This window comes from Aliihoeflea sp. (assembly GCF_052435475.1).
Taxonomy (GTDB): domain Bacteria; phylum Pseudomonadota; class Alphaproteobacteria; order Rhizobiales; family Rhizobiaceae; genus Aliihoeflea.
This window is the reverse complement of sequence record NZ_JBQVMV010000002.1, coordinates 1-53,909: the sequence shown is the minus strand read 5'-3', so window position 1 is coordinate 53,909 and position 53,909 is coordinate 1. Positions and strand designations below refer to the sequence as shown.

Annotated in this window: 62 protein-coding genes (1 of these 62 running past the window's edge); 47 read left to right on the top strand and 15 right to left on the bottom strand. The window is 65.7% G+C overall.

Annotated elements, in window-relative coordinates; all coding sequences use genetic code 11:
• The 35 genes from ACT6QU_RS03270 to ACT6QU_RS03100 form a co-directional block, all read left to right on the top strand.
• Positions 1–709, top strand: partial view of a DUF1217 domain-containing protein gene (locus ACT6QU_RS03270; RefSeq protein WP_444563760.1) — the 3' portion only. Its footprint begins 407 nt before the window's first position; 709 of the gene's 1,116 nt are visible here — the last part of the coding sequence; its start codon lies beyond the left edge, outside the window; it ends in the stop codon at positions 707–709.
• A 10-nt stretch (positions 710–719) separates the two neighbouring features.
• Entirely contained in the window at positions 720–1,439 is a 720-nt protein-coding gene (gene flgF / locus ACT6QU_RS03265) for a flagellar basal-body rod protein FlgF (RefSeq protein ID WP_444563761.1), read from the top strand.
• 1 nt (position 1,440) lies between these two features.
• Entirely contained in the window at positions 1,441–2,805 is a 1,365-nt protein-coding gene (gene fliI, locus ACT6QU_RS03260) for a flagellar protein export ATPase FliI (protein ID WP_444563762.1), read from the top strand.
• 28 nt (positions 2,806–2,833) lie between these two features.
• Positions 2,834–3,325: a hypothetical protein gene (locus tag ACT6QU_RS03255; RefSeq protein WP_444563763.1), complete on the top strand. Its 492-nt coding sequence runs from the start codon at positions 2,834–2,836 to the stop codon at positions 3,323–3,325.
• A 63-nt stretch (positions 3,326–3,388) separates the two neighbouring features.
• Positions 3,389–3,769: a flagellar basal body rod protein FlgB gene (flgB, locus tag ACT6QU_RS03250; RefSeq protein WP_024587688.1), complete on the top strand. Its 381-nt coding sequence runs from the start codon at positions 3,389–3,391 to the stop codon at positions 3,767–3,769.
• A gap of 5 nt (positions 3,770–3,774) precedes the next feature.
• Positions 3,775–4,191, top strand: a complete 417-nt coding sequence (gene flgC, locus ACT6QU_RS03245; protein ID WP_024587689.1) for a flagellar basal body rod protein FlgC — start codon at positions 3,775–3,777, stop codon at positions 4,189–4,191.
• Positions 4,191–4,502: a flagellar hook-basal body complex protein FliE gene (locus tag ACT6QU_RS03240; RefSeq protein WP_444563764.1), complete on the top strand. Its 312-nt coding sequence runs from the start codon at positions 4,191–4,193 to the stop codon at positions 4,500–4,502. The genes flgC and ACT6QU_RS03240 overlap by 1 nt, the downstream gene beginning before the upstream one ends.
• A gap of 13 nt (positions 4,503–4,515) precedes the next feature.
• Positions 4,516–5,304 carry a flagellar basal-body rod protein FlgG gene (flgG, locus tag ACT6QU_RS03235; protein WP_024587691.1) on the top strand — a complete coding sequence of 263 codons (789 nt, stop codon included), beginning with the start codon at positions 4,516–4,518 and terminating at the stop codon, positions 5,302–5,304.
• 6 nt (positions 5,305–5,310) lie between these two features.
• Positions 5,311–5,769 (top strand): flagellar basal body P-ring formation chaperone FlgA, encoded by a 459-nt coding sequence (gene flgA, locus ACT6QU_RS03230; protein ID WP_444563765.1) that lies wholly within the window; start codon positions 5,311–5,313, stop codon positions 5,767–5,769.
• Complete coding sequence (locus tag ACT6QU_RS03225; protein ID WP_444563766.1) at positions 5,766–6,869, top strand: flagellar basal body P-ring protein FlgI; 1,104 nt, start codon at positions 5,766–5,768, stop codon at positions 6,867–6,869. Before flgA ends, ACT6QU_RS03225 begins: the two co-directional genes overlap by 4 nt.
• Before the next feature lie 8 nt (positions 6,870–6,877).
• Positions 6,878–7,375 (top strand): MotE family protein, encoded by a 498-nt coding sequence (locus ACT6QU_RS03220; RefSeq protein ID WP_444563767.1) that lies wholly within the window; start codon positions 6,878–6,880, stop codon positions 7,373–7,375.
• Complete coding sequence (gene flgH / locus ACT6QU_RS03215; protein WP_444563807.1) at positions 7,375–8,076, top strand: flagellar basal body L-ring protein FlgH; 702 nt, start codon at positions 7,375–7,377, stop codon at positions 8,074–8,076. The genes ACT6QU_RS03220 and flgH overlap by 1 nt, the downstream gene beginning before the upstream one ends.
• Before the next feature lie 12 nt (positions 8,077–8,088).
• A complete protein-coding gene (locus ACT6QU_RS03210; RefSeq protein ID WP_444563768.1) occupies positions 8,089–8,577 on the top strand; it encodes a flagellar basal body-associated FliL family protein in 489 nt (162 codons plus the stop codon).
• Entirely contained in the window at positions 8,574–9,308 is a 735-nt protein-coding gene (gene fliP / locus ACT6QU_RS03205) for a flagellar type III secretion system pore protein FliP (protein ID WP_024587697.1), read from the top strand. The genes ACT6QU_RS03210 and fliP overlap by 4 nt, the downstream gene beginning before the upstream one ends.
• 245 nt (positions 9,309–9,553) lie before the next feature.
• A complete protein-coding gene (locus ACT6QU_RS03200) occupies positions 9,554–10,330 on the top strand; it encodes a flagellin N-terminal helical domain-containing protein (protein ID WP_444563769.1) in 777 nt (258 codons plus the stop codon).
• Between the two features lie 117 nt (positions 10,331–10,447).
• Positions 10,448–12,079, top strand: coding sequence for a flagellar basal-body MS-ring/collar protein FliF (gene fliF, locus ACT6QU_RS03195; protein WP_444563770.1), 1,632 nt, complete (start codon positions 10,448–10,450; stop codon positions 12,077–12,079).
• Positions 12,079–12,711, top strand: coding sequence for a hypothetical protein (locus ACT6QU_RS03190; protein ID WP_444563771.1), 633 nt, complete (start codon positions 12,079–12,081; stop codon positions 12,709–12,711). Before fliF ends, ACT6QU_RS03190 begins: the two co-directional genes overlap by 1 nt.
• Positions 12,708–13,955 carry a MotB family protein gene (locus ACT6QU_RS03185; RefSeq protein WP_444563772.1) on the top strand — a complete coding sequence of 416 codons (1,248 nt, stop codon included), beginning with the start codon at positions 12,708–12,710 and terminating at the stop codon, positions 13,953–13,955. Before ACT6QU_RS03190 ends, ACT6QU_RS03185 begins: the two co-directional genes overlap by 4 nt.
• Complete coding sequence (locus ACT6QU_RS03180) at positions 13,952–15,100, top strand: chemotaxis protein (protein ID WP_444563773.1); 1,149 nt, start codon at positions 13,952–13,954, stop codon at positions 15,098–15,100. Before ACT6QU_RS03185 ends, ACT6QU_RS03180 begins: the two co-directional genes overlap by 4 nt.
• Positions 15,100–16,407, top strand: a complete 1,308-nt coding sequence (fliK, locus tag ACT6QU_RS03175) for a flagellar hook-length control protein FliK (RefSeq protein WP_444563808.1) — start codon at positions 15,100–15,102, stop codon at positions 16,405–16,407. Before ACT6QU_RS03180 ends, fliK begins: the two co-directional genes overlap by 1 nt.
• Complete coding sequence (locus ACT6QU_RS03170) at positions 16,367–16,936, top strand: transglycosylase SLT domain-containing protein (RefSeq protein ID WP_444563774.1); 570 nt, start codon at positions 16,367–16,369, stop codon at positions 16,934–16,936. Before fliK ends, ACT6QU_RS03170 begins: the two co-directional genes overlap by 41 nt.
• A 117-nt stretch (positions 16,937–17,053) precedes the next feature.
• On the top strand, positions 17,054–17,722 hold the full coding sequence (locus ACT6QU_RS03165) for a response regulator transcription factor (protein WP_024587705.1): 669 nt from the start codon (positions 17,054–17,056) through the stop codon (positions 17,720–17,722).
• Between the two features lie 99 nt (positions 17,723–17,821).
• Entirely contained in the window at positions 17,822–19,081 is a 1,260-nt protein-coding gene (locus tag ACT6QU_RS03160) for a flagellar hook protein FlgE (RefSeq protein ID WP_444563775.1), read from the top strand.
• 31 nt (positions 19,082–19,112) lie between these two features.
• Positions 19,113–20,525 carry a flagellar hook-associated protein FlgK gene (flgK, locus tag ACT6QU_RS03155; protein ID WP_444563776.1) on the top strand — a complete coding sequence of 471 codons (1,413 nt, stop codon included), beginning with the start codon at positions 19,113–19,115 and terminating at the stop codon, positions 20,523–20,525.
• Between the two features lie 4 nt (positions 20,526–20,529).
• On the top strand, positions 20,530–21,546 hold the full coding sequence (locus tag ACT6QU_RS03150) for a flagellar hook-associated family protein (RefSeq protein WP_444563777.1): 1,017 nt from the start codon (positions 20,530–20,532) through the stop codon (positions 21,544–21,546).
• A 37-nt stretch (positions 21,547–21,583) separates the two neighbouring features.
• On the top strand, positions 21,584–21,931 hold the full coding sequence (gene flaF / locus ACT6QU_RS03145; RefSeq protein WP_024587709.1) for a flagellar biosynthesis regulator FlaF: 348 nt from the start codon (positions 21,584–21,586) through the stop codon (positions 21,929–21,931).
• Positions 21,928–22,371 (top strand): flagellar biosynthesis repressor FlbT, encoded by a 444-nt coding sequence (gene flbT, locus ACT6QU_RS03140; RefSeq protein WP_024587710.1) that lies wholly within the window; start codon positions 21,928–21,930, stop codon positions 22,369–22,371. The genes flaF and flbT overlap by 4 nt, the downstream gene beginning before the upstream one ends.
• A 4-nt stretch (positions 22,372–22,375) precedes the next feature.
• On the top strand, positions 22,376–22,768 hold the full coding sequence (flgD, locus tag ACT6QU_RS03135) for a flagellar hook assembly protein FlgD (protein WP_024587711.1): 393 nt from the start codon (positions 22,376–22,378) through the stop codon (positions 22,766–22,768).
• Positions 22,769–22,783: 15 nt separating this feature from the next.
• Positions 22,784–23,050: a flagellar biosynthesis protein FliQ gene (fliQ, locus tag ACT6QU_RS03130; protein ID WP_024587712.1), complete on the top strand. Its 267-nt coding sequence runs from the start codon at positions 22,784–22,786 to the stop codon at positions 23,048–23,050.
• Between the two features lie 306 nt (positions 23,051–23,356).
• The gene (flhA, locus tag ACT6QU_RS03125) at positions 23,357–25,444 is read left to right on the top strand and encodes a flagellar biosynthesis protein FlhA (RefSeq protein WP_444563778.1); all 2,088 of its coding nucleotides are present in this window, start codon (positions 23,357–23,359) and stop codon (positions 25,442–25,444) included.
• Between the two features lie 18 nt (positions 25,445–25,462).
• On the top strand, positions 25,463–26,215 hold the full coding sequence (gene fliR, locus ACT6QU_RS03120; protein ID WP_444563809.1) for a flagellar biosynthetic protein FliR: 753 nt from the start codon (positions 25,463–25,465) through the stop codon (positions 26,213–26,215).
• Positions 26,216–26,217: 2 nt separating this feature from the next.
• Positions 26,218–26,604 (top strand): hypothetical protein, encoded by a 387-nt coding sequence (locus ACT6QU_RS03115; protein WP_024587715.1) that lies wholly within the window; start codon positions 26,218–26,220, stop codon positions 26,602–26,604.
• A 54-nt stretch (positions 26,605–26,658) separates the two neighbouring features.
• The gene (locus ACT6QU_RS03110) at positions 26,659–27,165 is read left to right on the top strand and encodes a rod-binding protein (RefSeq protein ID WP_444563779.1); all 507 of its coding nucleotides are present in this window, start codon (positions 26,659–26,661) and stop codon (positions 27,163–27,165) included.
• Positions 27,166–27,195: 30 nt separating this feature from the next.
• Positions 27,196–27,609: a hypothetical protein gene (locus ACT6QU_RS03105; RefSeq protein ID WP_444563780.1), complete on the top strand. Its 414-nt coding sequence runs from the start codon at positions 27,196–27,198 to the stop codon at positions 27,607–27,609.
• Entirely contained in the window at positions 27,606–28,136 is a 531-nt protein-coding gene (locus ACT6QU_RS03100) for a hypothetical protein (RefSeq protein ID WP_444563781.1), read from the top strand. The genes ACT6QU_RS03105 and ACT6QU_RS03100 overlap by 4 nt, the downstream gene beginning before the upstream one ends.
• Positions 28,137–28,208: 72 nt before the next feature.
• Here ACT6QU_RS03100 and ACT6QU_RS03095 read toward each other — a convergent pair whose 3' ends face one another.
• Entirely contained in the window at positions 28,209–29,006 is a 798-nt protein-coding gene (locus ACT6QU_RS03095; protein ID WP_444563782.1) for a crotonase/enoyl-CoA hydratase family protein, read from the bottom strand.
• A 150-nt stretch (positions 29,007–29,156) separates the two neighbouring features.
• Between ACT6QU_RS03095 and ACT6QU_RS03090 the strand changes: the two genes are divergently transcribed.
• From ACT6QU_RS03090 to ACT6QU_RS03080, 3 genes are read left to right on the top strand one after another with little or no spacing between them, the layout of a single operon-like run.
• Positions 29,157–30,176 carry a TRAP transporter substrate-binding protein gene (locus ACT6QU_RS03090; RefSeq protein ID WP_444563783.1) on the top strand — a complete coding sequence of 340 codons (1,020 nt, stop codon included), beginning with the start codon at positions 29,157–29,159 and terminating at the stop codon, positions 30,174–30,176.
• On the top strand, positions 30,173–30,634 hold the full coding sequence (locus ACT6QU_RS03085) for a DUF3237 domain-containing protein (RefSeq protein ID WP_444563784.1): 462 nt from the start codon (positions 30,173–30,175) through the stop codon (positions 30,632–30,634). Before ACT6QU_RS03090 ends, ACT6QU_RS03085 begins: the two co-directional genes overlap by 4 nt.
• Positions 30,631–31,140 (top strand): MarR family winged helix-turn-helix transcriptional regulator, encoded by a 510-nt coding sequence (locus ACT6QU_RS03080; RefSeq protein WP_444563785.1) that lies wholly within the window; start codon positions 30,631–30,633, stop codon positions 31,138–31,140. The genes ACT6QU_RS03085 and ACT6QU_RS03080 overlap by 4 nt, the downstream gene beginning before the upstream one ends.
• Here the strand turns inward: ACT6QU_RS03080 and ACT6QU_RS03075 are convergent.
• The 3 genes from ACT6QU_RS03075 to ACT6QU_RS03065 all read right to left on the bottom strand — a co-directional run bounded on the left by ACT6QU_RS03075 (position 31,137) and on the right by ACT6QU_RS03065 (position 34,853).
• Positions 31,137–31,559, bottom strand: coding sequence for an acyl-CoA thioesterase (locus ACT6QU_RS03075; protein ID WP_444563786.1), 423 nt, complete (start codon positions 31,557–31,559; stop codon positions 31,137–31,139). The genes ACT6QU_RS03080 and ACT6QU_RS03075 overlap by 4 nt on opposite strands.
• Before the next feature lie 175 nt (positions 31,560–31,734).
• Positions 31,735–32,982: a thiolase family protein gene (locus tag ACT6QU_RS03070; protein WP_444563787.1), complete on the bottom strand. Its 1,248-nt coding sequence runs from the start codon at positions 32,980–32,982 to the stop codon at positions 31,735–31,737.
• Positions 32,979–34,853, bottom strand: a complete 1,875-nt coding sequence (locus ACT6QU_RS03065) for a feruloyl-CoA synthase (protein WP_444563788.1) — start codon at positions 34,851–34,853, stop codon at positions 32,979–32,981. Before ACT6QU_RS03065 ends, ACT6QU_RS03070 begins: the two co-directional genes overlap by 4 nt.
• 148 nt (positions 34,854–35,001) lie before the next feature.
• On the opposite strand from ACT6QU_RS03065, the gene ACT6QU_RS03060 reads away from it, so the two are divergent.
• Positions 35,002–35,280: an SCP2 sterol-binding domain-containing protein gene (locus tag ACT6QU_RS03060; RefSeq protein ID WP_024587726.1), complete on the top strand. Its 279-nt coding sequence runs from the start codon at positions 35,002–35,004 to the stop codon at positions 35,278–35,280.
• Positions 35,281–35,346: 66 nt separating this feature from the next.
• Here ACT6QU_RS03060 and ACT6QU_RS03055 read toward each other — a convergent pair whose 3' ends face one another.
• Together ACT6QU_RS03055 and odc2 are read right to left on the bottom strand one after the other, a co-directional pair.
• Entirely contained in the window at positions 35,347–36,081 is a 735-nt protein-coding gene (locus ACT6QU_RS03055) for a GNAT family N-acetyltransferase (protein ID WP_444563810.1), read from the bottom strand.
• Positions 36,082–36,320: 239 nt separating this feature from the next.
• The gene (gene odc2, locus ACT6QU_RS03050) at positions 36,321–37,454 is read right to left on the bottom strand and encodes an ornithine/lysine decarboxylase (RefSeq protein ID WP_444563789.1); all 1,134 of its coding nucleotides are present in this window, start codon (positions 37,452–37,454) and stop codon (positions 36,321–36,323) included.
• 536 nt (positions 37,455–37,990) lie between these two features.
• Here odc2 and ACT6QU_RS03045 point away from each other — a divergent pair.
• From ACT6QU_RS03045 to ACT6QU_RS03030, 4 genes are all read left to right on the top strand, one after another.
• A complete protein-coding gene (locus ACT6QU_RS03045; RefSeq protein ID WP_444563790.1) occupies positions 37,991–39,172 on the top strand; it encodes an amidase in 1,182 nt (393 codons plus the stop codon).
• Between the two features lie 177 nt (positions 39,173–39,349).
• Positions 39,350–40,249: a LysR family transcriptional regulator gene (locus ACT6QU_RS03040; RefSeq protein WP_024587730.1), complete on the top strand. Its 900-nt coding sequence runs from the start codon at positions 39,350–39,352 to the stop codon at positions 40,247–40,249.
• A gap of 78 nt (positions 40,250–40,327) precedes the next feature.
• Complete coding sequence (locus ACT6QU_RS03035) at positions 40,328–40,984, top strand: DUF1007 family protein (protein ID WP_024587731.1); 657 nt, start codon at positions 40,328–40,330, stop codon at positions 40,982–40,984.
• Positions 40,981–42,075 carry a nickel/cobalt transporter gene (locus ACT6QU_RS03030; RefSeq protein ID WP_444563791.1) on the top strand — a complete coding sequence of 365 codons (1,095 nt, stop codon included), beginning with the start codon at positions 40,981–40,983 and terminating at the stop codon, positions 42,073–42,075. The genes ACT6QU_RS03035 and ACT6QU_RS03030 overlap by 4 nt, the downstream gene beginning before the upstream one ends.
• 147 nt (positions 42,076–42,222) lie before the next feature.
• Here the strand turns inward: ACT6QU_RS03030 and ACT6QU_RS03025 are convergent, their stop codons facing one another.
• Positions 42,223–42,420 (bottom strand): hypothetical protein, encoded by a 198-nt coding sequence (locus ACT6QU_RS03025; protein WP_444563792.1) that lies wholly within the window; start codon positions 42,418–42,420, stop codon positions 42,223–42,225.
• On the bottom strand, positions 42,417–43,103 hold the full coding sequence (locus ACT6QU_RS03020; RefSeq protein ID WP_444563793.1) for a GNAT family N-acetyltransferase: 687 nt from the start codon (positions 43,101–43,103) through the stop codon (positions 42,417–42,419). Before ACT6QU_RS03020 ends, ACT6QU_RS03025 begins: the two co-directional genes overlap by 4 nt.
• Before the next feature lie 79 nt (positions 43,104–43,182).
• Here ACT6QU_RS03020 and ACT6QU_RS03015 point away from each other — a divergent pair, with 79 nt between their 5' ends.
• Positions 43,183–44,364 (top strand): pyridoxal phosphate-dependent aminotransferase, encoded by a 1,182-nt coding sequence (locus tag ACT6QU_RS03015; RefSeq protein WP_444563794.1) that lies wholly within the window; start codon positions 43,183–43,185, stop codon positions 44,362–44,364.
• Here the strand turns inward: ACT6QU_RS03015 and ACT6QU_RS03010 are convergent.
• From ACT6QU_RS03010 to ACT6QU_RS02995, 4 genes are all read right to left on the bottom strand, one after another.
• On the bottom strand, positions 44,342–46,123 hold the full coding sequence (locus tag ACT6QU_RS03010; protein ID WP_444563795.1) for an SLC13 family permease: 1,782 nt from the start codon (positions 46,121–46,123) through the stop codon (positions 44,342–44,344). The two genes, ACT6QU_RS03015 and ACT6QU_RS03010, sit on opposite strands and share 23 nt — an antisense overlap.
• 70 nt (positions 46,124–46,193) lie before the next feature.
• Positions 46,194–46,946, bottom strand: coding sequence for an SDR family oxidoreductase (locus tag ACT6QU_RS03005; protein WP_444563796.1), 753 nt, complete (start codon positions 46,944–46,946; stop codon positions 46,194–46,196).
• 251 nt (positions 46,947–47,197) lie between these two features.
• Entirely contained in the window at positions 47,198–48,034 is an 837-nt protein-coding gene (locus tag ACT6QU_RS03000; RefSeq protein ID WP_444563797.1) for a hypothetical protein, read from the bottom strand.
• A 2-nt stretch (positions 48,035–48,036) separates the two neighbouring features.
• On the bottom strand, positions 48,037–48,480 hold the full coding sequence (locus ACT6QU_RS02995; RefSeq protein ID WP_444563798.1) for an ABA4-like family protein: 444 nt from the start codon (positions 48,478–48,480) through the stop codon (positions 48,037–48,039).
• Positions 48,481–48,597: 117 nt separating this feature from the next.
• On the opposite strand from ACT6QU_RS02995, the gene ACT6QU_RS02990 reads away from it, so the two are divergent.
• Entirely contained in the window at positions 48,598–49,227 is a 630-nt protein-coding gene (locus ACT6QU_RS02990; protein ID WP_444563799.1) for a TetR/AcrR family transcriptional regulator, read from the top strand.
• A gap of 231 nt (positions 49,228–49,458) precedes the next feature.
• Here the strand turns inward: ACT6QU_RS02990 and ACT6QU_RS02985 are convergent, their stop codons facing one another.
• From ACT6QU_RS02985 to trhO, 3 genes are all read right to left on the bottom strand, one after another.
• Positions 49,459–50,304, bottom strand: a complete 846-nt coding sequence (locus ACT6QU_RS02985) for an alpha/beta hydrolase (protein ID WP_444563800.1) — start codon at positions 50,302–50,304, stop codon at positions 49,459–49,461.
• Between the two features lie 58 nt (positions 50,305–50,362).
• Complete coding sequence (locus ACT6QU_RS02980; protein ID WP_444563801.1) at positions 50,363–51,103, bottom strand: tellurite resistance TerB family protein; 741 nt, start codon at positions 51,101–51,103, stop codon at positions 50,363–50,365.
• 92 nt (positions 51,104–51,195) lie between these two features.
• Entirely contained in the window at positions 51,196–52,119 is a 924-nt protein-coding gene (gene trhO / locus ACT6QU_RS02975) for an oxygen-dependent tRNA uridine(34) hydroxylase TrhO (RefSeq protein WP_444563802.1), read from the bottom strand.
• 102 nt (positions 52,120–52,221) lie between these two features.
• On the opposite strand from trhO, the gene ACT6QU_RS02970 reads away from it, so the two are divergent.
• Together ACT6QU_RS02970 and ACT6QU_RS02965 are read left to right on the top strand one after the other, a co-directional pair.
• Entirely contained in the window at positions 52,222–53,079 is an 858-nt protein-coding gene (locus tag ACT6QU_RS02970) for an N-acetylmuramidase domain-containing protein (protein WP_444563803.1), read from the top strand.
• 48 nt (positions 53,080–53,127) lie between these two features.
• Positions 53,128–53,769, top strand: a complete 642-nt coding sequence (locus ACT6QU_RS02965; RefSeq protein WP_444563804.1) for a 2-dehydro-3-deoxy-phosphogluconate aldolase — start codon at positions 53,128–53,130, stop codon at positions 53,767–53,769.
• The last annotated feature ends 140 nt before the right edge of the window (positions 53,770–53,909 follow it).

The window sequence follows — 53,909 nt, the reverse complement described above, 5'->3', positions numbered from 1 at the left end:
CCCTGCCGAGACGCAGAAGGCCGAAACGGCCTACTACCTGCAGACCATCCCGACCGTCACCTCCGCCGAAGGCCTCATCGCCAACGAGCGCCTCTACGACTATGCGATCCGCGCCTACGGGCTGGAGGACCGCGCCGGCGATCCCGAATTCATCCGCAAACTGCTCGCCGGCGGCATCGAGGGCGTCGAGGCGCTGGCGAAGGACGAGGAGGAGGAGCCAAAGCTCCTCGCCTTCGTCCAGGCTTACAATTTCGCTGAATATGGCGAGAGCGCCACCACCTTCACCAAGGCAGGCGATCTCGCCGTCGGCAGCTATCTGCGCCAGACGCTCGAAGAAGATGCCGGCACGCAGAACGAGGGCGTGCGCCTCGCGCTCTACTTCGAGCGCAAGGCCGGCGGCATCTCCAACTGGTTCGAGGTGCTGGGCGACAGGGCGCTCGGCCAGGTCGTGCGCGGCGCGCTCGGCCTTCCAGACGCCTTCGCGCAGGCCGACATCGACAAGCAGGTAAAGTTCTTCGAAAGCCGCCTCGACATCGAGGATTTCAAGGACCCCGTCGCGCTCGGCAAGTTCCTCTCCCGCTTCGCGGCCATGTGGGAGATGAACAATCCGTCGAGCGCCGCGAGCAATCCGGCGCTGGTTCTGTTCCAGCAGCCCGAGTTCGGCATCTCGCAGGACGTCCTTCTCACCATCGCCCGAATGAAAAGCTGAGGTCTCGCCCGTGCAGCCCGGACTCTACGTCGCCCTATCCTCCCAGGTCGCGCTCGAGCGTCGCCTCACCACCATCGCCGACAACGTCGCCAATGCCGGCACGGTCGGCTTTCGCGCCACCGGCGTGAAGTTCGAGGACCTCGTCTCCGGCATGGGCAAGGGCTCGATGTCGTTCGTGTCGACCGGCGAGACCTATCTGTCGACCGCATCGGGCGGCATGAAGGAAACCGGCAATCCGCTCGACATGGCGATCAAGGGCGAGGCCTGGTTCGGCATCCAGACCCCGCAGGGCCTGATCATGACCCGCGACGGCCGCTTCACCATTCAGCCCAACGGCCAGCTTGTCTCGATCGAGGGCCATCCGGTCGTCGATGCCGGCGGCGCCGAGATCATCCTCGACCCGCAGGCCGGCCCACCGGTCGTCTCGGCCGACGGCATCATCCGCCAGGGCGGCAATCTTGTCGGCGGCATCGGCCTGTTCGAATTCACGCCGGGCGCCGATTTCGTCCGCTACGGCAATTCCGGCGTCGTCCCGCCGACCGAACCGCAGCCCGTCGTCGACCGGATCGATGTCGGCGTGATGCAGGGCTTCGTCGAGAATTCCAACGTCGACCCGGTGCTGGAAATGACGCGCCTGATCCAGGTCCAGCGCGCCTTCGAGAACATGGCGGCACTGACCCGCAGCAGCGAAAGCAAGCTCGACGAAGCGGTGAAGGCGCTGGGCGCATAGCATGAGATCCATCCCGGTCCCGACGGCACTCGAAGCGCTCGAACGGCTGCATCTGCGCTTTGCCGATGCCGACGGGCTCGTGCGCTCCGGCGGACGCGTGACCGAGGTCACCGCCACCCACATCATGGTCGACGGGCTGACGCGCACCGCGCGCCTCGGCGACGTCGTCGAACTGCGCTCGCGCGCCGGGCTGAAGCTCGGCGAAGTGGTGCAGATCGCCTCGTCCGGCGTGATGGTCTCGCCCTTCGACCGCTCGGCGGATGCGGGCGTCGGCGAGACGGTCACGATCGTCGGCCCGCTTAGCCTTGCCCCCGACGTCTCGTGGCGCGGCCGCGCCATCGACGCGCTTTGCCGGCCGATCGACGGCTTCGGCCCCGTCGCTCCGGGAACGTCCGACAAGGCGCGGTCCGCGCCCGCGGCCATGTCGCGCCAGCGCGTCGACAAGCCGTTTCGCACCGGCGTCAAGATCATCGATATCTTCACCCCACTCTGCTACGGCCAGCGCATGGGCGTCTTCGCCGGCTCGGGCGTCGGCAAGTCTACGCTTCTGGCGATGCTCGCCAATGCCGACGCCTTCGACACCGTCGTCGTCGCGCTGATCGGCGAGCGCGGCCGCGAGGTGCGCGAATTCCTCGAAGACACGATCGGCAAGGCGATCAACAAGACCGTCGCGGTCGTCTCGACCAGCGACGAGAGCGCGATGATGCGCCGGCGCGCGCCCGAGACGGCGATGAGCGTCGCCGAATATTTCCGCGCCCGCGGCGACCGCGTGCTTCTGGTCCTCGATTCGATCACGCGCTACGCCCATGCCCTGCGCGAGGTCGCGATCGCAGCCGGTGAACCGCCCGTCGCGCGCGGCTATCCCGCCTCGGTCTTTACCGACCTGCCCAAGCTTCTCGAACGCGCCGGTCCCGGCCCCGCCGGCGAAGGGTCGATCACCGCGATCCTCTCCGTCCTCATCGATGGCGACGACCACAACGACCCGGTCGCAGACGCCACGCGCGGCATTCTCGACGGCCACGTCGTGCTGGAACGCACAATCGCCGAGCAGGGCCGCTATCCGCCGGTCGATCCGCTGGCATCGGTCTCGCGGCTGAGTTCCAAGGCGTGGTCGCCGGACGAGCGCAAGCTGGTCACGATGCTCAAGGCGCTGATCGCCCGCTTCGAGGATACCCGCGACATCCGCCTTCTCGGCGGCTACCAGCCCGGCGCCGACCACGAGCTCGACCAGGCCGTCCGGCAGGTGCCGCTCGTCTATGCCGCGCTCGCGCAATCCCCGCATGACGGTCCCTCACGGGACCCGTTCGCCGATCTGGCCACCGGCCTGAAGCCCAAGGAGCAACCCGTTGCGCCCGCTGCAAACTGACCAACACGACACCGCCTGGAAGCGGTTCTTGCACCGGCGCGGGCTGACGAAGGGCGACATCGTCATCACCGCCGGCGGGCTCGGCCTCGCCTTCGCCTGCGCGGTCTTTCCCTGGTACGTATTCCTCAATCAGGACCAGTTCTCCCCGCCGGAAATGCGCTTTTCCGGCAACATGACGCCGGGCCGCCCGGATGCCTCGACGGTCCAGCCCCCTCTCGTCATGGCGCCGATGACGCCCGACGAGTTTCCGGTGATGGAGCTCGATCTCTTCGCGACCGGCACGCCGGGCGCCGACGAGCCGCGCGAAGCGGTGGCCGACCAGCCCTTCCCCGGCGAACTTCCCGTCTATCGCCTCGTCCACGTCGCCAATGGCCGCGCCATGATCGAGGATGACGGCGGCCTCTTCGTCGTCCAGCCCGGCTCGCCGCTTCCCGACGCGACGACGGTCGCATCGATCGAACAGCGCGAGGGAAAATGGGTGCTCGTCAATTCGAGCGGGTCGATCTTTACCGTCGAGTAACCATCCGCAAGGCTGACGCAAGACTGGCCCGCTAGGTTCCTCGTCAAGATCGAGGAATATGTCATGCAACCAGTCAACCTGTTCTCGTTGGCCTCCGAACAGGCCAAGTGGCTTTCGGTCCGTCAGGCGACGGTGTCGGGCAACATCGCCAATGTGAACACGCCCGGCTACGCGTCGAAGGACATCGAGCCGTTCGAACAGGTTCTGTCCAACACCCGCGTCTCGCTGCAGCAGACGCATGTCAACCACGTCTCGCTCGGCGCAACGAGCCAGGATTTCCAGATCCGCGAGAATGAAATCTCCGGCGCCGAATTGCCGTCGAAGAACACGGTGGCGATCGAGGAAGAACTGATGAAGGCGGGCGAAGTCCGCCGCGGGCTGGAGCTCAATACGGGCATCGTGAAGGCCTTTCACCGCATGTATCTCATGACGACGCGAGGCTGACGCAGATGGACCCGCTTCTCACTTCCATGAAAGTCGCCGCCTCCGGCCTCGGCGCGCAGTCCGAACGGCTGCGCATCGTCTCGGAAAACATGGCGAACGCCCAGTCGACCGCCTCGACGCCCGGCGCCGATCCGTTCCAGCGCAAGACCATTACCTTCGCGGCCGAGCTCGACCGCGCCTCGGGCGGCTCCTTCGTCAACGTCACCTCGATCGCCAACGACCAGACCGCCTTCCCGCTCGAATATCTGCCGGGTCACGAGGCGGCCGACGCCAACGGCTATGTGCGCATGCCCAACGTCAACATGCTGATCGAGATGGCCGACATGCGCGAGGCCAATCGCGGCTATGACGCGAATCTGCAGGTCATCAAGCAGGCGCGCGAACTCATCTCCATGACAATCGACCTGATGCGGAGCACCTGATGCTGACTGCCATTCCCGGCCTCCAGAACGTTGGCGGCGCCGCCAAGCCTTTCGAAGCCGCTTTCGCGCAGCCCGCGCAGGCGCCCTCCATCGGCCAGAGCTTCACTGACGCGCTCGGCGACACCGCCATGGCGACCATCGGCAAGCTTCAGAACGCCGAGCAGGCCTCGTTCAAGGGGATGCAGGGCGGACTGGAGACGCGCGAAGTGGTCGACGCGGTCATGAGCGCCGAGCAGTCGCTCCAGGCAGCCATCGCGATCCGCGACAAGATCGTGAGTTCCTACCTCGAAATCAGCCGCATGCAGATCTGACGGAGACGACACCATGAAAGCGCTCGCCATCGCGGCTACGGGCATGACGGCCCAGCAGGCCAATCTCGAAGTCATCGCCAACAACATCGCAAACCTGAACACGACGGGCTTCAAGCGGGCCCGCGCCGAGTTCACCGATCTTCTCTACCAGGTCGACCGCCTGCAGGGCGTGCCTGCGCGTGCCGATACCGGCGTCGTGCCGGAAGGCGCGAGCTTCGGCCTCGGCGTCAAGCTGGCTGCCGTGCGCAACGTCCACATGCAGGGCGCGCTGGCCACCACCGGCAACACGCACGACCTCGCCATCCAGGGCGGCGGCTGGTTCGAGATCGAGGGGCCGGACGGCGAGGTGCTCTACACCCGCGCCGGCGCGTTCAACCTGAATGCCGAGGGCGAGGTGGTAACGGTGCAGGGCATGCGCGTCCTGCCCAACATCGTCGTGCCGGAAAACGCGCTCGATTTCACCGTCAACGGCTCGGGCCAGGTCTTCGCCCGCATCCCCGGCCAGGAAGAGCCGGCCGAACTCGGCCAGTTGAACCTCGTCGCCTTCGCCAACGATGCCGGCCTCGCCCCGCTCGGCGACAATCTTTTCCGCCAGACGGGCGCTTCGGGCGATCCGGTTCAGGGCCTGCCCGGCATCGCCGGCCTCGGCACCATCGCGCAAGGGTATCTGGAAAGCTCCAACGTCGATCCGGTTCGCGAAATCACCGAGCTGATCAACGCCCAGCGCGGCTACGAGATGAATTCCAAGGTCATCACCACCGCCGACCAGATGGCGGCGACCGTTTCGCAGAACATGAGGTAAGACGCCATGTCGCGTCGCATGATCGGCATCGCCTTCGCCGCCCTCGCCCTCCTCGCCCCGGCCATCGCCGCCGCGCAGGAAACGGTCGTGGTGCCGACGCGCGTCATCTATCCGGGCCAGGAAATCGGCTTCGACCTGCTCGAAGTCGTGCCGCTGCGCCGCCAGCTTCCGAACCCCTCCATCTACGCGCTCGACATGGAGCAGTTCGCCGGCAAGGTCGCCAAGAACACGCTGCTGCCCGGCCGCATGGTCGCGGTCGCCGCGCTGCGCGAGGCCTATGTCGTCGAGGCCGGCAAGCCGGTCGAGATGCAGTTCGTGCAGGGCCCGCTCGTCATTTCCGTCACCGGCGTTCCGCTCCAGCCGGGCTCGACCGGCGACATCGTGCGCATCCGCAATCTCGATTCCGGCGCCGTCGTCTCCGGCGTCGTCATGGCCGACGGCACGGTCCGGGTCTCCGCATCATGAAGCGCATCGCGATAATCATCCTGGCTGCGCTCGCAACCTTCGCGCTGCCGGCCGGCGCGACTTCGCGCATCAAGGACGTCGCGACGCTCCAGAGCGCGCGCGACAACCAGCTCGTCGGTTACGGCCTCGTCATCGGCCTGCAGGGCTCGGGCGACAGCCTGCGCAACTCGCCCTTCACCGAACAGTCGATCCGCGCGATGCTCGAAAATCTCGGCATCGCCTCTCAAGGGTCGGCCGCGCGCTCGCGCAATGTCGCGGCCGTCATCGTCACCGCCAACCTGCCCGCCTTCGTCCAGTCCGGCGCCCGCATCGACGTCAACGTCTCGTCGATGGGTGATGCCGCCTCGCTTCAGGGCGGCACGCTCGTCATGACCCCGCTGCGCGCGCCCGACGGCGACATCTATGCCGTCGCGCAAGGCGGCGTCATCGTCTCCGGCTTCACCGCGCAAGGGGCGGCCGAAACGCTGACGCAGGGCGTCCCCACAGCCGGCCGCGTCCCGAACGGCGCCATCGTCGAGCGTCAGGTTCCCGGCTCGTTCAACGGCGACACGACGCTGACCCTGCAACTGCGCAACCCCGATTTCTCGACAGCCGTGCGCATCACCGACGCGATCAACACCTACGCCCGCCAGCGCTTCGGCACGGCGGTCGCCGCCGAGCAGGACGCGCGCACCGTCGCGATCACGCGGCCGGCGAACGTATCGACCGCGCGCTTTTACGCCGAGATCGAGAACCTCGTCGTCCAGTCGGACACCCCTGCCCGCGTCGTCGTCGACGAGCGCACCGGCACCATCGTCATCGGTCAGGACGTCAAGATCGCGCGCGTGGCGATCAGCCACGGCACGCTGACGGTCCGCATCACCGAAATGCCGCAGGTCGTCCAGCCCGATCCGTTCACCGACGGACAGACGGCGATCGAGGACTTCACCCAGATCGACGTCCAGCAGCCCGACGCGCAGGTCGCGCTTCTCGACGGGCCGAACCTCGAGACGCTGGTCGCCGGGCTCAATCGTCTGGGCGTCAAGCCCGACGGCATCATCTCCATTCTCCAGGGCATCAAGACCGCCGGCGCGCTTCAGGCCGAGCTGGTGGTGCAGTAGGCCGCGCGATGACACACTCGACCTTCGTCCAGACATTGCGGCTTTCGGCGATTGCCGGCTGCCTTGTCTTAGCCGCCGGCCCTGCCGCAACGCAGGAAACGCAAGTCGTCTCCAACGATGCCGAGCGGTTCTGCACCAACATCGCCGACGCCGCCCGCGACCAGCGCTACGCGCTTCAGGCCGAGGAACTGCGCAGCCTCCAGGCCGAGGTCGATGCCCGCATCGCCGCCCTCGAGGAAAAGCGCGCCGAATACGAGGAATGGCTTCGCCGCCGCGAGACGTTCCTTGCCAAGGCGCAGGACAATGTCGTCGACATCTACGGCCGCATGCGCCCCGACGCCGCCGCCGAGCGCCTGACCGAACTCGGACCGGAGCTTGCCGCGGGCATCCTGATGAAGCTCGACGCCCGAAAGGCCGGCATCATCATGAATGAAATGGAAACGAAGGCCGCTGCCGGCGTGACGTCGATCATGGCGAGCGCCGCGCGCGAAAAGGACCCGTCATGATCGCTCGCCACGGCATTGCCGCTCTCGCCCTACTGACCCTCGCCGGCTGTTCGCAGACCGCCGAACTCGGCAAGGAGCCGAAGCTGACGCCGGTCGGCTACGGCGTCGTGTCGGGCACGAAGCAGACCATGACCTACCCGAACCCGGATGCGCCGCAGGTGCGTCGCAACTCGCTTTGGGATGATCGCCAGAGCCGGCTCTTTACCGACGCCCGCGCGCTCGACAATGGCGACATCCTGACCGTGCTGATCTCGATCAACGACCGGGCCGAATTGAACAACGAATCCGACCGCCGCCGCACCTCCAACCGCACGATGGGCCTGTCCGGCAACGCGTCGTGGGAAGCGGCATCCACCGGCGGTGGCCTCGACCTCTCCGCCTCGGGCAATAGCCAGAGCGCCGGCCGCGGCACCACCGAGCGCTCCGAACAGATCAACATGCGCGTCGCCGCCGTCGTGACCGACGTGTTGCCCAACGGCAATCTCCTGATCATGGGCTCGCAGGAAGTGCGCGTGAACGCCGAACTGCGCATCCTCACCATCGCCGGCATCGTGCGCCCGTCCGACATCGGCGCCGAGAACACGATTTCCTACGAGCGCATCGCCGAAGCCCGCGTCTCCTACGGCGGACGCGGACGCCTGTCCGAAGTCCAGCAGCCGACCTGGGGCCAGCAGGTCGTCGACACCGTGCTTCCCTTCTAGGAGATCGCAGGAATGGCAACGGCGATCGAAGACAAGACGGGCGACAAGAAGAAAGGCGGCTCGGCCGTCGTGACCGGCATCGTCTTCCTGGTGCTGACGGCGGGTGCCGTCGGTGCCGGCTGGTTTCTCGGCGACATGCTGGGCTCGGAGGCGAGCGCCGCAAAGGCCGAAGCCGCCGAGGCGATCGCCGGCGCCGAGGCGGGCGAACATGAATCGAGCCTCGCGCTCCTGCCGCTTCCCGCCATCACGACCGCCCTCGCCGCCCCGGCGGATGTGTGGGCGCGGCTGGAAACCACGCTCCTCTTCGAGCAGGAGGTCGACGAACTCGTCGGCGAAGCCGTCCATCAGGACATCCTCGCCTTCCTGCGCACGATCAAGCCGCACCAGATCGAGGGCGCATCAGGCTACCGCCACTTCAAGGCCGATCTCGACGACATCGCCCGCATCCGCTCCGAAGGCAAGGTGAAGGGTGTCCTGATCCGGACGCTGCTGTTCGAATGAAAGTCTTCGCTTACGCCATCGCCTTTTTTTGGCTGACGGGATCGGCCGGAGCCCAGACGCTCGACCTAGGCGCGCTGACCGGACAGACCGACGGCTCGACGGTCGGCACCATCATCCAGCTCTTCGGCATCCTGACGGTCCTCTCCGTCGCGCCGGGCATCCTGATCATGGTGACAAGCTTCACCCGCTTCGTCATCGCGCTGTCGATCCTGCGCGCCGGCATGGGCCTGCCCTCGACTCCGGCGAATTTGATCCTGATCTCCCTGTCGCTCTTCATGACCTTCTACGTCATGTCGCCGACCTTCGACACCGCTTGGCAGAACGGCCTGCAGCCGCTGATCAACAACGAAATCTCGGAAGAAGAAGCGGTCACCGAGATCGCCGAGCCTTTCCGCGCATTCATGCTGCGAAACGTGCGCGACCAGGACCTCGCCCTCTTCGCCGACCTCGCGGCCGAGCGCGGCCAGGCAATCGCCGAGGGCGATGTCGTCGACATGCGCATCCTCGTCCCCGCCTTTCTCATTTCGGAAATCCGGCGCGGCTTCGAGATCGGCTTCCTCATCGTCCTGCCTTTCCTCGTCATCGACCTGATCGTCGCGACCATCACCATGGCCATGGGCATGATGATGCTACCCCCGACCGTTGTCGCCCTGCCTTTCAAGATCCTGTTCTTCGTCCTGATCGACGGCTGGAACCTGCTTGTCGGCAGTCTGGTACGGTCGATTTCCTGACCGGTTTTCCTCCGAATTGACCCCTCGCGCCGAACCCGCGAGGCAGGGTCTCACTTACGAAAAACCCCATTCCCCCGAAAATAAGCAACCTGTGAAACACCTCGTTAAGACCTCGCCTCTATGAATCACGAGGCACGACGGACTGACGCTCAACGAGGGGATGTCACAGGCATGATGCCGCTCCGTCGCACCGGATAAGCCCGGTATGTCCCGTAGAGTTTTCTGTACACACAGGGGCAACGAACATGACTTCGCTTCTCACCAACACCTCCGCGATGACCGCTCTGCAGACGCTGCAGACCACCAACAAGAACCTCGCAACGACGCAGAACCGCATCGCCACGGGCGAGCGCGTTTCGAGCGCTTCGGACAACGCTGCCTATTGGTCGATCTCGACCGGCATGAAGGCGCAGAATAGCGCGCTGTCGGCCGTCAAGGACTCGCTCGGCTTCGGCGCCGCCGTCGTTGACACCGCTTACACGGGCCTTGAAGAAGCCATCAAGCTGACCGAACAGATCTTCGCGAAGTGGGTGGCATACGAGCAGGGCGGCGTTGATACCGATGCCCTCGATGCAGAAATCACGCAGCTCACCGAGCAGGTCGAGGCCATCGCGACTGCAGCCGACTTCGAAGGTCAGAACCTTCTCGTCACCGGCGGCGATCTCACGGTAGTCAGCGGCTACACCAAGGGCACCGGAACGACCACGCTGGACGTGACGGCCTTTGATCTCGCAACATCTGTCGGCGGCATTACCGATGCGGCAACGGCGGAAACGGCATTGGACGACATGCGCTCGGCCGCCGCTGAACTCGGCGCCTCCAAGGCACGCATCGACTCGTCGCTTGCCTTCACGTCCAAGCTCATGGACGCTATCGATCGCGGCGTTGGCGCTCTGGTCGACGCCGACATGAACGCCGAATCGGCTCGCCTTTCGGCTCTGCAGACTCAGCAGCAGCTCGGCATCCAGGCGCTGTCGATCGCCAACCAGAACTCGCAGTCGGTTCTCTCGCTCTTCCGCTAATAGCGGCAGCCGCGATGTGACATGGATCGGGCCGCGCTTGTCGCGGCCCGATTTCATTTTCGCACAAGCTTGAATTCATAAGGTCCTCGCAACCCGTACTGCCGGAGCGAGAAACCTTTGCCTGATCAGCTCAAGACCCTACTCGACAATCTGCGTGCCTTCGGCCCCCAGAAGCTCGCCATCATGGGCGGTGTCGGCGCCTTCGTCGTCGCGACCGTCATCGCGGCCTCGCTCTATCTCAACAAGCCGACCTACGAGACGCTCTATGTCGGCCTCGACCGGGGCGACATCAACCAGATCGGCATGGTGCTGGGCGAGAACGGGATCGATTTCGACGTTGCCAGCGACGGCACCACCGTCATGGTCCCTGTCGGCCGAACCGGCCCGGCGCGAATGCTCCTCGCCGAGCGCGGCCTGCCGACCTCGACCAATGCGGGCTACGAGCTCTTCGACAATGTCGGCTCCTTCGGCCTCACCTCCTTCATGCAGCAGGTGACCCGCGTCCGCGCGCTGGAAGGCGAAATTGCGCGCACCATCCAGTCGATCGCCGGCGTCAAGGCCGCGCGCGTCCACATCGTCATGTCGGAGCGCGCCAATTTCCGCCGCGAGGAACAGCGCCCCTCCGCCTCCGTCGTCATCCGCACCGCCGGCAACGACGCGACGCAGGCCGCGATGTCGATCCGTCACATGGTCGCCGCCGCCGTACCGGGCCTTTCGGTCGAGGACGTGACCGTGCTCGATTCCGCAGGCACGCTTCTCGCCGCCGGCGACGATCCGAACAACATGGCGCTGACCCGCGCGATGGGCGTTGAGCGCTCGGTCGAATCGCAGGTCGAGGACAATATCCGCCGAGCCCTCTCCCCCTATCTCGGCTACGACAATTTCCGCGCCTCTGTCCGCGCCGAGGTCAACACCGACAGCCAGCAGATCGAGGAGACGATCTTCGATCCCGAAAGCCGTGTCGAGCGGTCGATGCAGGTCGTGCGCTCCAACGATCAGTCGAACCAGCGCGAAGCCTCGCAGGCGGCATCCGTCCAGCAGAACCTGCCCGAAGAGCAGGCCGCCCCCGGCGCCGGTCCCGAATCCTCCGAGCAGCGCGAGCGCCGCGAGGAAACGACGAACTACGAGATCAATTCCAAGCGCATCGCGACCGTCTCCAACGGCTATTCCGTCTCCAAGATGTCGATCGCAGTGGTCGTCAACCAGGCCCGCCTCGCCTCGGTCATCGGCGAAAGCCCGACACCCGAGCAGATCGAGGCCCGCATCGCCGAAATCCGCAACGTCGTGGCGTCCGCCACCGGTTTTTCCGAGGCGCGCGGCGACGTCATCACCGTCTCGTCCGTCGAGTTCATGGATGGCCTCGAAGGCGCCGATCCGGTTGCGCAAAGCTGGATGGAAGCTGCAGGGCGCCACACCGGCACCATGATCAACGCGCTCGCCTTCGTCGTCGTCGTCTTCCTCGTATCGTGGTTCGGCCTGCGCCCGATGACGGCCGCGCTGACCCGCCCGCAGGAAGCCCTTGCCGGCCCGTCCTTCGACGAGGTCCAGAACAGCCTGCCCGCGCCGGACGAAGCCGCGACGGCCGCCGCCTCGCAGGCCCTGCCCGGCCCCCCAGCCAGCAACGTCACCGACGATCTGCGCCGCAAGCTGAAGCCCAATCCGCAGGAGCGCTTGGCGCGCATGGTCGATCTGAACGAGGAACGCACCGCCCTCATCCTGCGCAAATGGGCGCATAAGGAAGCCGCCTGATGCGAACGCAGGCGCTCTCCGACGCCCTGCCGGATTTCGGCGCGGCATCCCTCCCCCCGCGCGCGCCACGGCCCGCCCGCCCGCAGCCGGCCGCCGAGCCACGCGGATCGGCGACGAGCGACGCGGAGTGGCAGGCACGGCTCGACCGCGCCGTCGCCGACACCGAGGCGCGCATCGCCGCTTCGCTGACTGAGCGCCACGAGGCCGAACTCGAACGGCTCGCCGAAACCCATCGTGCCGAGATGGAAGGCCTCTCCCAGGACTTCGCCTCGACCATGGGCGCGACGATCGCTGCCCGCCTTCAGGAACTGGAGGACCGCGTCGTCGACCTGACGGCGACCTCCGCCGCGCGTCTCCTTTCGGGCGTCCTGTCCGAAGATCTTGGCCGCAAGTCGGTGGATCGAATGGTCAAGGTCATGCGCTCGGCGCTACAGGACAGCGACGCCGTCAAGATCGTCGTGCGCGGCCCCGCTTCGCTCTACGAACCGCTGCGCGTGGCAATGGGAACGTCGTCGGAACGCATGCGCTTCGTCGAGGCCCCGGGGGCCGATCTCTCCGTCTCGATCGACGAGACCGTCTATGAAACGCGGCTCGCCGAATGGTCCGGCGCGCTGTCCGAGGTGATCGCATGAGCATGCCCGACGGCGACGATTCCAAGCGCGAGATCATCATCGTCAAGCGCCGCGGCGGCGATGACGATCACGGCCATCATGGCGGCGTGTGGAAGATCGCCTTTGCCGATTTCATGACGGCGATGATGTGCTTCTTCCTCGTCATGTGGCTCGTCAACGCCACCACCGAGGAAACCAAGGCCGCCGTCGCGAGCTATTTCAACCCCATGCGGCTGGCCGATCCGACCCCCAGCACCCAGCAGCAGGAAACGCCGTCCGGCGGTTCGGCGCAGGAAAGCGTCGAGGGCACCGCCGGCTGGCAGAACGAGAACCCTGCAGGCGACCGCAGCGCCATGGCCGGCCCGGGGCAGGAAGGAAGCGCGCCCGGCCAGCGCGACCAGTCCGAAACCAGCGACGCGCATCTCTTCGCCGATCCCTTCGCGGTTCTCGCGGAGATCGCCCAGCAGACCGCGACGATGCAGAACATTTCCGCGCGCGGCGATGGCGGCGCGCAGACTTCGGGTCCCGCGACCGGTGCCCAGGGCGGCGAATCCTATCGCGATCCGTTCGCGCCCGATTTCTGGTCCGAGCAGGTGGCAATCCCGCCACTGCCCGACGCCGAACCTCTCGTTCTCGAAGAGGCGACCCCGCCGGTGCCGCAGGCACCCGCCATTGTCGAAGTGCCCGCGGTCGAGGAACTGGAAGGCCAGGAAGTCGCCGCCCTCGCCGCACCGGTTCCCCCGGCGCCCGTCGCCGCCAGCCCGGACGCGCAGGAGGCTGAAGCCGAACCGCGTGACGCCGCCGCCGAACGCATCGCCGAAACCCTGCGCGGAGATCTTGCCGAAGCCTTCGGCGAGGACAGCAGGCTGAACGAATCCATCACCGTTACCCCGGTCGACAAGGGCATCCTGATCTCGCTCACCGACGATCTCGAATACGGCATGTTCCAGGTCGGCTCGGCCGTGCCCGTCGGCCAGCTCGTGCGCGCAATGGAAAAGGTCGGCGCCGCGCTCGATCAGCGACCCGGCAAGGTTTCCGTCATGGGCCACACCGATGGCCGTCCGTTCCGCAGCGCCGAATACGACAACTGGCGCCTGTCCACCGCCCGCGCCCATGCCGCATACTACATGCTGGTGCGCGGCGGGCTCGACGAGACCCGCATCGGCGAGGTCGCCGGCTATGCCGACCGGCAGTTGAAGAACGTCGCGGACCCGCTCGACGGGCTCAACCGCCGCATCGAGATCCTGCTCGAGGTCGAGGGATGAGAACCGCGCTCGCCAGGCTCGGGATCGCTCTTGCCCTGATTGGCGCGCTCAGCGGCGCCGCGTCGGCGAGTTCGGCGCTCCAGCCTTTCCAGATGATCCGCTCGCTGCAACTCGTGCAGGACCGCATCGCCAATGGTGACCACGCGGCCCTGCCGATGCAGCGCAAGCTCCTGGAGATGATCGACGAGCGCATGCGCAACGCGACGCCGGACGACTTGGCCGACCAGCGCAACCTCTCGGCGCTGCTCGTCTATGCGATGAGCGGCGGCAACCCGGTGACGCTCGACCTTGCCTTGTCGAAGCTCGACGCCGAAAACCCGTCCAAGCCGCTTGCCGACGCCTTGCGCGCCTATCTCGGCGGAAATTTTCAGGCCGCGCGCGACGTGCTCGCGACCATCGCGCCGGCAACGCTGGACGACCATGCGCCCTTCGTCGCGCTGGTCAAGGGAACGGTGCTGTCGAACGACGAGCCCGACGCGGCGCTGGTCAATCTCGACACCGCGCGCCTGCTCGCCCCCGGCACGCTGGTGGAGGAAGCGGCCCTGCGCCGCGCGCTCCTGATCGCCGTGAGCGCGTCGAAACCGGACGTCTTCGCGCGCACATCGTCGGCCTATGTGCGCCGCTTCCTGCGTTCGCCTTATGCGAGCCAGTTCGCCGAAGCCTTCGTCTCCGGTCTGGCCGCTATGCACGCCAGCCTCGATGCCGGCGAGATGGCGGACATCCTCGCCTGGATGACGCCCGAACAGGCCGAGACGATCGCGCTGCGCATGTCGCGCCAGGCGGCAATCGCCAACGACCCGGTCATGATCACCTTCGCCGAACGCCTCGCGAGGGGCGAAGCGGCGCAGGACCCGCGCGCACTTCTCTACTCAAATCTCGGCGGCGTCGCGACACCGCAGGTCGCGGACACGTTGACGACGTTGCAATCCATCGACCGCTCGCGCCTGTCGGAAGGCGACCGCGCGCTTCTCGATGCAGCGACTGACATCGCGCAGACCGTCGTCGACCGCCCCGACGTCCCGCAAGCGGCAACGGCGATCCCCGCTGCGATCGACCCGGAAACGACCAGCGACACCGACAGCTACATCTCGTCGACCCGCGCCAAGCTGGACGCGATCGACCGCCTTCTGGAGGGTTCGAATTGATGCGCCTCGTCGACATGCCCGCCATGCAACCCCCTTCCGCCCGCACCATGCCTGGGCGCGAGGAAACGTCCGATGCGCGCGGCGCGTTCGACGATTTCCTCGACCGCGATGCCCCCTCCAAACGCACCGACGCCAAGATTGCGTCGAAGGAGAAGCCGGACGACACGGCGCTGCTGGACGCCGACGAAGCGGAGCCGGCGAGCGACGGCCTGTTCGCTGCAACCACAGGCAGCGACGACGGCAAGGATTGGCGCCCCGAGGTCGGCGATCGGAAGTCGACCGCAACACCGGCCGACCAGGAAACAAGGCTGCGTCCGCCCGGCCGCGCGCATATCGACTGGCTCGCCCTGCGCATGCCCAGGGGCGACGACGCACCCATCACGGATGGGACCGCTCTCGACACCGAGAACGCCGCGCCCGCCCCGGCCCCGCTCGACGCATCAGAGCCCTCCGCCACCACGTTACAGGAAAGCGCCGAGGCGATTCCTGACGCTCGCCTTGCCGCCGCCGCGCGCCGCGACGAACGGCTCATCGACGACCGCCAGCGCCCGTCGATGCGTTCCGAGCCTATCGGCGCCAGCGCCGGCGACGCGGCCCGCACGCAAACGCCATCTGCCGAAGCGAAGCCGGTCGAACCCAGCCCGCGCGAAGCCAGCGCTCGCGATGTTACCTCCAAATCGACATCCGAGCCGCTCGTCACGCAGCCGCGTTCCGGACCGCTGCCAGACGCGCGCACCGGCGATCGATCCGCGCGTCCCGTCGCCACCTTGTCGGTCCAGACCATCCACGCCTTCGCCGCGAGCCTCCAGGGCCCCGCGCAGGCCGTTCTGGGTGCGATCCGCGACGAAGTTCCCGAACTTGCCCGATCGGCCGCGACCGGCGCAGGCCAGCCCCAGACGGCCGAGCCGATGCGCGTCCTGAAAATCCAGCTTCACCCGTTGGAGCTCGGCGTCGTGACGGCAAAGCTTTCGCTTCAGGGCGGCGAGATGCGCGTCGAGCTTCAGGCCGAGACGCGCGAGGCAACTTCCAAACTCGCTGCGGATTCGAACGAGATCGCCAAGGCCCTGCGCGGGCTAGGCATCGAAATCGACCGCGTGACGGTCACCCAGCAGCCATCCACCCAGATGCAGTCGCAGGGCCAGCAGGGACAACAGGGCGCATTCGAGCGCGGAGGCGAGCGCTTCGCCCATGAAGGCGGCGAGAGCGGCCGCCAGAACGGCCAGCGCGGCGCGGGCAACGGTACGGGCAGCTTCGAGGGAGAGCGCAATGCGGGCGAAAGCCAGGGCAGCCGCGGCGTTTATATCTAGCGTCGTCGCCTTTTCGCTTCCCGCATTTCCCGCCTTCGCCAATGCGTGCGAGGCCGAGATTCTGCGCGCGGCCGACCGCTACGACATTCCCGCCGGCATCCTCTATGCCGTCGGCCTCACCGAGACCGGACGGAAGGGCTCGATGCAGCCTTACGCCATGAACATCGAAGGTAAGGCCGTCTTCGCCGCCTCGTCGGCCGACGCCGTCCGTCGCTTCGAAGCCGCCAGGCAGGACGGCGCGCGCCTCATCGATCTGGGCTGCATGCAGATCAACCACCGCTGGCATGGCGAAAAGTTCGCCTCGGTCGGCCAGATGCTCGAGCCCGCCCGTAACGTCGACTACGCCGCTCGCTTTCTCGTCGAGCTGAAGGGGCGCCACGAGAGCTGGTCGATGGCCGTCGCCCGCTACCATGCCGGGCCGAACAACGACCCCGCACAAAAGCGCTATGTGTGCCGCGTGATCACCAATATGGTCGCCACCGGATTCGGCCGCTGGACCCCCGAAGCGAGGCAGTTCTGCGACCCCTGAACCACCCCCGGAATCGAATCCCCAATTCTGACCTACAAGAATTCGTGGTTGTGCGTGATTCGCATGAAGCGTTAACCATAACACACGATATTACTTAACTGATTCGGGGGGCGGCCAATGATCGTGATCGTGGACGAGCGCGACCTTGTGAAGGACGGCTACCACTCCCTTTTCAACCGGGAAGGTGTCGCGAGCGTCGGCTTCGGCGCACGTGAATTCGGCGAGTGGGTCGAAAGCGCGGCGGACGAGGACATCGGCGCGGTGCGCGCGGTTCTCCTGGGGGATTGCGACACCGAGATCGCGTCGCCGGCCCGCATTCGCGACCGGACGAGCGCGCCGGTCATCGCGCTGTCGGAACAGCCCTCGCTGGAAAACACGCTGAAGCTTTTCGAGGCCGGCGTCGACGACGTGGTTCGCAAGCCGATCCACATCCGCGAGATTCTCGCCCGCATCGCGGCGATCCGTCGCCGCGCGCAGGACGAGGCGACGTTCACCGATATCGGCCAGCTTCGCATCTTCCTCGACGGGCGCGATCCGCAGGTCGCCGGCCAGCCGCTGCCGCTGCCGCGCCGCGAGCGCCGCATCCTGGAATATCTGGCATGCAATGGCGGCCGCCGGGTCACCAAGACGCAGATTTTCAACGCGATCTACGGTGTCTTCGACGAGGATGTCGAGGAGAACGTCGTGGAAAGCCACATCTCGAAGCTGCGCAAGAAGCTGCGCGAGAAGCTGGGCGCGGACCCGATCGATTCCAAGCGCTTCCTCGGCTACCAGCTCGTCGGCTGAGATGAGGCAGGCGCCCGAAACGAACCGGACCGCCAGCCTCGCGCAAGACATCTCGCCTATCCTCGCCGAAGGCAGATCGCGAACCTCGGGGAGACCGGAATGAGCCTTTACGGAATGATGCGCACGGGCGTGTCGGGTATGAATGCGCAGTCGAACCGTCTGGGCACGGTGGCGGACAACATCGCCAATTCGGGCACGATGGGCTACAAGCGCGCCTATACGGAATTTTCGGCACTGATCCTGCCGAGCGAGAACGGCACCTATTCGTCGGGCGCGGTCAAGACGACCGTGCGCAACTCGATCGCCGACCAGGGCCTGCTCCAGTTCACCTCGTCAACGACCGACATCGCGATCCAGGGCGACGGCTTCTTCCTCGTCCAGAACGCCGCCGGCGACCAGTTCATGACCCGCGCCGGCTCCTTCGTGCCCGACGCGCAGGGCCGTCTCGTCAACGCCGCCGGCTTCTACCTGCTCGGCACCACCAACATGGCCGCCGGCCTGACGCCGGACGATCTGCAGGTCGTCTCGATCTCGTCCACCGGCCTCACCGCCTCGCCCTCCACCGAAGGCGCGTTCTCGCCGAACCTTCCGGCGCTGGCCGAAAACGTTCCTGCTGGCTCGCGTGCCAGCGACAACGTCGTCGGCGCCCAGTTCAGCGGCAAGACCTCGATGACCGTCTACACCGGCCTCGGCGAGGAACGCATCATCGACCTCTACTTCACCAAGGTTGGCCCCGGCGACAACGAGTGGGAAGTAGCCGCATATGACGCGAGCACTGCCGATCCGACCAATGGCGGTTTCCCCTACTCCTCCGGCCCCCTGAACGACATCACGCAGACGATCGAGTTCAGCACGGTCAATGGCGCGATCATCGACCCGGACAACGCCAACGTTCAATTCACGATCCCCAATGGCGGACCGTTCACTCTTTCGCTCGCCGGCACTCAGTCGCTCGCCGCCGACTACACAGCACGCGCACCGGCCGTGAACGGCAGTGGCACCGGCGGCTTCGACCAGATCTCGATCGACCTCGACGGCATGGTATCGGCGCTGAACAAGAACGGTTCGGTGATCAATCTCTTCCGCATCCCGATCGCCACCGTCACGAGCCCGGACCGCCTGACGACCCTGCCCGGCAACGTCTATCAGGCCAACAACGGCTCGGGCGGCATGACGATCGGCGTCGCGACGACCTCGAACTTCGGCGAAATCGTCGCCGGCGCGCTCGAAGGCTCCAATGTCGACATCGCCGAGGAACTGACGAGCATGATCGAATCGCAGCGCAACTACACGGCAAACTCGAAAGTCTTCCAGACGGGTGCAGACCTTCTGGACGTCCTGGTCAACCTGAAGCGTTAGGACCGGGCGTCGTGCCCGGCTGAAGTGGGAAATGTCACTATCGTCTGTCCTGAACACCGCGCAGTCGTCGCTGACCAACACGTCACGGCAGACGAGTGTCGTTTCCCGCAACATCACCAACGCCTACAACACCGACTACACGCGGCGTCAGGCGGTGCTCGCCAGCACCGCCCCCGGCGCGCGCGTGGTCTCGATCACCCGCGCGGCCGACGCCGCGCTGATGCGCCAGAACTCGGACGCCCTGTCCGTCTGGCACGCGCAGAACACGCTGGCGACCGGCTACGAGCGATTGAGCCTCTCGGTCAACGGCGTGGAAAATTCCACCTCGCCCGCCATGCGGCTGGGCGAATTGCAGATGGCATTGCAGACCTATTCCGCATCGCCCGGTGACCGCAGCCTTGCGGTCAACGTCGTCAACTCGGCCGGCGACATGGTGCGCACGCTCAACGGCGGCACGACCGCGATCCAGCAATTGCGCACGGACGCCGACGGAGAGATCAAGCAGTCGGTCGACAAGCTGAACTCGCTGCTGGCCGACCTCGAAAAGATCAACACCGACGTCATGACCGCGACGCGCCTCGGCCGCGACGCCTCGGAATCGCTCGACCTGCGCGACGGCATCGTCAAGCAGATCTCCGAAATCGTGCCGGTCACCACGCAGTTGCGCGGCGACAGCGACATGGTGATCTTCACCAAGGATGGCGTCACCCTGTTCGAAACCGTCGCCCGCAAGGCGACCTTCGAGCCCTCGCCCATGCTGCTCGCTGGGCAGTCGGGCAATCAGGTCTATATCGACGGCGTGCCGCTTTCGGCCGGCCAGGGCGGCGATACGGATGCCGGCGGCAACATCGCCGGCCTGCTCCAGCTTCGCGACACGGTCGCACCGCAGATGCAGAACCAGCTCGACGAGATCGCCCGCGCGCTCGTCGATAGCTTCAAAGAGGCTGAAGGCCCGCCCCGCGTCAACGGACTATTCACCTTTGCGTCAGCCCAGGAGACGGCCGGAACGCTGATCGTCAACCAAGACTACGTCACGAACCCCCACGCCATTCGTGATGGTGCCGACGGTTCTTTGAATCCCGTGCCACCCCCCGGCACGCCCGAAGCTAGCTTCACCGGTCAGATCACCAGACTCATGGACGGCTTCGACGCCGATCGCACCTTCTCGACAGATGGCGGCATCGAAGGCGCGCGCAGCCTGTCTGCCTACGCGACCGCCTCGATCTCCTGGCTCGAAAGCCAGCGCCAGCTTTCATCCGTCGCCGCTGAAAAGAAGAGCGCGACGCTCACCCGCACGTCCGAGGCGCTGTCGAACAAGACCGGCGTCAACATCGACGACGAACTCGCCAAGCTGCTCGAACTCGAACAGTCCTATGCGGCCTCGGCAAAGCTGATGCAGGTCGCCAACGATATGCTGTCAACGCTGATGGCGACGGTTAGGTAGTTCCATGAAGGCGATGTCCGTTTCCTCCAATGCGGTCAGCCAGGCGCTTCGCCTGCAGATGGCGCGCGCGCAAGCCGAAATGATCCGGGCCGAGAAGGAAGTCACGACCCTTCAGGTCGCCGACCGCGGCCTGCATCTCGGCATGCGCACCGGCCACTCGGTCTCGCTCGACCGCGACATCGCGCGGCTGGACAACATCAAGAGCACCAACGGCATGGTCACGACCCGGCTCGACGCGACGCAGAATGCGCTCGGCGAGACCCGCGAGATCGCGCAGCAGATGCTTGGCACCCTGACGACGATGCTCAACGGCGCGCTCGAACCGGCCGTCCCGCGCACGCAGGGCATGTCGGTCCTGACGACGATGAACGCCATGTTCAACGCCACGATCGACGGCGGCTACATCTTCGCCGGCACCAACACCGATGTGCGCCCGCTCGCCGACTTCACCGATCCGGGCTCGGACGCGCGCATCGCTTTCGATGCCCTGGCGGCCGGCCTGCCCGACCCGATCGACGCGGCCGCGATGACGGCCTTTCTTGCCGCCGCCGAAACGCAGATCATCGACAACTGGAACGTGAACTGGTCACAGGCCAGCGATGAGACCATCCAGAGCCGGATCGCGCTCAATGAAACCGCCAAGACCTCCGTATCCGTAAACGAAGGCGGCATCCGCCAGCTTGCGATGGCGGCTGCGATCGTCGTCGGGCTGGTCGATCGCGACATGGACCCGGACGCCAAGCGCATGCTTACCGAAAAGGCGATCTCCCTGACTGGCGGCGCGATCGAAAGCCTGACCTCCATCCAGTCCGAAGTCGGCCTTGCCCAGAACCGCGTCTCCCAGGCCAATGACCGCCTGACGACGCAGGTCGACCTGTTCAAGCGCACCCAGATCGACATGGTCGGCGTCGACCCGTTCGAGGCCAGCACGCGGCTGACGTCGCTTCTGGCGCAGGTCGAGACCTCCTACACCCTCACGGCACGCATCCAGCAGCTCTCCCTGCTCAGGTTCATGTCCTGATGACCCACATCACCCGCACAGAAAGATCGGCCTGCTGATGTACCAGTTCGCTTACGCAGACATTCAGACAGATTCCGTCGCGGATGCCCGCGACCGCGAGAAGCAGGTGCTCGCACGATCGATCGACCTCCTGGTCGAAGCCCGCGACGCCGGCACGCGCTCGATGAAGTCCATCGAGGCGATCTACTTCATGAACCGCGTCTGGACGTCCTTCATCGAGGATCTGGGCTCGGCCGAGAACGCGTTGCCCAAGGAATTGCGCGCCAACCTCATCTCCATCGGCCTCTGGCTGTTGCGCGAGGGCGAGGAAGTCCGCCAGGGCCGCTCGGACAATTTCGACGGCCTGATCGAAGTGTCGGAAATCATCCGGGACGGCCTGCAATGAAGAACACCTTGAAGATCACGCTCAAGCCCGGCGAAAAGATCTACGTCAACGGCGCCGTGATCCGGACCGACCGCAAGGTCTCACTGGAATTCATGAATGACGTACAGTTCCTGCTTGAGAACCACGTCATGCAGCCCGAGGCGGCGGTGACGCCGCTGCGCCAGCTCTATTTCGTCGTGCAGATCATGCTGATCAGCCCGCAGGAGGCCGACGACGCGCGCTCCATGTTCCGCAAGTCGCTGCCGCGCCTGATCGATTCCTTCTCCTCCGACGCCATCAAGGCCGATCTGAAGCAGATCGACCAGCTCGTCGCCGAAGGTCAGGTCTACGAGGCGATGAAGATGCTGCGCGGCCTGTTCCCGCGCGAGGACACCATCCTCGGCGCCACGCCCCTGCCGGTGCGCCGTGCGCCCGAACCCCAATTGCTCGCCGGAGAATGACGCGATGAACGTTGCAGCCCTGACCAGCGCCAGCCAGGCGAGCCCGACCAGCGCCACCAGCGCGGCCAGCGTCGACTACGAATCCTTCCTGAAGCTTCTCGTCGCGCAGATGAAGAACCAGGACCCGACCGCGCCGATGGAATCGACCGAATACGTCGCCCAGCTCGCCACCTTCAGCCAGGTCGAGCAGCAGGTGCAGATGAACAAGAAGCTCGACGACATCCTCCAGGCCTCCGCGCTTTCGCAGGCCAGCGGGTTGATCGGCCGCGAGGTCGTCAGCCATGACGGCTCGGTCACCGGCAAGGTCAAGGAGATCAAGCTCTATTCCGACGGCGTCGTCGCCGTATTGGAATCCGGCGGCCAGATCCCTATCCTGCCGGGCGTCACCATTCGCTGATCCGGCCCGAACGCCATGAATGAAGCCGACGCGCTCGACATCGTCCAATACGCGATCTGGGTGGTGCTCGTCGCGTCGAGCCCGGCCGTCGTCGTCGGCATGGCCGTCGGCGTCGGCATCGCCCTCGTCCAGGCGCTGACGCAGGTCCAGGAAATCACCTTGACCTTCGTTCCGAAGATCGTCGCGATCCTCCTGACCGTCGCCCTCACCGGCCCCTTCGTCGGCGCGCAGATTTCGAGCTTCTCCACGGTCATCTTCCAGCGCATCGAAAGCGGGTTCTGACGGGTTTCTCGCGAAGTGACCCCACCCTCTATCCCTCCCCACAAGGGGTAGGGAGTCCGTCAGCGTGGCACCCAAGGCTTCAGCTAGGCTCCACGCCGATGGGTCGACACGATGTGGATGCCCTCCCTCCCCCTTGTGGGGAGGGATAAAGGGTGGGGGTCCCCTTCGATAAAAACCCGAACACCGCCGCGCGCCGCCAAGTCGGAAGACACGATCGAAATCCCCCGCACCTTTCGCGCAAGCTTCATCCTCTAGCGTTCAGCCATCCCGGTCGCCTTGCGGCCGCTTCAGGCATGGACGATTCGTATGGCGATGAACGAAGCAATGAGCGCGGCGCCGGTTCGCAACAATGGCCGCGACATCGGCTTTGCCTTCGGCATCATCGTCATCCTGGCGGTGCTGTTCCTGCCGATCCCGGCCTTCCTCATCGATCTCGGCCTCGCCTTCTCCATTGCCGTCTCCGTCCTCGTCCTGATGGTGTCGCTCTGGATTCAGCGGCCGCTCGAATTCTCCGCCTTCCCGACCGTACTTCTCATCGTCACCATGCTGCGCCTGTCGCTCAACATCGCGACGACGCGCGTCATCCTTTCCCACGGCAACGAGGGCACGCACGCGGCGGGCCACGTCATCGGCGGCTTTGCCAATCTCGTCATGGCCGGCGATTTCGTCATCGGCCTGATCGTCTTCCTGATCCTGATCGTGGTGAACTTCATCGTCATCACCAAGGGCGCGACGCGTATCGCCGAGGTCGGCGCACGCTTCACCCTCGACGCGATCCCCGGCAAGCAGATGTCGATCGACGCCGATTTGTCGGCCGGTCTCATCAACGAGAAGGAGGCCCAGCTTCGCCGCCGCGAACTGGAAGAGGAATCCTCCTTCTTCGGCTCCATGGACGGCGCGTCGAAATTCGTGCGCGGCGACGCGATCGCCGGTCTGATCATCACCGCGATCAATATCGTCGGCGGCATTGCCATCGGCTATGCCCGCCACGACATGCAGATCGGCGAGGCGGCGGACGTCTTCGTCAAGCTGTCGGTGGGCGACGGCCTCGTCACGCAGATTCCCGCGCTCATCGTCTCGCTGGCCGCCGGCCTTCTCGTCTCCAAGGGCGGCACACGCGGCTCGACCGACAAGGCCGTCTTCGGCCAGCTCGGCGCCTATCCGCGCGCTCTCTTCGTCGCCGCGGTTCTTCTCTTCACGCTCGGCCTCATGCCGGGCCTGCCCTTCATGCCGTTCGCCGTTCTCGGCGGCGCTCTCGCCGGCCTCGCCTACGTCATCCCGCGTCAGCGCCAGCGTGACAAGGACGCCGCGCAGGCCGTCGAGCAGAAGCACAAGGAGGAACGGGAGGAAGAGGAGAAGCAGTCGGTCAAGTCCTCGCTGCGCACCGCCGAAGTCGAGCTCCTGATCGGCAAGCAGCTTTCGACCAAGCTCCTGACATCGCATCAGGAACTCGCCTTCCGCATGGGCAAGATGCGCAAGAAGTTCGCCGCGCAATACGGTTTCGTCGTGCCCGAGGTGAAGCTCACCGACGACTTCTCGATCCCGCCGAAGAGCTATCAGATCAAGATCCACGGCACCGTCGTCGCGGAATACCAGATGCGCGTCGGCGAGTTGATGGTGCTGGTCGGCACCGGCGACCTGCCGCAGCTTCCCGGCGAGGAAGTGCGCGAACCGGCCTTCGGAATGCGCGCCTTCTCGGTGCCCGAAATGTTCGCCGAGGACGTGAAGCGCGAGAAGCTGACCGGCGTCGACAACATGTCGGTCCTGCTGACGCACCTTTCCGAGGTCATCCGCAACAACCTGCCGCAGCTTCTGTCCTACAAGGACATGAAGGCGCTGCTGGAGCGCCAGGACCCCGAATACAAGAAGCTCGCCGACGAGATCTGTACTACGCACATCACCTATCCGGGCCTTCAGGCCGTGCTCAAGCTGCTGCTCGCCGAGCGCATCTCGATCCGCAATCTGCACCTCATTATCGAAGCCATTGCCGAGATCGCGCCGCATGTGCGTCGCACCGAGCAGATCGTCGAGCATGTGCGCATCCGCATGGCGCAGCAGATTTGCGGCGATCTTGCCGAAGGCGGCGTGCTCAAGGTCATGCGTCTCGGCAATCGCTGGGACCTCGCCTTCCATCAGAGCCTCAAGCGCGACGCCAAGGGCGAGGTGCGCGAGTTCGACATCGACCCGCGCCAGCTCGAGGAGTTCGGCGACCAGGCCTCGAAGGCGATCCGCGAGCAGATGGAAAAGGGCGAGCGCTTCGTCGTCGTCGCCGCGCCCGAAGCCCGCCCCTATGTGCGCATGATCATCGAACGCCTGTTCTCCACCCTGCCCGTCCTCTCCCATGTCGAGATCGCGCGCGGCGTCGAGATAAAGGTGCTCGGCTCGGTTTCCTGACAGGGGGCCGAATTGGACCTGCCGGCATCCCTCGACGCCATCGTCATCGCCGCCTTCCTGGCCTTCTGCCGGATCGGGGCCTCCTTCATGCTGATGCCGGGCTTGTCGAGCATACGCGTGCCGGTGCAGATCCGGCTGTTCGTCGCCGTCGCCGTCACCTTCGCGCTGCTCGCGCATCTGTGGGATTTTCTCGTCCCCTTCGTCTCGTCGCGGCCGGATGCGCTCCTGCTTTTGATCGTCTCGGAGGTCCTGATCGGCGCGCTGATCGGGCTCGTCGCCAGGCTTTACGTCCTCGCCGTCCAGTTCATCGGCTCGGCGATGGGCATGATGTCGGGCTTCAACGCGATGGGCGGCACCGCTATCGAGGAGCCGGACCCGCAGGGCGCCCTTGCGGCCATCATCTCGTTGTCCGTGCTGCTGCTGCTCTTCGTCTTCAACTTCCATCACGAGATCATCCGGGCGCTGGTCGACAGCTACACCGTCGCGCCGGTCGAAACGCTCTACAATCCCGCATCGGCGCTGGCCGACATTTCGGACACGCTCTCGGAAGCCTTTCTCGTCATGCTGCGGCTCGGCTCGCCCTTCATCGCCTATGCGATCCTCGTCAATCTGGCCATCGGCCTCATCAACAAGCTGACGCCGCAGATTCCGATCTACTTCGTGTCGCTGCCCTTCGTCCTTGCCGGCGGCCTGATCCTCGCCTGGTTCGCCATCGGCCCCTTCCTGTCGCTGGCGGTCGACGGCTTCCTTCCCTCGACCATTGCGAGATAGCCATGTCACGCCGCACCGACCGCCTGACCAAGGTCCTTGTCCTCCAGGAAAAGCTCAAGGAACTGCACGAGACGCGCCAGGCCCTGCACACCGCCAATGCGCGGTTCGCGGCCGAGGAGGCGGAAGACGTCGTGAAGGCGTTCAACGCCGAAGGCTCGCTGTCGAGCGTCTTTCCCGAAATCTACCATGCACGCGTCGCTTCGGCGACGGCGGCCAAGCAGCAGCATCTGGCGAACGCCCATGTCGAGAGCCTTCGCGTCGCCAAGGCATCCGCCCGACTCGATGCGGTCGGGCGCGAGGTGGCGATCTCGCGCCGCGCCGACGAACGCTTCGCCGACGAGCGCGACCAGACGGAAGCGCTCTCGCGACAGCCGGCAAAACCGAAGTAAGGCTGCCACAAGCTTCTTGAACGATAGTCGCAAGACAGCGAACGGAGGAATTTCTTGGCCATCAGCCCGCCCGTCGACATCGTCCTGGACGTCGCCCGCGCCGCGAGCGCCGACGACGTGGCAGCCGCCCGCGAGCGCCTTGCCGCGCGCGTCTCGACGGCGAACGCGCCTGGTTTCGAGGTCGCCTCGCCGGCATCGCCACTACCGGCAAGGCATGCAGGCGCGACACCCGAAGCCTTCCGCAAGTTCGAGGCGATGATGCTCCAGAGCTTCATCCAGTCGATGCTGCCGGAAGAAAGCGAAGCGGTCTTCGGCAAGGGCCTTGCCGGCGACATGTGGCGTTCGATGATGGCCGAGCAGATCGCCGGCGTCATGGCCGACAGCGGCGGTATCGGCGTCGCCGACCGCATCTTGAAGAATTACTACGCCCGCAACGAGGACCATACCGCTCTCGACGGCGCCGGCCGTTCGCTGGTCACTCAGTCCATTCTCCACCAGGCCCAGCGCATGGCGTTGCAGCCCGATCTGGCGGGCACGGATACAGGTCTTTTCGACAGTTGATTTGATTGCGATGAATCAGGATTTTGCTTCATGACGAGTTTTTCAGCACCAGCTCTTCAGCCCACCACCGCGCGGGCACGCGCTACCGCCGCGCCGGCCGATCTCGGCACCATCCTCGCCCGCATCGAAGAAGCAGTCGAGACGGAAACCACCGCGATCCGCACCGACATGAATTTCGACATCGCCGCCTCGAACGCGCGCAAGAGCCGTCACCTCTATGATTTGACGCGCGCGATCCGGGGCCAGGACGATGCGGCGCTCGTCGCCACCTACCGTCCTGCTATCGAGCGCCTGCGCGACAAGCTCGCGGTCAACCAGGGCGTCATCGTCGCCCATCTGGAAGCCGTTACCGAGGTCGCGACCCTGGTCAAGACCGCGCTGCAGGACGCGGAGGCCGACGGCACCTATTCGCAGGCCGAATTCCCGGAAGTGAAGCGCAGATGATCAAGCTCGTCGCCGCCGCCGTCTGGATCGCCGCCGCAACGGCCGGCTCCGTCTTCTACGCCTTCCAGCAGGCCGGCGAAGTCGCGGCGGCAGCTCCCGCGCCCGAAGCCGGCGCCTTCGGTGGGCTCGACTACGTCCGCCTCAACGTCGTCTCCGTGCCGCAACTGAAGAATGGCGAGGTCGAGGGCTACTTCCTCGCCCGCCTCGTCTTCACCGCCCCGGCCGAGCGCCTGAAGCAGCTCGTCGTTCCGGCAGACGCGATGCTCACCGACGCCGTCTACACGAAACTCTATGCCGACCCCTCGGTCGATTTCTCGCAGGTCGACACGCTCGACATCGACGCCTTCCGCGCCGGATTGCGCGATGCGGTCAATGCGAAGATCGGCGAGGAACTGATCACGGAAGTCCTGATCGAGCAGGTTGACTTCCTGTCCAAGGCCGACATCCGCCGCGCCAGCTTCCGCGGCTGGGACAGCGCCGCCGCCGCCGCCCAGACCGAGCCTAAGAAGGCGGATGGCGGGCACTGATGTGATGCCCTGACGGGCTTTCTTCACTTCAGGAAAAACATCCTGATCCCACCCCCGCCGATCCGTCAGGTCCTACCTGAAATTCGGCTTCCGCTTCTCCAGAAACGCCATCAGCCCTTCCTTCGCATCCGCCCCCGTCTGCGACAGCGCGGCGCTCAGGCTCTCCGCATAAAGCCCATCGGCTCGTGACATGTCGTTGATGCGCGCGATCGACTGGATGATGAGGTAGTTCACCAGCGAGGCATTGTCGGCGATGTCGTTGGCAAGCGCGAATGCCTTGGCCAGCCCGTCGCCCTCGCCGACGAGGTAATGCGCCAGCCCCAGCCGCTCGCCCTCTTCGGCCGTGTAGAGCCGCCCGGTCAGCATCATCTCGGTCATCCGGTCCGGTCCGATGATGCGCCCGACGCGCACGGTCGCGCCGCCGCCGACGAAGATGCCGCGCTTGCCCTCGGGCAACTGGAACTTCGCCGAAGGTTCGGCCACCCGCACATGCGTCGCCGAAGCGATCTCCAGCCCGCCGCCCATCACCGCGCCCGTCAGCACCGAGACCACCGGCACGCCCGAAAGCTGGATCTTGTCCATGATCGCATGCCAGCCGCGCGAGTGGCGGAGCACTTCGGAAGCCTCGCGCTCGGATTGCTCGCTCAGGTCCAGCCCGGCCGAAAAATGCCCGCCCTCGCCTGAAAGAACGATCGCGCGCACACATTGCGGCACGTTCGAGAAGAAGGCGTCGAGTGCGGCAAGCGTCGCGTCGTTGATCGCATTGCGCTTGGCCGGCCGGTTGAAGGCCAGATGGGCGATCCGCCCGTCGATCGTCACGCGCAATACGTCATCCGCGCCGCTCTTTGACGAACCCGTCATCGCATTCATGTCGATTTCCCTCGCAGGCGGCCCGTCCGCGCCTTTTTGCTTGATTTAATTGTTCTGTATCATAACAATCGAATTTCGTTCAAGCTGCAGGGAGGAAACCGGCAGCTTGCCACGGCAAAACTGTCTGGCCAAAATGTCTGGGAGGACATCATGAAGCTCGTGAAGACCGCAATTCTCGCGGCGCTCGTCGGTACGTCGACCGGCGCCTACGCGCAGGAAGAAGTGAACCTGCGCCTCGCCCACTGGCTGCCGCCGACGCATCCGGTGCAGGAAATCGCGATGACCGACTGGATTCAGTCGATCACGGAAGCGTCCGAAGGGCGCATCGGCATCACCATCTTCCCGTCGAGCCAACTCGGCGCGCCAGCCGACCACTACGACATGACGCGCGACGGCATCGCCGACATCGGCTACGTCAATCCCGGCTACAATGCCGGCCGCTTCCCGATCTACGGCCTGGCCGAAATCCCCTTCCACGTCTCCGATTCCAAGCGCGGCGCGGTTGCGCTGCACGAGTGGTACGACCCGATCGCCGAAACGGAGATGTCCGAGGTCTATTTCTGCCTGATCAACCCGCACGATCCCGGCACGATCCATTCCAAGACCGAGGTCAAGGTGCCTGAGGACATCCGCGGCAAGAACATCCGCCCGGCGCACGCCACGATGGCAAAGTTCGTCGCCCGGCTGGGAGGCACCTCGATCCAGGTTTCCGCCCCCGAGGCGCGCGAGGCGATCGCCCGCGGCACCGCCGACGCCATGACCTTCCCGTGGAACTCGATCTACATCTTCGGCATCGATTCCGAGACGAAATACCATCTCGACATGCCGTTCTATATCTCCTCCCAGATGCTGCTCTTCAACAAGTCCGTCTATGAGGGACTGTCGGAGGAAAACCGCCAGGTCATCGACGATCACTGCACGCCGGAATGGTCCGGCCGCTTCTCCGAGGGTTGGGCGGACAATGAGGCGTCGGGCCGCGACAAGATGATCGCCGACGACAGCCACACGCTCTACGAGCCGACGGCCGAAGAGATTCAGCTCTGGCGCGATGCGGCTGCACCGCTGCTCGACGACTGGCGCGCGGAAGTTACCGCCGTCGGCGGCAATCCGGACGAGCTCTATGAGGGCTATCGCGAAGCGCTGACCCGTCACGACGCGCTTTACGAATGACGGACGGACTGCGCCTCGCGCATCTGTGCGACCTGAAGGTCCAGCTCGCCGCACCTGTCGAGCTCGGCCTTTCCCCGCGCGGCGGCCGCCGCATGATCCCGATCGTCGGCGGCACCGTGACGGGCGAGCGGCTTTCCGGCCGCATCCTGAACCTCGGCGCGGACTGGCAGACGATCTTCGCCGACGGCTCGGCCGAACTCGACACCCGCTATGCGATGGAAACGCATGACGGCGCCGTCATCGACATCCGGAATTTCGGCTACCGCCACGGGCCCGCGGAAGTGCTGGACGCCCTCGCAAAAGGCGAAATCGTCGATCCATCGCGCTATTATATGCGCACGCAGCCGCGATTCGAGACGGGCGATGCCCGCTATGCCTGGCTCAACAGGACGGTCTTCGTCGGCTCGGGCGCGCGCGAGCCCGATTGCGTCAAGATCGCATTCTACGAGGTCCTATGAGCGACGCCACCACGAGACCGCCCGAAACCGCCAAGCGGGGCCGCCCGCGCCTCGACGAGTTGAGCGCGACCGACCTCGGCGCGATCCCGGCGCTGGAGGCGATCATCGGCTATCGCCTGCGCCGCGCGCAGCTTTACGTCTTTCAGGATTTCATCGAGAGCTTCGCGCGCATGAAGCTGCGCCCGGCCGAATTCTCGGTGCTCTCCGTCATGGCGCGCAGGCCCGGGCTCAAACAGACCGAGATCGCCGAAGAACTCGGCATCAAGCGCGCCAATTTCGTCGCCCTGATGGACAGCCTCGAAAAGCGGGGCCTCGCCGAACGGCGCAAGGCCGACACCGACAAGCGCTCCCATTCGCTGCACCTGACGCCCGAAGGCGTCAAGTTCGTGCGCAAGATGATGGCGGTCTGGACCGCGCACGAGGACAGGCTCGTCGAAAAGCTCGGCGGCCCGGAAGAACGCGACCGGCTGATCGAACTGCTGGACCGGATCGTCGCGCCCGACTAATTTGCCGACAGCGCCGCAACCACCTCGTCCGGCATGGCGACGGCCTTGATCCGCGACGCATCGTCCGGATCGCGCCCCGTCCACACCCGCGTCTCATGCGCCTCGATGGCGACCTTGTCGCCCTTCAGCACCCGGTGCGCCACGTCGAAGCTCGACCGGCGGATGTCCCTGATCGTGCTCTCGATCGCGACCACATCGCCATAGCGCGACGGGATCGAAAACTTCGCGCCGGTATCGACCATCGGAATGCCGACAATGCCGAATTTCTTCGTCCACGCGATCTTCTTCATCCCCAACCCCTTTTCGAGGAGATAGGCGGTCGAGGCATCGAACATGGCGAAATAGCGCGGATAAAAAACGATCCCTGCGGCATCGCAATCGCCCCACTCGATCTCGACGTCGCGTGTGTTGGTGAGCATCAGTTTCCCTCTCGGCTATCGGCCACGTTCCTTCGCGCCCCCCTCTGGGCTGCCGCCCATCTCCCCCGCAAGGGGGGAGATTAATCTCGTCGTCGTCGCGCATGATCTCCCCCCTCGCGGGGGAGATGCCCGGCAGGGCAGAGGGGGGGCAACGTAGAGCGCGAGGATTTCTGCCTTACGCCGCCCCTACATTCTCCACCAACACCGCAATCCCCTGCCCGCCGCCGATGCACGCCGACGCAATCCCGTACCGCCCGCCAGAGCGTTGCAATTCCCTTGCCACCGTCGTCGTGATCCTTATCCCCGTCGCCCCGAGCGGGTGCCCGATCGCAATCGCGCCACCATTGACGTTGGTCTTCTCCTCATCCAACCCAAGCTCGCGAATACACGCCATGATCTGCGCGCCGAACGCCTCGTTGATCTCGATCCGGTCGATCTGGTCGAGGGTCAATCCAGCCTCTTCGAGAACGGCGCGGATCGCCGGCACCGGTCCGATGCCCATGATATGCGGCGGCACGCCGACACTCGCCCCGGCGACGATGCGCGCGATCGGCGTAATGCCGCTCTTTGCAGCCTGTGCCTTCGAGCCGACCAGCGAAGCCGCCGCGCCGTCGACCACGGCCGAAGAATTGCCACCAGTTTGGACACCCCCGAAAGCCGGCCGGATCTTCGCCAGCGCCTCGTAGGGCGAGACGCGGATGTGGCTGTCCACCGTCACCGCCTCCACCTTGCGCGGCAGGCGAATGCCGCGGTCGTTGAAGCCGTCGGCCGAAAACGTCTCGCTCGTCACGTCCACGATTTCGCCGGCGAGAAACCCGCTCTCCTGCGCCTTCACCGCGCGCGCGAAAGAGCGTTCGGCGAAGCGGTCGACCTCCTCGCGGGTGATCTGGTAATCGCGGGCAAGGTTTTCGGCCGTATCGCCCATCGTGCACGAGCAGGCCGGGTCGAGCAGCGCTTCCCAGAGAAAGTCCTTGAACGCGACCTGGCCCATCTTGAAGCCGTTGCGGTGCGTATAGGCGGCGACAGGATTGCGGCTCATGGATTCGGCGCCCGCGCACAGCACCACGCCCGCCCGCTCCTGCTCCACCATGTCGGCGGCCTGCAGGATCACCTCGATCCCCGTGCCGCAGATGCGTTGGACGAGATGCGCCGGCCGGTCGACCGGCACGCCGGCGTAGAGCCCGATATGGCGCGGCGTCATGTAGGCGTCGAACGAGGCCTGCGCCATCGAGCCGGCGATCGTCGTGTCGATCTCGTCCGGCGAAATGCCCGTTTTCTCGATCACCGCCCGCGCGGCCTTGATGCCGAGATCGATCGGCGAGACCTCGGCGAACGCGCCCGTATAGTCCACGAAGGGCGTGCGGATGCCGTCATAGAGCCAGGCATCCTCGAAGGAATAGCGAAGTCCGCGATGCTGGCTCATGAGGCTGCCTTTCGGTTGGCGATGAGAACGTGGGCCGGCGATGGCTCGGCGTAGAGATCGTCGACCAGCCCCGCCCGCGCGGCCATCACGGCGCGCTGGTTGATCGAGCCCTTGTCGGTCACTTCATGCTTGTCGATCGAGGGCGGCGTGTCGAGGATGATCGCACGCGCGACGAGATTGGAGCTTCCCGTCGACCTGGCCGCCAGCGCGTCGAGCCGCTTCTGGATTTCCGCGCGAACGGCCGGATGATGCGCGACCGTCTTCTCGTCCGCGCCGCCAAGCGAAGCGTCGAGCTTGCGCGCGGCGTCGAAGTCCAGCAGCAACAGCGCGCCGATATGGTTGGCGTTGAGCCCGGTCAGCACGACGTCGCGCACATAGGGCGCGCAGGCCGAGATCAGGCCGGCGCGCACGCCAGCCATGTTCACCCACGTCCCGGTCGACAGCTTGAAATCCTCCGACACGCGCCCGTCGAACAGGAACCCCTTGTTGACGTCGTCCGCATCCACGAATTTCAGCGCGTCGCCGATCTTGTAGAACCCGTCCTCGTCGAAACACTCGGCCGTCTTGTCCGGCTGGCGCCAGTAGCCCGGCGTGATGCTCGGTCCCTTCAGCCGCAGTTCCAGCTTTTCGCCGTCCGGGATCAGCTTCAGTTCCAGCCCCGGCGCCGGCAAGCCCACCTCGCCCGGCCGCCCGACGGGCCAGGTCGTCGTCGAGGCGAAGGGCGCGGTCTCCGTCGAACCGTAGCCGGTGACGATCATGATCTTGTGGCCGGTGGTCTGGATCGCCAGCCGCTCCAGCGCATCCCACACATGCTGCGCGAGCCCCGCGCCGGCATATTGCAGAAGCTCGACCTTCGAGAAAAACGTCTCGCGCAGCCTGTCGTTCTTCGACAGATGCTCGGCCAGCATTTCGAAGCCCTTCGGCACGTTGAAATAGAGCGTCGGCGCGACCTCCTCGAGATTGCGCACCGACTTCAGGATGCCCGCCGGCGTCGGGTTGCCGTCGTCGATGTAGAGCGTCCCGCCATTGTGGAGCGCGATGCCGAAATTGTGGTTGCCGCCGGCGGTGTGGTTCCACGGCAGCCAGTCCACCATCACCGGCGGCTTGTCCTTCAGGAACGCCAGCGCGGTCGCGATCATCACCTGGTTGCAGGCCATCATGCGGTGCGTGTTGATGACCGCCTTGGGCATCCCGGTCGAGCCGGAGGTGAACAGGAATTTCGCCACCGTATCGCCGGTCAGCGCCGTCTCCGCCGCCTCGACGGCATCGGTCGGCGGGGTGCGAAGGAGATCGTCGAACGAAAGCGCGTCCCGCCCACCCTGCGCGTCGCGCGCGACGACCAGTTCCATGTCCGGCGTCATCACCGCATCGAGCGCCTTGGCGAAAGGCCCACCCTCGGCGGCGAACACCAGACCCGGCGTCAGCAGCGAAAAGATGTGCTTCAGCTTGGCATGGTCGCTCGATACCAGCGAATAGGCCGGCGACACCGGTGCATAGGCGATCCCCGCCATCATCGCCCCGAGCGCCATCAGCCCGTGCTCGATCGAATTGCCTGACAGGATCACGACCGGCCGCTCGGTCGAAAGGTCACGCTCGATCAGCGCCTGCGCGATCGCGCGGGTCTTGTCGAGAACCTCGGCATAGGTCAGCTTTCGCCATTCGCCATCCGGCCCACGGTCGGCAAGGAAAACGCGGTCAGGCGCGACGTCGGCCCAATGCCGCAGCCGGTCGATCAACGAACGCGGATAGGGATCGAGGGCGGCCTTGGCGCGTACCCGAATGATACTGCCCCCTGGGCCCTCGCGGCTCATCTCGGCCGCCAGTTCGCCCATGTTGACCGGGCGCAGGCCCGGCATCGAAACGATCGGCATCGGTGTCCTCCCGATTATTGTTATGCGTGATAACAATAACTGCCCCCGCCTGCAAGACGGCTACCGCTGCCACCGATTGTCGTTGACGTAAACGTCAATCGGCTGCTACGCATCGGTTCAATCCAGCCATTCCTAGAGGAGTATCGAAATGGACACCGAAGCGATTGCCGCCAAGATGCGCGACAAGGTTGCCACCTCCGGCTTCGACCGTTCGGTCAAGTTCGACATGGGCGACGAGGTCATCGTGATCGACGGCCAGAACGTATCGACGACCGACGCCCCGGCCGACTGCACGATTAAGATCTCGAAGGAAAACTTCGAAGAGCTGATCGCCGGCGAACTCAACCCGACCGCCGCCTTCATGACCGGCAAAATCAAGGTCGAAGGCGACATGTCCGTCGCCATGCAGCTTAGCCAGTTGATCTGAGCGCGTTCCTCCCGGGACATGAAAAAGGCGGCTCTCGAGCCGCCTTTTTTTGTTGCCACGGCCGCGTCAGGCGACCTTGCGGACCCGCTCGCGAGCCACCCGGCGCCCCGCCGCAACCAGCGTCCCCCGCGCGCCATCGAGCGCGCCTTCGGCAAGCTCCAGCCCCAGCAACCGGTGCCGCTCATAGGGGCCCGGCATGGCGAGTTCGCCGGTCTTCTCCGCCGAAAACCCGAACCGCTCGTAATACGCCGCGTCGCCCACGAGCAGGATCGCGCCATGCCCGAGCCGCTTCGCCTCGTCGATCGCATGCCGCATCAGCGCCGACCCGATCCCGCCCGACTTCGCCTCCGGATCGACCGCGAGCGGGCCAAGCAGGAGTGCCTTCATCGGACGCGATGGTGCGAGGCCACCCCCACCCTTCATCCCTCCCCACAAGGGGGAGGGAGTCGCAAGCGCCCCGCCTGCGCTTTCAGCGAAGTTGCCGGAAGGAAGAGCGTGACGTGCATGCCCTCCCTCCCCCTTGTGGGAAGGGATAAAGGGTGGGGCTACTGCAACCTCACCCCCGAACGCCACGTCCCAAAGCCTCACCGTCCCGACGACCCCACCCGCCGCATCGCGCGCGACGAACGCCAGCCCCTCGGCCGGCAACCGCCCGCGGCGCAGCTTCTCCGACGACTTCTTCTTCCACCGCGGCCCCATGGCCCGGTCGAGCAGCGCATCGCGCGCGGCAACGTCGCCCGCAGTTTCCGCGTCAACGATGACGTGAATGATCTCCCCACCTGCGGGGGAGATGCCCGGCAGGGCAGAGGGGGGCAACGTCGAGCACAAACGATCATGTTGAGAGGGCAGCGGGACAGCGCCCCCCTCTGGGTTGCCACCCATCTCCCCCGCAAGGGGGGAGATCACCCAATCGCGCAAATCGACGCTGACACTAAGGGTCCGAAATTCCATCTCCACCATCCTTCACGAGCGGAGGTCTGTTCCACAAGCGAGCCTGCCGGCGATCTCCCGCCGACAGGATGATCCGAAGGCGCGAGCCCTCAAATCACATATGAACGCAGAGGCTCGAAGCCGTTGAATGCGACCGAGGCGTAGGTCGTCGTGTAGGCGCCGGTGCCCTCGATCAGCACTTCGTCGCCGATCGTCAGCGTCAGCGGCAGCGGGTACGGCGTCTTCTCGTACATGACGTCGGCCGAATCGCAGGTCGGGCCAGCGAGCACGCAGGGCGCCTTTTCGTCACCGTCACGCTCGGTGACGATAGGGTAGCGGATCGCCTCGTCCATCGTCTCGGCGAGACCGCCGAACTTGCCGATGTCGAGGAAGACCCAGCGCACATTGTCGTTGTCGGCCTTCTTCGAGATCAGCACGACTTCCGACTTGATGGTGCCGGCATTGCCGACCATGCCACGGCCCGGCTCGATGATCGTCTCGGGCAGGCGGTTGCCGAAATGCTTTGACAGCGACTGGAAGATCGCCTGGCCATAGGCCTGCGCGGTCGGCACGTCCTTGAGGTAACGGGTCGGGAAGCCGCCGCCCATATTGACCATCTTGAGGAGGATGCCTTCCTCGGCAAGACGCGCGAACACCGCCTTGGCATCGCCGAGAGCCTTGTGCCATGCGCCGAGGTCGGTCTGCTGCGAGCCGACATGGAACGAGACGCCATAGGCGGCAAGGCCGAGCCGGTTGGCATGGCGCAGAACGTCGACGGCCATCGCCGGCACGCAGCCGAACTTGCGCGACAGCGGCCACTCGGCGCCTTCGCCATCGGTCAGCACACGGCAGAACACGCGGCTGCCTGGCGCAGCACGGGCGATCTTCTCAACTTCCTCGACGCTGTCGACGGCATAGAGATCGATCCCAAGCTCGTGAGCACGCGCGATGTCGCGCTCCTTCTTGATCGTGTTGCCGAAGGAGATGCGATCGGGCGTCGCGCCGGCGTCGAGTGCCATCTCGATCTCTGCGACCGAGGCGGTGTCGAAGGACGAGCCGAGACCGGCCAGCAGGCGCAGGATCTCCGGCGCAGGATTGGCCTTCACGGCGTAATAGATCTTGCTCTCGGGCAGCGCCTTTTCGAAGGCATTGAAATTGTCGGCGACGACGTCGAGGTCAACGACGAGGCAGGGGCCCGAGGGACGGCGGGTGGCGAGGAAATCGAGGACGCGCTGCGTAGCCATGTTCGTCTCCAATCGCGGCATATGCCGCGTCTTGCTGCTCCCGTCTTCGGCACGCGGCCACGGACGGGCGGTGGACAAAGGGCGTATGCGACAGCCGACACGGAACCAGCCGGTGGAGACACCGGAACCGTGTGACCCGCTTACGCGGCGGTGAGCGAACGCCACTTTCGGCGAAAGCTCGCTTTGTCTGCCTCAGCTTTGGAGAATGCCTCCGCACTGCCGGCAATGAGGGTGTGCCTCTTTGAGTACCCCGGTCTTTGGACAACCGGGAAAACACCAGAAAGGCCCGCACCGTCGTTGCTTCAAGATGTCCTCGGACTGGCGGTTGGCCGACAGACCGACTGGAGGGGTTAGTTCCAGGTACCTTACCGGTTCCCTCACCATTCGAGGGTCGGCGGACACCCACAGGCACGTGCGACTTTGGGCAAGCGCGGATATAGGCAGAAATGATGATTCGTTCAATGAAAAATTGCACCCGCCTTGAAAAACCGGGCGCACTGAACGACCTTGCGGTTAACGTCAAACGAGACTGAACGATGACCTCGACACGCGACGACCTGAACGCTTTCCTCGACTACCCGCAGATCGATGTTCCGCATGCCGCGACAGGCCCGCTCGCCGGGTTGACGCTCGGCGTCAAGGACATCTTCGATGTCGCCGGCCACCCCACCGGCGGCGGCAATCCCGAATTTCCCGGCGCCTCGAAGATCGCGACGACCACCGCACCCTCAGTGCAGAAGCTGCTCGACGCCGGCGCGACCTATCTCGGCAAGACGCAGACCGAGGAACTGACCTTCTCCCTGATGGGCCAGAACGTCCACTTCCCGCAACCGGTCAATCCGAAGGCTTCGGACCGCGTCACCGGCGGCTCGTCCTCCGGCTCCGCCGCTGCCGTCGCAGGCGGCCTCTGCGACATCGCAACGGCGTCGGACACCGGCGGCTCCGTGCGCGGCCCGGCGAGCTTCTGCGGCCTGATCGGCCTTCGCGCCACCCACGGCCTGCTGTCGCTCGAAGGCGCCATGCCGCTCGCTCCCAGCCTCGACGTTTTCGGCTGGTACGCAAAGGACGCCGCGACCTACGAGAAGGTCGCCGACATCATGCTCGGGCAAGCGCCCGCCGCGCTGCCGAAGGTCCGCTCGCTGCGCCTCGCCGCCTTCGACGCCCTGGTGCTTGGCCCCGATGAAGCCGCCGAATATGCCCGCATGGTCGCCATCGTGGAATCCGCCCTCGGCGCCGCGCAGCAAGCCCCCGCCCTCTCCTTCTCGGTCGACGACCTCTACTGGATGTTCCGCCGCATCCAGGCCTACGAGGCCTGGGCCGTCCATGGCGATTTCGTTTCGAAGACGCAGAACATGGACCCCGCCGTGCGCGCCCGGTTCGAGTTCGGCAAGACGCTCGGCTGCGAGGTCGCGGTCGACGAGACGAAGAAGCGCACCGAATTGCGCGCCGAACTCGAAGCGCTTCTCGGCGCGGACGGTGTTCTGGTCCTGCCGACCATGCCCGGCGCCGCGCCGAAAAGCGCGTCCAGCGGCGATGAACTCCTCGATTATCGCGAGCGCGCACTCCGGCTCCTCTGCCTCTCCGGCCTCTCCGGCCTGCCGCAGATCACGATCCCGCTCGGCACGGTCAACGGCGCGCCCTTCGGCATCTCGCTCATCGGCCCCCGCAATTTCGACCGCACGCTCGTCGCGCTCGCCACCCGCATCATGGCGAATTGACATCGTGCTCGGCCTCTGCGCCCCCTCCACCGGCTTCGGCGGTCCCCCTCCCCCGCTTTGCAGGGGAGGATCGACATCGCGCCCGTCCCCGACAGTGGGTCCTTCCCCGTCTACGGGGGAGGTGGCGCGAAGCGCCGGAGGGGGCGCCCGCATCCGCATTGCAAGGAACATTCCCTGATGGACACCCTCACCCGCATGCGCGCCTTCATCGACGTGGTGGAGGCGGAGGGATTTTCCGCCGCCGCGCGCAAGATCGGCCGCTCCAAGGCGCTCCTGTCGAAATATGTCCGCGAACTCGAAGACGAACTCGGCGCACTGCTCCTGAACCGCACGACGCGGCAATTCTCGCTGACGGAAGCCGGCCACACCTATTTCAAGCGCGCCTCCGAACTGGTGCGTGAGATCGACAGCCTCGCCGAAAGCGTGCGCGAATCCTCCGGCGACGTGAAAGGCCGCATCAAGCTCACCGCGCCGCGCACCTTCGGCGACGCTCCGATCGGCCGCTCGCTGGTGGATTTCGCCGCCGCGCACCCTGACATCACGCTCGAAATCCACCTCGACGACCGCTTTGTCGACCTCGTCGAGGAAGGCTTCGACCTCGCGATCCGCATCACCCGGCTTGCCGATTCCTCGATGATCGCGCGGCGGCTGTCGCCCTTCAGCGTCCGCGTCTGCGGATCGCCCGAACTCATCGCCCGCGTCGGCACGCCGAAGCAGCCGCAGGACCTCGCCAAGCTGCCCTGCATCATCGACACCAATGGCCGCTGGCTCTCCAACTGGCAGTTCCAGCGCGAGAATGGCGAGATGATGAGCGTGCCGGTCTCCGGCCCGATCGAAGTCAACAGCCCGCTGACGACGCGCGCCGCCGCCTGCGCCGGCCTCGGCTTCGCGCCGCTGCCCGATTTCATTGCGGCCCCTGCGCTGGAGAGCGGCGAACTCGTCTCCGTGCTCGACGATTTCAGGCCGCAAAATGGCGGCATCTTCGCCGTCTACCCGCATCGCCGCTACCTGCCGGCCAAGATCCGCGTTTTCGTCGACTTCCTCGCGCAATGGTTCAAGGAGCACGAGCGCGGCTAATCGCCCGGCCGAGAATACGCTCCCAAATCTTGCCGCGATTCTGCTAGAGTCTCGCCGTGCAAATCACCGAGGGGCACGATGGCGATCCGCATCAGATCATTCCTGCTTGGCGCCTGCGCGCTGGCTGCCGGCACGGCGCCCGCCTTCGCCCATCCGCACGTCTTCGCCGAAGCAAGGCTCGAAATCGCCACCGAAGGCGACAAGGTCGAGGCGCTGCGCCATGTCTGGCGCTTCGACGACCTGTTCTCCTCGACCGTCATCTTCGAGTTCGACCAGAACAAGGATTTGAAACTCGACGCCGAAGAGCTCGAGATGGTCGGTTCGGTCATCCTCGAATCGCTCGCCGAGTTCGGCTATTTCCAGTTCGTCACGGCGAACGGCAAGGACATCGCGATGAACCCGCCGGAGCGCATCGTCGCGACGCTGGAGGACCAGCAACTCCTGATCCTGTTCGAATCGACGCCGAAGGAAGAACTCGCACTCGACGGAAATCTCCACTTCGGCGTCTACGATCCGACCTTCTACACCGCGATCGATTTCTACGACGACACCAACCTCGTCGTCGCCGCGATGCCCGAAGCCTGCAGCAAGGAAGTCGTCCGGCCGGACCCGGACGAGGCGCTGGCGATGAACCAGCAATCCTTGACCGAGGCCTTCTTCACCGAGCCGGGCGGCGTCGACTATTCGAAACTCTTCGCGACCCGGCTCGAAATTTCCTGCGGAGCGGCCGGATGATGCAGCTTTCCAGGCGCACCGTGCGCGTCTTCTTCACTGCCGTCGCGCTCGTCTACGTCGCCACGCATTTCCTCGGCCACGCACACGCGCAAAGCTCGCTCGGCATTGGCGCGGCGGAAGTCGCCGCGCCCTCGACCGGTCTCTTCGCCGGCACGCTCAACTGGATCAACGCGCAGCAGCAGGACTTCTATCGTTCGCTGACCGGCGCGCTGCGGTCCATGCGCGACGGCGGCTCCGGCGTCTGGCTGCTGGTCGGCCTCTCCTTCGCCTACGGCATCTTCCATGCCGCCGGCCCCGGTCACGGCAAGGCCGTCATCTCGTCCTACATGCTGGCGAACGAGGTCGCGCTGCGGCGCGGCGTCATGCTCTCGTTCGTCTCCGCCATGCTGCAGGCGGTCACCGCCATCGCCGTGATGGGCGCGGTCTATCTCATGCTGCGCGGCACCGCCGTCTCGATGACAGACGCGACGCGCTTCCTCGAAATCGCCAGCTTCGCCCTCGTCGCCGCCTTTGGCGCCTGGCTTCTGTGGAAGAAGACCGGCCCGCCCCTCGCCGGCCTGATATGGGGCCGCCCTGTCCGTGCCCTGTCGGCAGCGGCCGCCGTTCACGATCATTCCCACAGCCACGAACATCACCACGGTCAGGCTTGCACGCACGACCATCATCACGATCACGCGCATTCGCATGAGCACGCCCACGCGAGCCACGACGCGGTCTGCTCGACCTGCGGCCATTCCCACGCGCCCGATCCGGCAATGTTGTCGGGCGACCGTTTCGACTGGAAGACGGCCTGGGCGGCGATCGTCGCCGTCGGCATGCGCCCCTGCACCGGCGCACTCGTCGTCCTGTCCTTCGCGTTCCTGAACGGTCTGTGGCTCGGCGGCTTCCTGTCGGTCTTCGCCATGGCGATCGGCACGGCCATCACCGTCTCGATCCTCGCCACGATGGCCGTCCTCGCCAAGAACTGGGCGGTCGCCTTCGCCGGCGACGGCCGCACCGGCAACCGCGTTCACATCACCATCGAAATCGCCGGCGCCGCCTTCGTGTTCCTGCTCGGCGTCACGCTGCTCACGGCGAGCTTGAGCGTCTGATCGTCAGGCGTCATCCCGGAAGCCGCATTTGAGCGCAGCGAAAAGCGGCTATCCGGGACCCGTTCCGTGACATTGAAACCCCACGGAATGGCTTCCGGCTCTCGCCTCGCTACGCTCGGACTTCGGCCGGAATGACACCTGTCGCCGCTACCGCTTCATCCGCCCGCGAACCCAGAAGATCATGAAGAACGCGACGAGAAACAGCGCCGCCACCGCGCCTGCCAGCCACGGCGAAATCTCGATCGCCGCCAGCATGATCGCCGGCATGAAATAGGCGACGAACGCCACACAGGCGAGAATGATCGCCGCCGCGATCGCAGAATTCCTGGTATCCCGATCCATCATTCGCTCTTTGCTGCCGCGAACTCTTCCAGCTTCTTTTTCTGCCGACCGTCGCGGTCGAAATTGTCCTCGTCGAGCCACGCCTCGAAGGCCGCGCGCCGTGCCGGCCAGTCGCCATCCAGCATCGCATACCAGGCCGTGTCGCGGCTCTCGCCCTTGATCACCATGTGCTGGCGAAAGACGCCTTCATAGTCGAAGCCGAACCGCCGCGCTGCGCGGCGCGATGCCACGTTGCGGTCGTTGCACTTCCATTCGAAGCGGCGATAGCCGAGCTCGTCGAAGAGATGGCGCGCGAGAAGATAGATCGTCTCGGTCGCCATCCGGCTCTTGGCCATGTCCGGCCCCCAATAGATGTGGCCGACTTCCGCCACCCCGTTCGCCCGGTCGATCCGCATCAGCGCCATGCGCCCCTTGGCGCGCCCGTCCGCCTTGTCGACGCAGGCGAAGAACATCGGATCTGGCGAGGCCTGGAACCGGTCGAGCCAGGGTTGCAGCGCGGCGCGGTCGGCCGGCGGAACGTCGGAGAGGTAGCGCATACGCTCGCCCGCATCGGCCACGCTCTTCACCGAAAAGAGCTGGTCGCCATGATCGTCGGCATTGAGCGGCTCCAGCCGCACATAGCGCCCGTCATGGGCCTGGCGCGGCGGCATCGGCCGCGCCGTCCACCCGCTCAACTCCTGCGCCATGCGTCTCTCCCGTTTGACATTGTCGTCCAGCGCTCCCACAAACGAGCCCGATCTGCAAGACGGGAGGCTTGGCCAACATATGCTCCAGACGATTTCCGCTTTCGACCGCATCGGCGAGGAAAACGCCTTCGCCGTTCTGGCCCGCGCGACCGAGCTCGCGCAGTCCGGCAAGGACATCGTCAATCTGGGCATCGGCCAACCCGATTTCCGCACGCCCGACCACATCGTCGAAGCCGCCATCAAAGCCCTGCGCGACGGCCATCATGGCTACACGCCCGCGACCGGCCTTCTGGCCACCCGCGAAGCCGTCGCCCGCCGCACCCTCGCCACCACCGGCGTCGAGATTTCGCCCGAAAGCGTGATGATCATGCCCGGCGGCAAGCCGACCATGTTCGCGGCGATCCTGATGTTCGGCGAGCCGGGCGCGGAAATCCTCTACCCCGATCCGGGCTTCCCCATCTACAAGTCGATGATCGATTTCACCGGCGCGAAGGCGGTTCCTGTGCCGATCCGCGAGGAAAACGGCTTCGCCTTTTCGGCCGACGAAACGCTGGCGCTGATCACACCGCAAACGCGGCTCCTGATTCTCAACTCCCCCGCCAACCCGACCGGCGGCGTCACCCCGCGCGCCGAGATCGAAAAGCTCGTCGCCGGCCTCGCCGACCATCCGCATGTCGCCATCATGTCCGACGAGATTTACGACGTCATGACCTATGACGGCGAGACCGCGACCTCGCTGCTCCATTTCCCGGAAATCCGCGACCGGCTGATCGTCCTCAATGGCTGGTCGAAGACATGGGCGATGACGGGCTGGCGCATGGGCTGGTCGATCTGGCCGGATTCGCTCTATGGCAAGGTGCGCAAGCTCGCCGTCAATTGCTGGTCCTGCGTCAACGCCCCCTCGCAATATGCCGGCATCGCCGCCATCGACGGCCCGCAGGACGAGGTGGCCACGATGATGCGGGCTTTCGACCGGCGCCGGAAAATCGTGGTCGACGGCCTCAACGCCATCGACGGCATTTCCTGCATCGTGCCGAAGGGCGCATTCTACGCGTTCCCGAACATCTCGCAAACCGGCTGGAAAGCCAAGAAGCTCGCCTCCGCGCTTCTGGAAGAGACCGGCGTCGCGCTCATCGGCGGGCCGGATTTCGGCACGCTCGGCGAAGGCTACATCCGCCTCTCTTACGCCAATTCCGAAGAAAACATCCTGCGCGCGCTCGAGCGGGTTTCAGCCTTCCTCAAAGGCCGTAGTACCAACTGATCGCGAAACACGTCGCGATGCCGACGATGACGTTCATCGGCAGTCCGATCTTGACGAAATCCGAGAAGCGATAATTGCCCGCGCCATAGACCAGCGTGTTCGTCTGGTAGCCGATCGGCGTGGCGAAACTCGCGCTGGCGCCGAACATGACCGCGACGACCAGCGCGCGCGGCTCGACGCCGAGCTGCTGCCCGAGCCCAATGACGATCGGCGTCACCAGCACGGCAACGGCATTGTTGGTCACGCATTCGGTCAGCGTCGAGGCGAGCGCGTAGACCATCAGCAACAGGACGAACGGCGTCACCGTCGTCATCAAGGGCGTCAGCGATTCCACGATCAGCGTCACCGCGCCGGTGTTCTGCAGCCCCTGGCCGACGATCAGCATCGAGAAGATCAGGATCAGGATCGCGCCGTCGATCGAGCCCCAGGCCTCGTCGGCGTCGATGCAGCGCAGGACGAGGATTGCCGCCACCGCGATCATCGCCAGAGTGCCGATATCCATCACATTGAACGCCGCAAGCACGACGACGAGCCCCAGCGCCAGAAGCGCCAGCGGCGCCTTGGTGCGCCGGAACGCGCGCGCGGTCGAGCGCGTCACCGAGACGAGGTCGCTCTGGTCGGACAATTCGTCGAGCCCTTCGGACGTCCCCTCCAGCAAGAGCCGGTCGGCCGGTCGCAGCATCACGCTGCCGAGGTCGGGGCCCGGCACGTGGCGGTGCCTGTGAACGCCGAGAATGCGCACGCCGAAGCGGCGCCCGAGCGACAGGCTGGAAAGGCGCGTGCCCTGGCTGTAGCGCCCCGGCGCCACCACCGCCTCGACCGCGATCTGATCGCCCTCGCGCACCGCGCCGCGCCGCTGGCCGACCCGCAACCCCTCCTTTTCGCTCAGCGTCAGCAGTTCGGAGGATTTTGCGACGATGATGATCGCGTCGTTCTTCTTCAGGACGATGTCGCCGACATCCTTCCGAATGGTCCGTCCCTCCGAACGCACGCCGGTGATACGCAGCCCCGGCTGCTTGAAATCGGCGATCTCCCTGATCGGCTTTTCGGTATAGGGGCCGTCCACGAGCACCGTCACTTCGGACAGATACTCCGTTTCCTCCGCGTCCACCGCTTCGCCGCCCTCCTCGCGCCTGTCGGGCAGCAGGAACCGTCCGAGGACGAGCATCGTCGCGACGCCTGTCAGTGCGGCGACGATGCCGACCGGCGTGATCTCGAAGATCGAAAACGGTTCGAGCCCCTGCTCGCGCGCGACGCCGTCGACGAGCAGGTTCGTCGAGGTGCCGATCAGCGTCAGCGTGCCGCCGAGGATCGCGGCGTAGGAAATCGGGATCAAAAGCCGCGTCGAGGCGATGTCGAGCGCTCCCGCGAGCCGGATGACGATCGGGATCAGCACCAGCACGACGGGCGTGTTGTTCATGAACGCCGATGCTGCAAGCGTTGCGAACAGGAAGAAGCCGAGCGCCAGCATCGGATGCTTCTTGGCGCGTTCCAGCACCATTCCGGCGACGCTCTCCAGCACGCCGGTACGCACCAGCGCGCCCGAAAGCACGAACATCGCGCCGATGGTGAGCGGAGCGGAATTGGAGAAGACCGCCATCGCCTGGTCGCTCTGCACGAAGCCGAGCAGGATGAAGATCGCGGCCCCGGCAGCGGCCGTCACATCGGCCGGATATTTCTCCCAGATGAACATGGCGAACAGCGCCACGACCAGCCCCAGCGCGACGAGCGCCTCGTAACCGGCAAACAGATCCGCCATCGTCCCCTCATGCACCCCGAACTCGCCTTCAAACGCCGCATCGCGCGCATTGGTCCGGCCGCCAGAAAATTTACCCGCGCCCGACGAATGGCATCTTGGTCGCCATCACGTTCATGAACAGCACATTGGCCTCGAGCGGCAGGCTCGCCATGTGCAGCACCGCGTCGGCGACATGGCCGACATCCATCACCGCCTCGGGCGCGATCTCGCCATTGGCCTGGGGCACGCCCTTGGCCATCGGCGCCGCCATTTCGGTGAATGCGTTTCCGATGTCGATCTGCCCGCAGGCGATGTCGAATGGCCGGCCGTCCAGCGCCAGCGTCTTGGTCAGGCCGGTGATCGCGTGCTTGGTCGCCGTATAGGGCACCGAGCCCGGACGCGGCGCATAGGCCGAGATCGAGCCATTGTTGATGATCCGCCCGCCCATCGGGCTTTGCCGGCGCATCAGGCCGAAGGCCGAGCGCGCGCACAGGAACGAGCCGGTGAGATTGACGTCGACGACGTCGTGCCAGACCTCGACCGGGATCTCGTCGATGGTCGTCGACTTGTAGCCCATGCCGGCATTGTTGAAGAGAAGGTCGAGCCGCCCGAACTCCTCCTCGATGCGCTCGAACAGCTTTTCGACCTGCTCGGCACGCGACACGTCGCAGGCAATCGCCAGCCCGCTGGCCGGCGCCTGCCCGATCGCCGCCACCGCCTCGTCGAGCTTTTCCTGCCGGCGCCCGGTGAACACCGTATGCCAACCGGCATGGACGAGCGCGGTGGCGACAGCCTGGCCGATGCCCGAGCCTGCGCCTGTGACGAGTGCGAATTTGTCCTGCATGTCGTGTCCCCCATCTCCGTTGACAGACGGATCGCAGAAGCCCGGCGGGCGCGCAAGGGCAGGACACAAAGGAAGGCGGCCATTTGCGGCCGCCTGAGTTTGGAATCGGTGCTTGGGAGGAGGAGGAACAACCCGATTCGTTCGTTAAGAATGCGATACGAAGCTTAACCGAAGGTTAACTCCCGCATCGGACCGAAAAGTGAAACCCGGTTCTTGGATCATTCCGATGCGCCATAGAAAATGCGGTCGCCCTACCCCATGAATGCGAGGAACGGCCTTCCCGACAGCGCCTGGACGAAGGTAAACGCCACCAGCGCGACGAAGAGGATCGTCGCGATCCGGATCGGCCGCCGCTCCTCGCGCCCGAAGATCGCGAGCGAGGCAAGCCCGGCGACGGGCAGGAAATGCATCGCATGGGTGGAGAAGAAATGCGCCACGCGCAGATCGCCGCCATCCCGCGCCCAGCCGAAGATCGCGAGCCCGGCCGCATCCGAGCGAACGCCGCCGACCCAGTGCCCGTCGAATGCGCTCATCGTGCCGGCGGTGATCACCGTCAGTGGCAGGACGAGTGCCAGCCCTGCGAGGACGCTCTCCTTGACCACCGGCGGCAGGCCGGTCTCGCGGTTCTTTGCGATCAGCCAGGCATAGACGGCGCTGGCCGAGGTCAGCACGACGGCGAGCGCGCCCATCGACATGTAGATCGCCTCGCCCGCCGGCGACTTGTTGAAATGCGCCGGCACCCCGTTCGCGCCCGCGCCCATCAGCCAGATCGTCTCGAGCACGATCGCGCCGATCACCGCGCCGATATAGATCCGATACCACCGTTTTGCCTGCGTACCCGCCGGCAGCCAGCGCGCGAAGAAGGCCAGCGTCAAGGCATAGACCGCCAGCGCGAACTGGAACTTCACCGGCTTCGACCAGACCGACACATCGTTGGTCAGCCGGCCGTCGACGATGCCCGCGAAAAGCGTCGGCAGCAGAAGCGCCAGAAGCAGAAAACCGAGCGCGGCGAGCGCGCGTTCCGAACCGAATATGCGGTTCAGGGACATCGGCCGGACGGGCGCATGGTCGAGTGCGAGCGTTGTCATGGTCAGCGTCCCCCGATGGCGGGCGCGGCGCGGACCTGAAGCCGCACTGCGCGGATGGCGACGAATGCGAGATAGCCCGCCGGTCCGAACAGGAAGGTCAGCGGCAGGCAAGGCAGCACCAGCCAGAACGGAACTCCATCCGCCCGGCCCCGACGCACGATCCACGCCCCGACGAAAAGGTCGAAGGCAAGGTAATGCAGCCAGCCGGCAAGCAGCAATTCGCGCGTCTGGAACAGTTGCGCCACCTCGTCCAGCGACCCGAACCCGCCCTCCGCGCGCGTCCAGAAGGCGAGGATCAGCCCGGCATAGGCGATGGAGATCAGCGCCGGCATCGCATAGGCGGCAGCGAGATCGCTGATGCGCGGGATCAAGGGACTGATCAAGAGCGTCGCCCATCCGGCGACCGCGATCAGCGTGGCATATTGGAAGATCAGATCGGCACTCATCGGCATTTCCCCTTCCCCGTCTGGCGGCCATACCATTCCTTGACAGCGTCAAGATTGAATGCTGCCAGAAATCTTTCCATTGTCAACATCGAAAATCGAGGCCATTTAGAAGGGGCAATGCTGGAGACCGATTTGCCCACCGCCGCACCCCGCAAGACCTACCACCACGGCGATCTGCGCCAGACGTTGATCGCCGCCGCCGAAGCCGAACTGATCGAAAAGGGGCTGGAGGGCTTTTCGCTGCGCGGCTGCGCCAAGCGCGCCGGCGTCTCGCACGCGGCCCCCGCCCACCATTTCAAGGATGCCGACGCGCTCCTGTCCGCCTTGGCCGCCGAGGGTTTCGACCGCCTCAATGCCTCGATGGCGGAAGCGATGGACGCCGTGGACGGCGACATGGTGGAGAAATTCGTCGCATCGGGTGTCGGCTATGTCGACTTCGCCTGCGCCAACCCGGCACTCTTTCACCTGATGTTCGGCTCGCGCCGTCCCGACCACGAATCCCCGCCGCTCGCCGAAGCCGGCGGCCGCGCCTTCGCCGTCCTCACCGGCAACGTCGCGACGATGACCGGCCGCGACTACGCCACCGACCCCGCCGCCGGCGAAGACGTCATCGCCGCCTGGGCCATGGTCCACGGCCTCTCCGAACTATTGATCGGCGACAAGCTGCACCTGCCCGAAGACATGCCCCGCCCAGCCTTCAAAGCCCTGATCTCGGCCATCATCCGCCGATCGGGGCCGAAGATTTAGCCAGATCTGAAAATCCCGCGCCGCTGCCCGAGCTGAGCAAAGAGTCCTCCGAATTGACCCCCACCCTGTATCCCTCCCCACAAGGGGGAGGGAGTTCGCCATCGTCCTGCCTGTCCTCTCCACGAAGCTCCTGGCGGAATGAAAATCACAACGCGGACGTCCTCCCTCCCCCTTGTGGGGAGGGATAAAGGGTGGGGGTCAATTCAAAGAAACCCAAATGAACACCAGACCCTAACACCCCGGCCGCCCGGCCCGCTCCCTGACAAACCCGCTGATATCCGCGAGCGTCGGCGCCTGCCCGCGCAGGGGCGATGCAATCGCCCCGACGATGTTGATATGCCCGACCCCGTCATAAATCCGCAATTCCGCCCGGTTGCCAGCCGCCTGCAGGGCGCGCGCCAAGTCGCGGCTGTCCTTCGCGGCGACCGTACGATCTGACGATCCGTGCAGCAGAAGCGTTGCCGGCGCGCGATCGGCCGCAAAGTTGATCGGCTGGCTCTGGTCGCGCGTCGCCTCGGGAAAGATCCGTCGGTAGCGCTCGCTCGTCAGCGGAAGGAAATCATAGGGCCCCGCGATCCCGACGAAGCCGGAAACCGTGCTGCACGCTGCGCCGCTGAGATACCGGTCGTCGAGCGCGATAAGCGCCCCGATCTGCGCCCCTGCCGAATGACCGACGACCACGACCGGCCGGCCGCCGGCGACGTCGCGGCGGATCGCCGTGACCGCGCGCGCGGCATCCTCGACGAAATCGGGAAAGCGGACTTCGGGATAGAGCCGGTAATCGGGAATGGCGGCGACGAAGCCCTGTTCGGCAAGCGCATTGCCGACGAAGCGATACATCGACCTGTCGCCGCTCGACCAGGCGCCGCCGTAAAGGAACACGACCACCGGCGCATCGGCGCTGGCGCCGACCGGCCTGTAGACGTCATAGCGCTGGCGCGGCCCCTGCCCGTAGGCAAGCCCCGTCTCCACCGCGACGGCGTCGGTGTTGGACATCGAATTGACGACCCCGACCGCGCCACCACAACCGGGCAGCACGATCAGGACGGCGAAAAGGAGGACTCGGAGGCAGGACATGGGCACCGCGGCTGGAAGATGGTCTCCCAGCAACGGTGCGAACGCCCTCAAAGTTTCGTCAGACCTTCACGCTCGCGACATTCGCCTCGATGTGGTCGACGAGTGCGTCCGGCAGATTGAGCCGGCCGGCCAACTGGTCGAGATAGCCGCGCTCGGCGCGCGAATCCGGATCGATGGTCAGCCGCGACGCCGTGTAGATCTCGACCCGCTGCTCCTCGCTTTGCGCCTCGCGCACGATGTCGTCGAGATTGACCGGCTTGTTCAGCTCCGCCAGCAGGAACTGCTCGGCCTCGGCATCGACGCCGGCATCGCCGAGCCGCCCCGCGATCTTCGCACGCTCCGCCTCGTCGATATGGCCATCGGCGCGCGCCGCCGCGATCATCGCGCGCACGATGGTCAGCGCAAAGGCATCTTCGCCCTGCGGCGCGCGAGCGGGATGGAACGGCGTGTCGGAAGGCGGCGGCAGGAGTTCGGGCTCGCGGCCCGCCGGCGTGGCCGTCTGCGGCTGCTGGCCCTTCTGGTAGTCGGTATAGGCCTTGTAGGCGAGGCCGGCGATAGCCGCCATACCGCCGATCTTGATCGCCGAGCCGCCGAGCTTGCGCCCCTTGCCCGAAAGAAGAAGCCCGGCCAGAGCCGCCGTCGCCATCGGGTTGTCCTTGGCAAGCTGGCCGATCTTGCTCATGCCGCCGCCGCTCGCAAGCCCGCCCAACCCGCCGCCGGCAAGCCCGCCCAGGCCGCCCTTGGAAAGGGAACCTGACGAGCCCAACAGGCCGTCGATGAGCTTCTTCGGGTCGAACATCGGCTTCTCCTCATCTCTCTTTTGCCATTGCGGCAGTCGAGATTAGCTAGGGGCCGACCCCGGCTTTTGCAATGCGGCCCGGCGAAAAGCCCTCATCCGCCGACATGCCGCGCGCCCGTTGCCTTCGCCCGCTCCACCTGCCGCTGGCGCTCGGCATAGCGCTCGCGATCGGCCTCGGATCGCTCGTCATGGCAATCCGCGCAGGAAATTCCCTCGACGAAGAGCGGCGACGCCCTGTCGGCGGGCGTCAGTGGCCGCCGGCAGGCGCGGCAAAGCTCCGCACCGCCTTCACGCAACCCGTGGCCGACGGCTACGCGTTCGTCAAAGACGAAGCACTCCCCCTGCCAGAGGCTCGCCTCTTCAGGCACTTCTTCCAGATAGCGCAGGATGCCGCCCTTGAGATGATAGACCTCATCCAGCCCGATCGACTTCGCATAGGCGGTCGCCTTTTCGCAGCGAATGCCGCCGGTGCAGAACATTGCCAGCTTCTTGCCCTCCAGCGCCCCGCGATTGGCCTCCAGCCAGTCGGGAAATTCGCGAAAGCTCGCCGTCTTCGGATCGAGCGCTCGCTCGAACGTGCCGAGCCCGACCTCGTAATCGTTGCGCGTGTCGATGACGACCGTGTCCGGATCGGCGATCAGCGCGTTCCAGTCGCGCGGCTCGACATAGGTGCCCGCATCGCGCTCCGGGTCGATCCCGCCGACGCCCATCGTCACGATTTCGGCCTTGAGCCGCACCTTCATCCGGTGAAACGGCATCTCGCGCGCGCTCGAATATTTGACGTCGAGCCCGGTCAGCGCCGGCATCGCATCGAGATGCGCAACGAGGGCGTCGATCGCGTCGGGCGTTCCGGCCACCGTGCCGTTGATCCCCTCATGCGCCAGAAGCAGCGTACCCCTGATGCCGCGCTCCGTGCAGAAAGCGGCGAGCGGCGCGCGCATCTCCCGCCAGTCCGCCAAACGGGCGAAACGGTAGAGCGCGGCGACCTTGATCGGCATGTCGTGAGCAGCGTGCATGGCGCGCAGATAAGCCGTCGCGGCAATACGCGCAACGAAACTTTATCACCCTCCATGAAATCGAGAGGAAAATATCCCTCACTCATCGAAGAGGATATGCCCATGCCCGATCCCGAAATCAGCGCCGCACTCATCAGCGTCGCCCGCGTCTTCGACCTCGAGCCCGCAACGATCGCCGCGGTCGCTTCGGTCGAAAGCAACCTCGTCGCCCACGCCATGATCGACGGCCGCCCCGAACCCCTGATCCGCTTCGAGGGTCACTATTTCGACCGCCGCCTGTCCGCGGCCGCGCAGGCCGAAGCCCGAACCGCCGGCCTCGCCTCGCCGACAGCCGGCACGATCCGCAACCCCGCCTCGCAGGCTGCCCGCTGGGCTCTGCTCGCCCGCGCTCGGTCCATAGACGCCCGCGCGGCCGACGAATCCACCTCCTGGGGCATGGGCCAGGTCATGGGCGCGCATTGGGCATGGCTCGGCTTCGGCTCGGTCGAAGCGCTCGTCGCCGAGGCACGCTCAGGCACAGAGGGGCAGTTGCGGCTGATGGCGCGCTACATCGAAAAGGCCGGCCTCGCCCCGGCCCTCGCGCGTCGCGACTGGCCCGCCTTCGCCCGCGGCTACAACGGCCCCGGCTTTGCCCGCAACGCCTATGACGTTAAGCTCGCATCCGCCCATGCGCGCTTCGCAAGGCTCGACTGGACGGCGGGCGACAGGGTCTTGCGGCGCGGCGATCGCGGCACGGACGTCGCCGCCCTGCAGCGCCTGCTCGTCGCCAAGAGCGCAGTCCTTACGATTGACGGCGTGTTCGGTCGGCTCACCGAAGCCGCCCTTCGGGCCTTTCAGTCACGGCGCGGCTTGCCCGCCACAGGCATCGCCGACGCCGCGACCATGGCCGCGCTGGCAGCACGGCGGATCACGCCTGGCGGGTTGCTCCAGGCGCTCATTTCGCTATTCAGGTCAGGGTGACTTCCCCGTCGCAGCCGTGCTAAATCGGTTGAAAAAGGAGATTGCGTCATGGCGACATCACAGGCCGAGCGGCTTCGCGCCCTCATCGGAACCCAGCCCGTCATTCCGGTGGTGCGGATCGACGAATTGGCCCATGCGGTCCCGATGGCAAAGGCGCTGGTCGCGGGCGGGCTGCCCGCGATCGAGGTGACGCTCCGCACGCCGGTCGCGCTCGACGCGATCCGCCTCATCATCGACGAGGTGCCGGGTGCAATCGTCGGCGCCGGCACGATCCTCGATGCGCGCCAGTTCGATGCCGCCGAAAAGGCCGGCGCGAAATTCATCGTCAGCCCCGGCACGACGCAGGAACTGCTGGATGCCGCGCGCACCGCCGCCACGCCCCTCCTGCCGGGTGCGATCACGCCGAGCGAGATCATGGCGATGCGCGAGGAAGGCTACGGCTTCCTGAAGTTCTTCCCCGCCGAACAGTCGGGCGGCGCGCCATTCCTCAAGGCCATCTCCGCCCCCATCCCCGACATGCTGTTCTGCCCCACCGGCGGCGTTTCGCCGTCAAACGTCGCAACCTGGCTCGGCCTCCCCAACGTCGCCTGCGTCGGCGGCTCCTGGATCGTCCCGGATGCAGCCGTCAAGGCCGGCGATTGGGCCGAGGTGGAGCGCCTGTCGCGCGAGGCCGCGGCGCTGCGGGCGTAGTCCAAAACCCTGCACGTCGAAGAGCCGTCGGACAGTCTTTCCGAAGAAGACCCCAACCCTTTATCCCTCCCCCTTGTGGAGATCGTTGCAAAATTGGCTGATTGTGATTCAGTCGTCTTTGTTTGGAGGCGGTTTGATGA

What these genes read in the sequence shown, in the direction of transcription:
- fliI (WP_444563762.1), top strand. Translation starts at nt 1,441, where the DNA reads ATGAGATCCATCCCGGTCCCGACGGCACTCGAAGCGCTCGAACGGCTG.
- flgB (WP_024587688.1), top strand. Translation starts at nt 3,389, where the DNA reads ATGCAACCAGTCAACCTGTTCTCGTTGGCCTCCGAACAGGCCAAGTGG.
- flgC (WP_024587689.1), top strand. Translation starts at nt 3,775, where the DNA reads ATGGACCCGCTTCTCACTTCCATGAAAGTCGCCGCCTCCGGCCTCGGC.
- ACT6QU_RS03240 (WP_444563764.1), top strand. Translation starts at nt 4,191, where the DNA reads ATGCTGACTGCCATTCCCGGCCTCCAGAACGTTGGCGGCGCCGCCAAG.
- flgG (WP_024587691.1), top strand. Translation starts at nt 4,516, where the DNA reads ATGAAAGCGCTCGCCATCGCGGCTACGGGCATGACGGCCCAGCAGGCC.
- flgA (WP_444563765.1), top strand. Translation starts at nt 5,311, where the DNA reads ATGTCGCGTCGCATGATCGGCATCGCCTTCGCCGCCCTCGCCCTCCTC.
- ACT6QU_RS03225 (WP_444563766.1), top strand. Translation starts at nt 5,766, where the DNA reads ATGAAGCGCATCGCGATAATCATCCTGGCTGCGCTCGCAACCTTCGCG.
- ACT6QU_RS03220 (WP_444563767.1), top strand. Translation starts at nt 6,878, where the DNA reads ATGACACACTCGACCTTCGTCCAGACATTGCGGCTTTCGGCGATTGCC.
- ACT6QU_RS03210 (WP_444563768.1), top strand. Translation starts at nt 8,089, where the DNA reads ATGGCAACGGCGATCGAAGACAAGACGGGCGACAAGAAGAAAGGCGGC.
- fliP (WP_024587697.1), top strand. Translation starts at nt 8,574, where the DNA reads ATGAAAGTCTTCGCTTACGCCATCGCCTTTTTTTGGCTGACGGGATCG.
- ACT6QU_RS03200 (WP_444563769.1), top strand. Translation starts at nt 9,554, where the DNA reads ATGACTTCGCTTCTCACCAACACCTCCGCGATGACCGCTCTGCAGACG.
- ACT6QU_RS03190 (WP_444563771.1), top strand. Translation starts at nt 12,079, where the DNA reads ATGCGAACGCAGGCGCTCTCCGACGCCCTGCCGGATTTCGGCGCGGCA.
- ACT6QU_RS03185 (WP_444563772.1), top strand. Translation starts at nt 12,708, where the DNA reads ATGAGCATGCCCGACGGCGACGATTCCAAGCGCGAGATCATCATCGTC.
- ACT6QU_RS03180 (WP_444563773.1), top strand. Translation starts at nt 13,952, where the DNA reads ATGAGAACCGCGCTCGCCAGGCTCGGGATCGCTCTTGCCCTGATTGGC.
- fliK (WP_444563808.1), top strand. Translation starts at nt 15,100, where the DNA reads ATGCGCCTCGTCGACATGCCCGCCATGCAACCCCCTTCCGCCCGCACC.
- ACT6QU_RS03170 (WP_444563774.1), top strand. Translation starts at nt 16,367, where the DNA reads ATGCGGGCGAAAGCCAGGGCAGCCGCGGCGTTTATATCTAGCGTCGTC.
- ACT6QU_RS03165 (WP_024587705.1), top strand. Translation starts at nt 17,054, where the DNA reads ATGATCGTGATCGTGGACGAGCGCGACCTTGTGAAGGACGGCTACCAC.
- ACT6QU_RS03160 (WP_444563775.1), top strand. Translation starts at nt 17,822, where the DNA reads ATGAGCCTTTACGGAATGATGCGCACGGGCGTGTCGGGTATGAATGCG.
- flgK (WP_444563776.1), top strand. Translation starts at nt 19,113, where the DNA reads ATGTCACTATCGTCTGTCCTGAACACCGCGCAGTCGTCGCTGACCAAC.
- ACT6QU_RS03150 (WP_444563777.1), top strand. Translation starts at nt 20,530, where the DNA reads ATGAAGGCGATGTCCGTTTCCTCCAATGCGGTCAGCCAGGCGCTTCGC.
- flaF (WP_024587709.1), top strand. Translation starts at nt 21,584, where the DNA reads ATGTACCAGTTCGCTTACGCAGACATTCAGACAGATTCCGTCGCGGAT.
- flbT (WP_024587710.1), top strand. Translation starts at nt 21,928, where the DNA reads ATGAAGAACACCTTGAAGATCACGCTCAAGCCCGGCGAAAAGATCTAC.
- flgD (WP_024587711.1), top strand. Translation starts at nt 22,376, where the DNA reads ATGAACGTTGCAGCCCTGACCAGCGCCAGCCAGGCGAGCCCGACCAGC.
- fliQ (WP_024587712.1), top strand. Translation starts at nt 22,784, where the DNA reads ATGAATGAAGCCGACGCGCTCGACATCGTCCAATACGCGATCTGGGTG.
- flhA (WP_444563778.1), top strand. Translation starts at nt 23,357, where the DNA reads ATGGCGATGAACGAAGCAATGAGCGCGGCGCCGGTTCGCAACAATGGC.
- ACT6QU_RS03115 (WP_024587715.1), top strand. Translation starts at nt 26,218, where the DNA reads ATGTCACGCCGCACCGACCGCCTGACCAAGGTCCTTGTCCTCCAGGAA.
- ACT6QU_RS03105 (WP_444563780.1), top strand. Translation starts at nt 27,196, where the DNA reads ATGACGAGTTTTTCAGCACCAGCTCTTCAGCCCACCACCGCGCGGGCA.
- ACT6QU_RS03100 (WP_444563781.1), top strand. Translation starts at nt 27,606, where the DNA reads ATGATCAAGCTCGTCGCCGCCGCCGTCTGGATCGCCGCCGCAACGGCC.
- ACT6QU_RS03095 (WP_444563782.1), bottom strand. Translation starts at nt 29,006, where the DNA reads ATGAATGCGATGACGGGTTCGTCAAAGAGCGGCGCGGATGACGTATTG.
- ACT6QU_RS03090 (WP_444563783.1), top strand. Translation starts at nt 29,157, where the DNA reads ATGAAGCTCGTGAAGACCGCAATTCTCGCGGCGCTCGTCGGTACGTCG.
- ACT6QU_RS03085 (WP_444563784.1), top strand. Translation starts at nt 30,173, where the DNA reads ATGACGGACGGACTGCGCCTCGCGCATCTGTGCGACCTGAAGGTCCAG.
- ACT6QU_RS03080 (WP_444563785.1), top strand. Translation starts at nt 30,631, where the DNA reads ATGAGCGACGCCACCACGAGACCGCCCGAAACCGCCAAGCGGGGCCGC.
- ACT6QU_RS03075 (WP_444563786.1), bottom strand. Translation starts at nt 31,559, where the DNA reads ATGCTCACCAACACACGCGACGTCGAGATCGAGTGGGGCGATTGCGAT.
- ACT6QU_RS03070 (WP_444563787.1), bottom strand. Translation starts at nt 32,982, where the DNA reads ATGAGCCAGCATCGCGGACTTCGCTATTCCTTCGAGGATGCCTGGCTC.
- ACT6QU_RS03065 (WP_444563788.1), bottom strand. Translation starts at nt 34,853, where the DNA reads ATGCCGATCGTTTCGATGCCGGGCCTGCGCCCGGTCAACATGGGCGAA.
- ACT6QU_RS03060 (WP_024587726.1), top strand. Translation starts at nt 35,002, where the DNA reads ATGGACACCGAAGCGATTGCCGCCAAGATGCGCGACAAGGTTGCCACC.
- odc2 (WP_444563789.1), bottom strand. Translation starts at nt 37,454, where the DNA reads ATGGCTACGCAGCGCGTCCTCGATTTCCTCGCCACCCGCCGTCCCTCG.
- ACT6QU_RS03045 (WP_444563790.1), top strand. Translation starts at nt 37,991, where the DNA reads ATGACCTCGACACGCGACGACCTGAACGCTTTCCTCGACTACCCGCAG.
- ACT6QU_RS03040 (WP_024587730.1), top strand. Translation starts at nt 39,350, where the DNA reads ATGGACACCCTCACCCGCATGCGCGCCTTCATCGACGTGGTGGAGGCG.
- ACT6QU_RS03035 (WP_024587731.1), top strand. Translation starts at nt 40,328, where the DNA reads ATGGCGATCCGCATCAGATCATTCCTGCTTGGCGCCTGCGCGCTGGCT.
- ACT6QU_RS03030 (WP_444563791.1), top strand. Translation starts at nt 40,981, where the DNA reads ATGATGCAGCTTTCCAGGCGCACCGTGCGCGTCTTCTTCACTGCCGTC.
- ACT6QU_RS03025 (WP_444563792.1), bottom strand. Translation starts at nt 42,420, where the DNA reads ATGATGGATCGGGATACCAGGAATTCTGCGATCGCGGCGGCGATCATT.
- ACT6QU_RS03020 (WP_444563793.1), bottom strand. Translation starts at nt 43,103, where the DNA reads ATGGCGCAGGAGTTGAGCGGGTGGACGGCGCGGCCGATGCCGCCGCGC.
- ACT6QU_RS03015 (WP_444563794.1), top strand. Translation starts at nt 43,183, where the DNA reads ATGCTCCAGACGATTTCCGCTTTCGACCGCATCGGCGAGGAAAACGCC.
- ACT6QU_RS03010 (WP_444563795.1), bottom strand. Translation starts at nt 46,123, where the DNA reads ATGGCGGATCTGTTTGCCGGTTACGAGGCGCTCGTCGCGCTGGGGCTG.
- ACT6QU_RS03005 (WP_444563796.1), bottom strand. Translation starts at nt 46,946, where the DNA reads ATGCAGGACAAATTCGCACTCGTCACAGGCGCAGGCTCGGGCATCGGC.
- ACT6QU_RS03000 (WP_444563797.1), bottom strand. Translation starts at nt 48,034, where the DNA reads ATGACAACGCTCGCACTCGACCATGCGCCCGTCCGGCCGATGTCCCTG.
- ACT6QU_RS02995 (WP_444563798.1), bottom strand. Translation starts at nt 48,480, where the DNA reads ATGAGTGCCGATCTGATCTTCCAATATGCCACGCTGATCGCGGTCGCC.
- ACT6QU_RS02990 (WP_444563799.1), top strand. Translation starts at nt 48,598, where the DNA reads ATGCTGGAGACCGATTTGCCCACCGCCGCACCCCGCAAGACCTACCAC.
- ACT6QU_RS02985 (WP_444563800.1), bottom strand. Translation starts at nt 50,304, where the DNA reads ATGTCCTGCCTCCGAGTCCTCCTTTTCGCCGTCCTGATCGTGCTGCCC.
- ACT6QU_RS02980 (WP_444563801.1), bottom strand. Translation starts at nt 51,103, where the DNA reads ATGTTCGACCCGAAGAAGCTCATCGACGGCCTGTTGGGCTCGTCAGGT.
- trhO (WP_444563802.1), bottom strand. Translation starts at nt 52,119, where the DNA reads ATGCACGCTGCTCACGACATGCCGATCAAGGTCGCCGCGCTCTACCGT.
- ACT6QU_RS02970 (WP_444563803.1), top strand. Translation starts at nt 52,222, where the DNA reads ATGCCCGATCCCGAAATCAGCGCCGCACTCATCAGCGTCGCCCGCGTC.
- ACT6QU_RS02965 (WP_444563804.1), top strand. Translation starts at nt 53,128, where the DNA reads ATGGCGACATCACAGGCCGAGCGGCTTCGCGCCCTCATCGGAACCCAG.